The sequence below is a fragment of the Acidovorax sp. LjRoot66 genome (genome assembly GCF_964253305.1).
Taxonomy (GTDB): domain Bacteria; phylum Pseudomonadota; class Gammaproteobacteria; order Burkholderiales; family Burkholderiaceae_C; genus Acidovorax.
In genome coordinates this window covers 2,679,106-2,734,957 of record NZ_CAXUQU020000001.1, presented here as the reverse complement: position 1 = coordinate 2,734,957, position 55,852 = coordinate 2,679,106, and the positions used below count along the sequence as shown (strand labels likewise).

The following is a 55,852-nucleotide window of genomic DNA, read 5'->3' as shown; positions in this document are numbered from 1 at the left end:
CACCTACATCCGGGTGGACATGGAGCCCGGCGCCTACGCGGGCGACATCGTCGGCAAGGGCACGACCAACATCGACTTCAACGCGCCGATGCGCGCCGCGCTGGCGCAGGTGCGCGATGCCGATGGCCTGGCCCTGTCGGTAGGAGCCGCGGCCTTCACGCTGCACACCGCCGGCGCGCAGGTGGTCGAGAAAAAGGTGGAGCTGCCCCTGCGCTGGCTGCGCAGCATGGTGGCCGTGCAGAGCTACCAGGCGGCCATGCGCAAGGTGTTCGAGGTGGGGGCCATTCCCGCCCTGCGCTTTGTGCGCGGCCTGCCCAGGGCATCGACCAGCAAGACCCCGCTGTGGGTGGTGGCCGGGCCGCAGGGCCTGCGCACCACGGCGCAGAACGATGGCAGCGGCGTGAGGTTTACCGACAGCAGCCGGCTGCGCGTGCTCGAGACCCTGCTGCCCAAGGCGCGCACGCTCACCCTGTTTGCCGACGCGCAGCAGCAGGCCAGCGCCTGGTGCCTGGACTTCGGCACCATGCGCCTGACGCTGGTACTCAGCGCCGAGGTGTGGCGCGGCTTCTCGGGCGAGGGCCAGGCCCTGCAGGCGCTGGTGCTGGCCGATGAAGGCCGCCCCGCCAGCGCCGTGCGCGCCCGGCTGCACTGGCAGGACACGCTGCGCAGCGATGAGCTCGCGGCCGCGCTGCAGTGGCCCGTGGCCGATGTGGACCGCGCACTGCAGCTTCTGGGCGCATCGGGCCTGGTGGGCTATGACCTGGTGCACGGTGCCTACTTCCACCGCGTGCTGCCCATGGACCTGGCCCAGCTCGACGACATGAACCCGCGCCTGGCCGATGCCCGCGCGCTGCTGCAGGCCGGCGCCGTGCGCCTCTTGTCCACCGCCCCGCTCGATGCCGAAGTGCAGAGCGCCGACGTCAGCTACCGCGTGCGCGAGGTGGATGGGCTGGTGCGCTGCACCTGCCCCTGGTTCGCCAAGCACCAGGGAGAGCGCGGGCCATGCAAGCATGTGCTCGCCGCCTGTGCAGCAGCCGCCGCTTTGCATTGAACTGAACGGACCTGAATCCCCCATGCCATCCACCGACGCCACCCGCCGCTACGACACACCGCTCGAAAAGGGCCTTCTCGCTGGCGACATCCCCGCCGTGATGGACCTGCTGGCCGCCATGGGCCCGGCAGAGCGAGCCGCCGCCCGGCCCGCCGTGGCGCACCTGAACCACATGCGCTGGGGCCTGCTGCGGCCCGACCAGCGCAACCCGCTGAACCTGCGCGAGCCCTTTGACAAGGCCAGGGCCAACCGGCTGTTCCGCGCCATCGACCTGGCCCGTTTCCTGTGCGAGCCGGACAATCCGCTGTGCGACTACTGGATGCACATCGGCATAGAGGACATTCCCGCCTTCAAGGCGCAGTTCCGGCCCCCGCTGTCCGCCGTACCGCTCCACAAGCAGTTGTACGGCGACCACGACTGGCACTACGCGTACGTCATCCACCGCGCCATCGTGGCCGGCCTGGTGGAGCGGCCCGAGACCGACGAATACATCGACGCGCTGTTCTACGGCGACCTGCGCGACGAATCCAATGTGGTGCTCAAGCATGTGGATGCCGATCCCGGTGTAGCGCCCAGCCTGCTGAAACTGTTCGAGCGCGAAGGCACCTCCGACGGCAGCTTTGCCGCGCGCGAGAAGTACTGCCACGACCCCGAGCTTTATTGGAGCCATGCCTTCCTCACCCTGTGCGAGCGCGGCGTCTACACCCGCGCGCAACTGCTGGACAAAACCCTGGGCGCGCTGGCCTGCGACTGGCCGCAGTTCAAGTCGGGCTGGTTCTCGCGCTTCCACGAGCAACTGCGCCCTGCCGTGGACGAGATGGCCGTGCAGGCTGACCGCTACCTGGCGCTGTGCCACAGCCGCATTGCGCCCACGGCGGGCATGGCGCTGCAGGCGGTGGCCGCCCTGTACAAGGCAGGCCGCGTGGAGGGTGAAGCCGTGTGCGAAGCCGCCGCGCCCGTGGCATCGGCCACCGCCAAGGCCCAGGTGCTGGCGGCGCTGGAGCTGCTGGGCCAGGTGGCGAAGAACGAACCCGCCCTGGCCCACCGCGCCAGCGGTGTGGCCGTGCAGGCCCTGGCGCATACGGCGGCGGACGTGCAGAAGAAAACCATCGCCTTTCTCACCACCTGGGGCCTGGACGAAGGCGGCCAGGAACTGGCGCGCAGCTACCTGCCATTTGTCTCGGCCGTGAACCGGCCAGCCCTGGCCCAACTGGTGGGAGAGGCCGCGGCGCCGTGGCCTGCCGAGACAGCGTCTGCCGCCATCGGGGCGACCGTGGCAGCACCACCGCGCCCCATCTCACCCCTGGACGCGAGCCGCGCCCTGCCCCCGATGGAGCACATTCCCGACCTGATCGAGCGCATGGCCTATGCCCTGGAGAACCCCGCCGACATCGATGAGTGGGAGCGTGTGGCAGGAGCCCTGGTGCGGCTGGCACCCATCGCGGCAGCGGACCGACCTGCATTCCTCGCACTGCAAAAGCGCGCCAAAAAACTGGAGTGGACCACCAAGCCGCTCGGCTTCGCGCTCACCCGAGTCATGGCCGCCGCATTGGATGGCGAGGACACCGCAGAGAGCGCGATGGCGATGCCTGGCGAGGCGCACATCTTTGTCGAACACTTCATCGTACCGCGCACGCGGGGCCTGATCGCTCAAGCGCTTGCGTGTCAAGGCCTCACGCCCCTGTCCACCCCCACACACCTGGGCGGCTTCATCGACCCGCGCGAACTGCTGGCGCGCATCCAGGCGCACCAGCAGGCCGGGGCGCAAGCACCCATTCCCGAACAGGTGCAGGCGCTGATGCGCCTGGTGCCCGAGCAGAGGGACGCGGATGCGGCCCATGCCGCGCTGACCGAGGCACATGGCATCAAGGAACCAGACCCGCTGGTGCAGGCCCTGCGCTACGCGCTGGGCGATGTCGGCATCAAGGTACCCCAGGATGCAGCGACACGCCCCCTGTTCCTGGCCTCGGCGCGCATCCGCTCGCCGCATGCGGACGACCCGGCCACGCTGGCCGCGTATGGCGACCTGGGCCCTGACGGCCCGCGCCACGCGCAACTGGACTGGCAAGTGCAAACAGAGACCACCGAGCACGACCACACCTTCGACGACTTCCACATCACGCACGAACCCGCGCTGCAAGCGCAGGCACACAGCCAACCCCACCACGTCGCCCTGGCCCTGTGCGCCATGCACCTGACAGACCGCCCACGCTGGGCGGAACAGGAGGCGCACATCCATTTTGCAGCCAGTCTGCCGCCTTCGGGCCTGGAGCCCCTGCTCGCCGAAGCCACACGCACCATCGCCAGCAACCTGGACTGGTGGGAGGCCCAGTGGCAAAACCGCGCCTACCTGGACCTGCTGCTGGAGCCCACCACGCCCTTCACCCCTATGGCCCGGCTGCTGTTGGCCGTGGCCCTGGCCGGCAAGGAGCCCGGGCAGACGGCGCTGGCGGTGGACGCGCTGGTGTTGGGCGTGCAGGACGGCCGGCTGGACATCACCAGCCTGGGCGAGACGCTGGCCCGCCTGTGGGCCACGCCCCTGGTCAAGGGCCCGCGCTATGCCAAGAGCCTCACTGCCGCAGCCCAGGCCCATGCGGCCATGCCAGCGGCGGTGTTTGCACTGCTCTGCGCCATGGTGCAGGCCCCAGCAAGCGGCGAACGCAAGGACCTGGCGCCACTGCTCGAACTGCTGCTGGAACTGCGACTGGGGCACCAGCTGCCATTGCCTGCGGGCACCCGGGCCGCGCTGGCAGCGATGAAGCTGGGCGGCAAGGGCAAGACGGCTCAACAGCAATTGCTGGGCACCTGAATCGGCTTCAGCGGTAGCGCAGGCCCGCGCTGGCCGCAAAGCCCTTGGGGTCGAACCGGCTCCAGGCCGTGCCCCAGGGGAAGGTCACATCGCCGTTGCCGAAGTGGCGGCCCAGTTGCTTGCCCAATGCCTGGCGCACAAAGGCGATCTCGTTGTCGATGGCCTTCTGGGTGGGCCAGCCGTCCTCCTCCTGGGCGCCGGGCAGGCCCACGCCGATGAGCACCATGTTCAGCAGCCCTTCGTGAAAGCCCAGCGACAGCCAGCACGGCTTGCCGCCCAGGTCGAAGCCGTGCAACGACAGCCAGGCGTAGCCGTTGCCATGCTCGTGCGAGCCGCCGAAGAACTCGGCAAGCAAGGCCTGCACATCCTGCCTGCGCAGGCCCTTGCCCACCACACGCCCCGAGGGCTGCAGCGTCAGGCTGCCATCGGCGGGGTGGATCTCCAGGCGCTCGCGCTGCGGCATGCGCTCACCGGCCGCGCCGCGCCACCAGCCAGCCCCCGAACCAGCAGCCCGCCACGGTGAAGAATGCGTTGGCCAGGTCGAACCACCAGTCCCAGCCCGAGCCCGTGCCGATGGCCAGGCCGATGGAGATGGCGGTGAGCAGGGCCGCCACCACCAGGTTGTTGGCGTAGGGGTGGGCCGGTGCCAGCCGCGCCGTGACATAGCCGCCCGGTATGCACATGGCCCCGCCCGCCAGCAGCAGTGCCAGCGTGCCCAGGTTGCCATCCAGGAACTCGGTGACCGCCTGCGCCATCTGCGCGTCGCCACCCCCTTGCGACTGGAACCACCACGAGGCCAGGTACCACAGCCCATAGGCAATGGCGGGCAACAGCACCAGCATCAACACGACGCCGGCAAGAATGGCTTTGAAACTGAATCGGTGCACGAACGACATCCTTTGCCACGTTGAAGTGGCCCGATGGTACGCGCAGCCAAAGTCCGTTGGCAGGCTGCAGGCATTCAGCCCGGCGCAGATCCCCCAGCCTGCTGCAGGGCCTGGCGGCGCTGGGCGAAGCGTGCCGCCCATTCCGAGACAGGCATGAAGCTCGGATCGGTGCGCACCACGCGCTCAGTCTGGGCCCAGATGGCCTCGTCGTCCTGGTCCAGGTCCAGCGGGTCGCCGTGGGGCTGGCTCACATACCAGGGAGTGTCCAGGTACACCTCCACGGTGTTGTCTTCGGGGTCCATGCAGTAGATGGAGATCGCGTTGCCGTGGTTCAGGCCGCGCATCTTGGTCGCGCCCAGGGCCAGGGCACGGCGGCGCGCCTCGCGCAGGTGGTCGATGGTCTTGACCTTGAAGGACAGCTGCATCACCGTGCTGGGCGATTCGGCCCCGCGCCCGCCGGCCAGCACCAGTTGGTGGTGCTGGTCGTCGCGCCCGCTCAGGAACACGATCTCGAAGCGGAAGGTGACGCCCTCGCCCCGGTCGGTCTCCTGCATGTCGAACACGCCGGTGTAAAAGCGTTTCATCACCTCCAGGTCGCGGCAGAAGATGCCGCAGTGCGAGAGGTTGGCGCTGTAGGGTGGGTTCATGGTGGCGGCCTCCATGGGGTCAGGGGATCAGGACAAGCTTGCCCAGCGTGCCACCGCTGTCCAGCAGCTCATGCGCCTGGCGGGCCTGCGCCAGCGGCAGGCGCATGGCGCGCGGTGCGCGCACCTGGCCGCTGGCCATGAGCACAATGGCCTGCTCCATCAGGCCGCGGCGCTGCGCGATGTCGGCATCCACCGCGTGGATGGAGAAGGTGCGGATGGCCAGGCTTTTGGCCAGCAGCTTGCGCAGCTCGTCGAACACGTCGCTCGACGGCGGGCCGGCGAGGATGTTGTACGACACTGCCATGCCCGAGGGCGCCAGCGAGCGCAGGCAGGCAATGAAAAGCGCCGCGCCCACATGGTCAAACGCCAGGTCCACGCCCCGCCCGCCGGTGAGCTCCATCACGCGCTGCGGCAGGGCCTGCACGTCGCCATCGACGAGGTCGCTCACCCCGTTCTCCAGCGCGAAGGCGCGCTTGTCCGGCGTTGATGCCGTGCCGATCACGCGCAGCCCGCGCGAGCGCGCCACCTGCGCCAGCGCCGTGGCCACGCCGCCGGCCGCGCCAGGCACCAGGATGGCCTGCGCCGGCAGGTTGCCGTTGCTCGCCAGCAGCGCCAGCGCGAGCTGGAAGTTGCCCAGGCTCACCGCGTCGTCGAAGCCAATGCTGGCCGGCAGCACGAAGGGCACGGCCTGGTCCACGCAGATGGCCTGCACGTAGCAGCCGCCGCGCTGGGGCAGCTCGCGCGCGCTGACCAGCACGCGCTCGCCCACGGCCAGGCGCACCACGCCCGGGCCCACGGCGTCCACCACGCCGGCCAGCTCATTGCCGGGCACGGCGGGCAGCGGGGGCATCCATTTGTAGGTGCCGTTGCGGATCAGCACGTCCGGCCCGCCCGCGCCGATGGCGTGGGCGCGCACGCGCACTTCGCCGGGGCCCGGCTGGGGCTCGGGCAGGTCCACGAGCGACAGCACCTCGGGGCCGCCGGTGACCTGCAGCTGCACGGCTTTCATCGTCATGGGGGTGGTGTATGCCGCCATGCTCAGCGCTGCCCGTCGTGCACGGAGACCTGCTCGCGCGTGAGCCCGCCCAGGCGCGAGTGGATGCGCCCGCCATCGGCCATCACCAGCGCGAACAAAATCTCGTTGGGGCGCGGCGCGTCCTGTATGCCCACCTCGGTGCTGTTGAAGTGGCTGCGCACATAGGCCGCATGGATGTAGTGCAGCGGCACCATCAGCCGGTAGCCGGTGGCCGCCACGGCCTTGGCCGCCGGCACAATGGCCTTGGGCTCGCCCAGCACCTGGCGCATGGCCCAGCCGCCCGCCTCGTGCCAGACCGCGCCGTGCTCCAGCTCGCCGTTGACACCGACGATGGCCGCCTTGCTGTAGGCCTGCACGTTCTCCTTGCCCAGGGTGTCCACCAACTCCTGCGCCAGCAGGGTGCCCAGGCTGCGCAGCTCGGCCATGAAGGGCAGCAGGTCCGGTTCGTAGCGGCCGGCATAGGGGTTGTGGATCACCGCGCAGGCCGCGGCCACGCGCAGCGGCTGCTGCGCTGGCGGGCCGCCTTCGTGGTAGATGGTCTCAATGCTGAGGCTGCGTTTGCGGATGGCGATCAGAGTCATGCGAAAAGTCTTTCCGTGAATTTCTCAAGCGTTCATTGTTTCGGTATCTTGGCATCGGCCACCACCTGCTGCCACTTTTCGATCTCGTGGCTGACCATGGCCTTCATCTCTTCGGGCGTGCTGCCGCGCGCTTCGCCGCCCATGTCCTCCAGCCGCTGGCGCACGGCGGGCGCCTGCAGCGCGCGCAGGGCCTCGGCGTTCAGGCGCTCCACCACGGCCCGGGGCGTGCCGGCCGGTGCCATCAGACCGGCCCACGAGCGCACGTCGTAGCCGGCCACGCCCTGCTCGGCCACGGTGGGCACGTTGGGCAGGCCCGGCCAGCGCTGCGGGCCGGTGGTGGCAATGGCGCGCAGCTTGCCGGCCTGGATGTTGGCCATCACCGCCGTGGGCGGCGCGATGATGAAGGGCACATCCCCCGCCAGCAAGGCGGTGAGCGAGGCGGCATCGCCCCGGTAGGGCACGTGCAGCAGGTCCACCCGCGCCAGCCTGGCCAGCAGCTCGCCCGCCAGGTGGTGGGTGGAGCCCACCCCCGCCGTGCCATAGGCCACCGTGCCGGGCGCTGCCTGTGCGTTGGCGATCACCTCTCGCAGCCCCTGCACCTTGGCACTGGCGTTGACCACCACCAGAAAGGGGAAGTAGGTGACGGTGGAGACCATCTCGAAATCGGCCACCGACTTGTAGGGCAGCGTGTTGTACAGCGCTCCCGCCACCGCATGGCCACCGGTGGCCAGCAGCAGCGTGTAGCCGTCGGGCTTGGCGCGCGCCACGGTGGTGGCGGCAATGGTGCCGCCCGCGCCGGACTGCGCCTCCACCACCACGGTCTGGCCCAGCGCCCGGGCCATCTCCATGCCCACTGCGCGGGCGATGGCGTCGGCATTGCCGCCGGGCGCAAAGCCCTGGTAGAGCTTGATGGCCCGCTCCGGGTAGGCCTGGGCCAGGGCCGGCAACGCCGGCCACGCAACGGCAGCTGCACTGCAGGCAGCCAGCAGGTGTCTTCTGTTCATGGTGTTTGTCTCCATGGGCGGCGGCCGTCTTGGGGCCTTGTGCTCTACCCGTGTGTGGTGAATGGGTTCTGACGAAGTTGCGGCGTTCAGCTCTGTGCGACCACCGGGTTGCGCAGCAAGCCGATGGCCTCGATCTCCACCTCCACCACATCGCCGGGCTTCATGTACTGCGGGGGCTTCTTGCTCCAGCCCACGCCGGCCGGCGTGCCGGTGATGATCACGTCGCCGGGCACCAGCGTGAAGATGGTCGATGCGTAGGCGATCAGGCGCGGGATGGAGAAGATCATGTGGCCCGTGTGGCTGGACTGCACCACGGCGCCGTTCAGCCGCGTCTCCAGCTTGAGCTCGCGGCCAGGGGCAATCTCGTCGGCCGTCACCATCCAGGGGCCGAAGGCACCGGTGGACTCGAAGTTCTTGCCCGACGCGATTTGCTTGGCATGGAACTGCCACTCGCGCACGCTGGCATCGTTGTAGCAGCTGTAGCCCGCAATGTGGGTCCAGGCATCGGCCTCGCTGATGTCACGCCCTTCCTTGCCAATGATCACGGCCAGCTCGCCCTCCCAGTCCAGCGACTCCGACACATGGGGGCGCACGATAGGGCCCTGGTGCGGCGTCTGCGAGCGCCACACGCGCAAAAAGATCGGCGGCTGCTCGGACAGCTCGCGGTGCATGCCGGCGGCCAACACCTCCTGGTGGTGGTCCATGTAGTTGCGCACCGCGCAGACGATTTTTTCGGGCCGGGGAATCACGGGCAGGTAGGCCACGTCGGCCAGCTTCGCATCTGCGCTCAGGCCTGCCACCAGCGCATCGCGCCGCGCGAAGTCGGGGCTGGCGATGAAATCGGCCAGAGTGGCGTGGCCCGTGCGTGCCGCCAGTTCCGCCACGCCATCGTCGACGACAACGCCCCAGGTTTCACGGCCGGCGATCGAGTAGGACATCAGTTTCATGGGTTTCCTTCAAGGGATGGGAGAGGTGAATGGAAAGGCGACCCGAAGTGAATGCTTCCAGCCGCACGACTTGGTGCATGAAGTTATTTTTATGCATAAAACACAGTAAATGCATAGTGGTTTACACCAAGCACAAAATTGAAGAGGCACGAAAAGGCCTGCCAGAGGGCGGTGCCGCAGGCGATCAAGAGGGGGAAAGTTGGCTGGGGGATGCGGCAGCTTGACCCTCTCCTGCGGGCGCCAGGCAGGCAGGGGCGAACCCGCAGCGGCGTGTCGCCTGGGCTGCGTGGGTGGGGATACGGGTTACAGGTCGCCCAGTGCCGGGCGAGGTGGCCCCAGGAGGGGCCGCAGGCTCAGCCCCCCTGCTGCTCGACCTGGGCCAGCACGGCCATCACATTGCGCTGGGTGCTCAGAATGTGCTCTTCGAGCAGCACGCAGGCCGTGTCCGTATCGCGGCGCAGGGTGGCGTCCATGAGCTTGCGGTGTTCGTTGGACTTGTGCTTGAAGCTCTTGCGAAAACGCGCGGAATAGCGCCGATACCGCTCTGCCTGGTCGAACAGGCTGGCACTCATCGCGCGCAGCCGTTCCGAAGGGCTGGCGGAAATCAGCGCCATGTGAAAGGCGGTGTGCAGGTCGGTCCAGCCCTCGTCCAGGATGGCGGGGCCATTGCCCAGGCGGCTCTCCACCTTTTCAAGCCGGTGGAAGGCACCCACCACCGAGGCCTCCCACGCATCGTCGCCATGGGCGATGGACTCGCGCAGCGCCTGCACGTCCAGCATCACGCGCATGCGGGTGATGTCGGCCAGGTCTTCTTCCGAAATCGCCGCCACCCGAAAACCGCGCCGCTCGTCGGAACGGATCAGCCCCTCCTGGGCCAGGCGGCTCAGGGCCTCGCGCAGGGGGCTGCTGGAAAAACCGTAGGCCGTCTGCAACTCGTCGAGCTTGAGCTTGGCACCGGCACCGTAGGTACCGCTGAGCACATCGTGGCGCAGTTGTGCAAACGCCTGGTCAACCAGGGGCGGTGTGCGCGTGGGCGTTTCTTTTTTGTACATGTTTTGGATTTTATGCATAAACTCAAGCCATTGAAAGAAGGAGCAAACCCCAGTGACCGCCAACCCGAACGCCGCCCCCATCCGCCTCGTTGCCATATCGGGCAGCATCCGCCGCGCATCGCACTGCACGGCCGTGCTGCGCAGCCTCACCCCGCTGCTGCCGCCCACGGCCACGCTGGAGCTGTTCCCCCTGGATGACGTGCCCATGTACAACGCCGACCTCGATGGCGACAGCCCGCCCGCCGCCGTGGCGCAGCTCAAGGCGGCCATCGCGGGGGCCGACGGCCTGGTGATCTGCTCGCCCGAGTACAACTACGGCATCCCCGGCGTGCTCAAGAACGCCATCGACTGGGCATCGCGCCCAGGGTTTGCGTCGCCGCTCAAGGGCAAGCCGGTGCTGGTCATGACCGCATCGCCCGGCACGGCCGGCGGCGTGCGCGCGCAGGCGCAGATCCGTGACGCCCTGGCCGCCACGCTGGCCCGGCCGCTGGTGCGCCAGCACATCGCCATCGCGGGCGTGGCCACCCGCATCCAGGACGGCCGCCTGGTGGACGAGCCGACCTTGGGCTTCATCCAGGCTGGCCTGGTGGAGCTGCTTGGCGAGATCCGCTGGCTGGCCCAACGCCCCACATGACATCCGACACCCACCTCCCCGGCAACACCGAATCCCTGCTGCTGGACCTGGAGGCCCAGCGCTGCAATGCCATGAAGCGCTCGGACTTTGCACGGCTGCGCGAGATCCTGCACCCCGGCCTCACCCACGTGCATGCCAAGGGGCAGACGGACGACTACGACAGCTATTTCCGCTCCGGCGGCACGCATGTCGAATACCAGCAGATCGACCGCTCCGAGCTCCAGGTGCAGGTGCTGGGCACCAGCGCCGTGATGACCGGCAGGCAACTGCTGGTGGCGGTGCGCAAGGACGGCACCGGCACCGTGCGCATCGACTCGCGCGTGCTGCAGGTGTGGACGCAGGAGAGCGGCGGTGCGTGGCGGCAGATTGCGTTCCAGACCACGCCGCTGGAGATGAGCATCACCTGACCATCACCCCGGTGGCCCACACCGTGTCAGAAGGCGGGGCTAGCGGGGCCCGCCAGCGGCCAGGGCGAGCGCCGGTCCATGAGGTGCTGCGGCCCCAGGTCGGCACAGCAGGTGGCGCCCAACATCGCCAGGTTGCGGTCCAGCTCAGCGCGCAGCAGGCCGATGGCAGCGGCCACGCCGGCCTCGCCATCCACGGCGGCGGCGTAGTTGAAGGGGCGGCCCACGAAGACCGCCTGCGCGCCCAGCGCGAGGGCCTTGGCCACATCGGTGCCGCGGCGGATGCCGCCGTCGAGCATCACCACCATGTTGCTGCCGGCCTGCTCGGCAATGGCGGGCAGCACGCGCAGCGGGGCCACGGCACCATCGAGCTGGCGGCCACCATGGTTGCTGACGATGATGCCGTCCACCCCGTGCTGGCGCGCCAGCGCTGCATCGGCCGGGCAGAGGATGCCCTTGACCACCAGGGCCCCGCGCCACTGGCTGCGGATGCGTGCAATGTGGCTCCAGTCGAAGTGGTCGCGCCCCGAAAAGTCGCGCTGCACGCGCGAGGACAGGATGGGCGCGCCGCGCTCGGCAAAAGAGTTCTCGAAATGCGGCATGCCATGGCGCACCAGCGTGCGCAGCAAGGTGCCCGCCAGCCAGCGCGGGCGCACCAGCCCATCCCACGCCAGGCGCAGACTGGGCCGCAGCGGGGTGGAGAAGCCCGCGCGCAGGTTGTTCTCGCGGTTGCCCGCCACGGGGATGTCCACCGTGACCACCAGGGTTTGCACACCGGCTGCGGCCACGCGCTGCAGCAGCGCGTCGATGCGCTCGGGCGTGCCCGGCAGGTAGGCCTGGAACCAGGTGCCGGGGGCCGCTGCCATCACCTCCTCCAGCCGGATCAGCGAGCTGCCGCTCTGCACGGCGGGAATGCCCGCCGCCGCAGCAGCCCGCGCCAGCACCACATCACCCCGGTAGGCCGACAGCGCCGCGATGCCCATGGGCGCAATGCCGAAGGGGCTGGCATAGCGCGTGCCGAACAGTGTGACCCCCTGCTCGCGCTGCGCCACGTTGCACAGCACGCGCGGCACCAGCGCCAGTTCATCGAAAGCCTGCCGGTTGTCGGCCAGGGCATGGTTGTCTTCGGCCGCGCCAGCGATGTAGCCGAAGATCGGGCGCGGCAGCACGCGGCGAGCGGCGGCCTCGAAGTCGCCCAGTGAGAGCAGGTCGCGCGTGCGCCCGCTGCGGCGCGTGCCGTCGAAGGCTTGCCAGGGGTTGATGGCGGGGGCGGCAGAAGTGGACATCGCGGGAGTTCCATGGAAATGAGGACTGAAAGACAGTGTCCTGGATTAGCATTCCGCAAGAAAGCGAATTTATAGACATCATTTTGTTCGCCAAATAGAAACAATGTCCATGACGCTCAAGCAACTCGAAGCCTTCTACTGGGCCGCCACCTGCAGCAGCTTTGCCCTGGCGGCCGAGCGCGTGCACCTGTCGGTATCGTCCCTGTCCAAGCGCATCGCCGAGCTGGAGGCATCGCTGGGGCAATCGCTGTTCGACCGCGCCGGCCACCGCGCAGCGCTGACCGAAGCCGGCACGCGCCTCTTGCCCCTGGCCGGCGCGCTGCTGCAGCAGGCCGACCGCCTGCACCAGGAGATGGGCGCCACCACCGGCCTGCGCGGCCCCTGCCGCCTGGGTGTGGGCGAGCTCACGGCCCTGACCTGGCTGCCGCGCCTGGTGGCGGCCATCGCCAGCGCCCACCCCGACCTGGAGGTGAGCGTGCATGTGGACGTGGGCGCGGCCCTGGCCGAGCGGTTGGACAAGGGCGAGCTGGACGTGGCCGTGGTCGCCGGGCCCGCCAGCCGCAGTGCCCTCACCTCCCTGCCCATCGCGCAGGCCGCCTTCACCTGGTGTGCGCGGCCTGAGGTGGCAGCCAGCCTGGTCGCCATGGATGCCGCTGCGCTACAGATCCACCCGCTCGTGACGTTGCCGCCAGGCTCGGGCGTCACCCAGCTCATCGACGACTGGCTGCGCCAGGCCGGCGCCCAGCCCACGCGCCGCCTGCCCTGCAACCACTGGGGCGCCATCGCCGGCCTGCTGGCGCACCGCGGCGGCATCGGCCTGCTGCCGCAGGGCTGGGCGCGGGCGCTGTTCGAACGCGGGGTGTTGCAGGAACTGCCCAGCCCGGTGCCGCTGGGGCTGCTGGGCTACGCGCTGCACCACCGGCGCGATGACCTGCGGCCCCTGGTGGGGGCGCTGCGGGAGATGGCGGTGCGGGAGGCGGATTTTGCGGTGGTGGGGAGTGTGTTCTGAGTGCCTCCAACACAACCTCTAATTCCGTCAGGCTGGCGGCAGCTAACCAGCGAAGAGCACCACGCCAGCCCGGCGGCACTGCGACTGCAATATCAGGGAACCTCTAAAAACCTCCCGCCTGATACCACCCCAGCCAACGCGACAATCACCGCATGAGCAAACCCAAAGCGCAAGCGCGCAGCGCCATCAAGCTGGACCTCTTCGCCGATGCCGCGCGCAAGCACAAGATCGAGACCTTGGGCGATCCCCTGCAGGTCATTGCCCGGCACATTGACTTTGACGACCTGACGCGGGTCATTGATCAACTGCTGCCCAGAGGGGATGCCGCCAAGGGTGGACGTCCGCCGTATCCCACCGCGGTCATGGTGCGCATTCTGATCCTGAAGTATCTCTACAAGCTCAGCGACGAGCAGATGGAGTACCAACTGCTTGATCGCATGAGCTACCAGCGCTTTTGCTTGCTGGCCGATAGCGCCAACGTCCCAGATCGCAACACCATCTGGCATTACCAGCAGCGCCTGGGCGTTGATGGCGTGACGGCCCTGTTCCAGGCAGTGGACGGCCAACTGCTGCAGCGCGGCTACTTGGCGCGGTGCGGGCAGATCATCGATGCCACCCTGGTGCCTGCACCCATCCAGCACTTCACAAAACAAGACAAAGAGCAGTTGGATCAGGGCAAGATCCCCAGCGACTGGAACGAGGCCAAGCGCAGGCAAAAAGACCTGGACGCCACCCATACCAAGAAGCACGGCAAGGGCTACCACGGCTACAAGCTGAGCATCAGCGTGGATGTGCGCCACAAGTTCATTCGCAAGATCACCACCGGCACAGCCAGCGAGCACGACAGCACGCACTTTGATGAAGTGCTCGATGGGCACAACACCAGCTGCGATGTCTATGCCGACCGTGGCTACCCCAGCGCACAGCGCAGCGAGATGCTCAAGGTCTTGGGCTATCGCGAGCACATCCAGCGCAAGGCCAAGCCGGGCAAACCCCTGAGCGAATGCCAGAAGGTGCGCAACAGGCGCATTGCCAAAACCAGAGCCCGGGTGGAGCACCCCTTTGCCCAGATGCGCCACATGGGCGGCAAGTTCATCCGCACCATTGGCCAGGCGCGCGCCACTGTGGCCATGACCATGATGGCGGTTTGCTACAACCTCAAGCGTCTGGCCAAGTTCGTGGACGACGGGGTGGATGCGTTCTACAAGGAAAAGTGCATGCCCTCAAAGACCGAGGTGCGCCTGCAAGGGGCCAATGGGTGAGAAATGGGGCAAGAAATGCCCAAAAAAGGGGGGAATTGCTCAAAAAATGAGCTCATCCGAAGCGCTCAAGCCGCCTGCGCCTGTGGCTGGCTGAAAACAGCAGTTTTTAGAGGCTCCCATCATTCATCCAGCGCATGCCGGTATTCCAGTTCGTCAACAACACTATGCCCGCGTACCGGGTAACCTTTCTTGAGCGACAAAGACACATCCCTCGTGGCCGACCCTCGCAGTCAACTCATAGAGTGGAAGACTGACCAAATTTCGCCCAGTACCTTCGGTATGAAACCCGATTCAGGCTGCTGCACCAATTAACGCCACATATAAATTGACAATTTCCTAAATCTATTGCACCGCATGAAAAATCACCAAAAATAAATCACCTCAGACCATCCATTGCAAATTCATAAATTCAACATGAAAAACAACAATATTCTTTTCCAATCCGAAGAAATCTCCAAAAGCATTCAAGATCTAATTTCCACTCTGCAAAAAAAGATATCCAATTCAGACAGGGATATATACAAATTTTTGCTATCCGCAGCAATTGAACTGAGTCAAGTAAATACGCCAGACAGTCAAACATTTCCATATTGCGCCGAGTCGTTCGGGAAGAATCTTCCGATGCAGCTCAACGACATACGAGAGGGTTTAAGTGAGCAATATGCAAATAACATTTTTGTGACACTTTTTAGTTTCTTGGCGGAAAAAGAAATCCAAACAAGAGATATACAGGGCGTCATCGGCGAAATAAACAGAAAAATATCAACAAGCAATGTTTTTGACGAGTTAAAGGAGAGGATTAAAATTATCGATGCAAACATAGCATCGGATGTAATGAGAAATATACTAAACAAGAATGAATTTACCACTCTCAAAGAAATAATGCAATCCCACTCAAAGGCAATTGAAGAAAAAAAGAAATGGAACGAAGAGTATTCAATACAAAGCAAAGCAATATCAGATTCAAAGGCTATTTTGAAAAATATGCGGACAGAATTTGGATTTGTTGCACTTAAATATGGATTTCAAAATCTACACGACAGAAAACTTTCTCAAGCTGCTTCCGCATTACTAGTCTTGGTATTTTTCGGCATCACCATGCTTGCGATTCCGATCATTGAAATATCTTATTTGTCAGAAAAAAATATCAACATCGAGAAATCTCCGATATTTTTAGCTGCCATAGCAATTCCCATGATCACGGTGCAATTTATATTTTTTTACTTCTTTAAAATATCCCTACAAAACTATCGCTCCATAAGAGCGCAGCAACTTCAAATAGATTTGAGAATATCAATTTGCCAATTTTTTGAAAGCTATGTTGACTTCGTTGGAAAAAACAAAGACATATCGGAAAGTCTTGCCAAATTTGAAAATTTAATCTTCAGCGGGATAGTAGCCAACGAAGGCGACATTCCATCATTATTTGATGGTACAGATCAATTAATAAAAATAATCCAATCATCCAAATCAAAATAAATTTCCTTCCCGCACAATCATCCATACAACACGCCATCCATGACCGCCCCGTCCACCGACATCGCCCAGTCCACCCCAACCGGCGGCGCCATTGCCCGCATCGTGATGGCGCACTACGCCCTGGGCGAGGTGGCCCACTGCGTGCTGATGCGGCGCGGGTACAACCAGGTGTACGAGCTGCGCTTTGCCGATGGCCGGCAGGCCGTGGCGCGGCTGTGCGTCGACCGCCCGCGCGGCGCGCCCAATACCGCCTACGAGACGGCGCTGCTCTGGCACCTGAAGGCCGCAGGCGCCCCTGTCGCGGCGCCTCTGGCCGCGCGCGATGGTGCGCCCAGCATCGACCTGCCGCTGCCCGAGGGGCCGCGCCCGCTGGTGCTGTTCGAGCACCTCCCGGGCGAATGTCCTGGCGAGTCGGTGCCGGACACCGAGGCCACAGGCCGAGGCCTGGCCTTGCTGCATGACCTGGCGCAGGGCTACACGGGCCCGCCCAGCCTGTACCAGCTGGATCTGCCCGACCTGCTGCGCGCGCCGCTGCAGCAACTGTGTGCGGCACCCGCGATGGACGATGGCCTGCGCGCCAGCTACACAGCGCTGGCCGAGCGCCTGGACGAGCGCATTACCGCCCTGCTGCCCACGCTCACCCGCGTGGCATGCCATGGCGATTGCCACGGCGCCAACAACTTCATGGGCGATGGGCCGGATGGCACCCGCGTGGCCTCGTTCTTCGACTTCGACGACACCGGCCCCGGCCTGCTGGCCTATGAGCTGTGCGTGTACCTGTGGAACAACCTGCCGCGCAAGGTGGACGGTGTGCTCGACGAGGCAGGGCTCACGCGCTGGCGCCACTACCTGGCAGGCTACCGCAGCGTGCGCCCGCTGGCGCAGGCGGACTTCGATGCGATTGCCGCCTTTCTGGCCGTGCGGCAGTTCTGGATCATGGGCGAGACGGCCGGGCGCTATGCCACCTGGGGCACGCAGACCATGCCGACGAGCCAGCTGCGCAGGGTGCTCAAGGTGATGGAGTACTGGGAGTCGTTCAAGACGCCGGAGTGAGTTGCAACGGCGCATGGGCTCGTCAATCGAGCTGTGCGCCCGCATCGGTCACCGCCTGCCACCCGCTTCGTCACTTCGCTTGCGGGGCGTTGTGACACGGTGGTGGTGGTGATGGTTGCTGCTTGCCTTGGTTGAGGGCGGAGGCCGGGGTGTGCGCCCGGCGGCGCAGTAACTTTCTCTTGCGTCGCCAAGAGGGTGTAGAAGAAATAAATTATAATAGCGCCGCATTGACCAAGCAGGAGCAGCGCAATGGCAAAGACAGGCCGACCACCCGTGATCCCCCCTGGCGAGTACGCCACCTTGCGCGAGGTGGTGCGCGACAACCCGCAGGCCACGCTGCCCGAGTTGGCGCTGGCCTGGGCCGATCACATGGGCCGCAGCGCCCCCAGCACGGTGACTCTGCGCGCAGCACTGAAGGCTGCCGGCCTGCAGCGAGCGCGGCCCAAGTCGCAGCTGTCCCGCTCGCAGCCTGGTCAGCCTGGCACGCGCTACGGCTACACCGCCCAGCATCGGCCCGCCAGTCAATCCGGCAACGCCATTGCCGGTGCCCTGACCGATGCCGAATGGGCGCTGGCGCAGGACCTGTTCGAGCCCCAACCGGGCTCGCGTGGCAGACCGGCCACCTACTCGCGGCGTAGCGTTGTCGATGCCTGCTGCTATGTGCTACGCACCGGCTCGTCCTGGCGCAACCTGCCGGTGCAGATCTATCCGCCCTGGCAGTCTGTGCAGAAGGCCTTCGTCAACTGGGCCCGCCAAGGCAAGTTCGAAGCGCTGCACGAGCGTCTGCGCCAGCAATGGCGCCAACGCCTGGAGCGCGCTGCGCAGCCCAGCGAGGCCATCATCGACTCGCAGTCCAACCGGGGCAGCCCTCAGGGTGGTACCTTGGGCTTCGATGCAGGCAAGAAGGTGCAGGGGCGCAAGCGCCATCTGGTCGTGGACACGCTGGGCCTGCTGCTTGCGGTGGTGATCACCAGTGCAGCCGTGCAGGACCGCGACGCGGCCGCGCAAGCGGTAGCACAGGCGTGCAAGCGCACAGATGGCTCGTTCAAGACGTTGTGGGCCGACAGCGCGTACGCCGGGCAATGCGCCCAGCAGATCGAGAAGGCGCACCACGTACAGGTGCGCATCGTGCGCCACAGTGCCCGCCACCGCTGGGACGATGCCCAGCAGCCGCTGTGGAGCGACGAGCGGCCTGCCCCCATCGCCAAGAAGCGCTGGGTCGTGGAGCGCACCCATGCATGGCTGGAGCGCAACCGCAGGCTGGTGATGCACCACGACCGCAAGCCGTTCTATGCGGCTGCGTGGGTGTGGCTTGCGCAGGCTCGGATGTTGTTGGGTCGGTTGAAATAGATTTCTTCTATACCCTCTTGGCGACTCAAGAGAAAGTTACTGCGCCGCCGGGCGCACACCCCGGCCTCCGCCCTTCGCGCAATAACAGAAGCAGCCACCGCAACAGAAGCAAACCAGCACCCACAAGAACACGACTAAGATCGCGCCTGTCCAAAATATTCCATCCTCACAAGGAGAACCCTTTGCGCAATACCCTGTGCCTGCTGCTCGCCAGCCTCATGATCGCCCCCGCCGCCATGGCCCAGCAAGCCGCCAAGCCCGTCACCACGGCCAGCGGCCTGGTCTATGAATCGCTCAAGGACGGCACGGGCGAATCGCCCAAGGCCACCGACACCGTCAAGGTGCACTACAAAGGCACCTTCCTCGACGGCAAGGAATTCGACAGCTCCTACAAGCGAGGCGAGCCCACCTCGTTCCCGCTGAACCGAGTGATCCCCTGCTGGACCGAAGGCGTGCAGCGCATGAAACCCGGCGGCAAGGCCAAGCTGACCTGCCCGCCCGCCATCGCCTACGGTGCCAACGGTGCCGGCGGCTTGATCCCGCCCAACGCCACGCTGAACTTCGAGATCGAACTGATTTCCGTCGGCAAGTAACCCACCGGCGCGCGGGCCACCCATCCATTCCTTGCACATGCTGCTGAAAGTCGGGGAACTGGCCCGCCGCACCGGCCTCACGGTGCGCACCCTGCACCACTACGACGAGATAGGGCTGCTGGCGCCGTCGGGCCGCTCCGAGGCCGGCTACCGCCTGTACAGCCAGGCCGACGTGCAGCGCCTGCACGGCATCCAGACCATGCGCCAGATGGGTCTGGCACTCAGCGACATTGGCGAGCTGCTGGCCGGCGAAGGGATGGCGCCCGAGCGCATCATCGGCCAACAGATCCGCGCGCTCGACCAGCAGATCATGCAGGCCACCGAACTGCGCGGGCGGCTGGCCATGCTGCGCGACGGTCTGATGGCAGGGGCCGAGCCCGACATGGGCAACTGGCTCGAAGCGCTGGCGCTGATGACCACCTACGGCAAGTACTTCAGCGCGGCAGAGCTCAAGCAGATCTTCACCAACTGGAGCCTGATCGAGGCAGACTGGCTGGTGGTCAAGGACTTGGTGCGCAGCGCCATGGACCGCCAGTTACCCCCCAACAGCCCCGAAGTCCAGGCACTGGCCTACCGCTGGATGGCGCTCATGCTGCACTGGATGGGTGGCGACATCGAACTGCTGGACCGCTGGGGCCACATGTTCCGCACCGAGCCCAGCACCCAGGGGCGCAACCATGCACCGCCGGGCGACATGATCGAGTTCGTCGAAACGGCGATCAAGCTGCGCATGGCCCTGCTCGAAAAGTACGTGACCCGTGACGATCTGCGCGGCTTGGGTCACGTGCCCCATGCGCAGTGGGCCGAACTGGAGGCACAGGTGCAGCAACTGCTGGCCCAGGGCGTACCTACACAGCACCCGGATGCCATCACCGCCGCCCGGCGCTGGGACCAGCTGTTCGGCCAGTTGACGTGCGGCAGCCCCGCGCTGCGCGAGAAACTGATCGCGGCGTCCGAACAGGAACCCCTGCTGCAGGCGGGCTCGCCCCTGAGTGCGCCTGTGCGCGCTTACCTGAAGGCGGCGCTGCTGCTCCCTGCCGCGGCAGCCTCCCCTGCCACGCACGCCGCTGAAAAATCGCCGAAAAAAGTGTTCCAGAAGGCTTGACCCTCACGCAACGTGAGGCCTCACAGTCGGACCCGACACGCTGCCAACAGCAGCCAACGGACCGACACATGAGCCCCCTGCCACACCTATCGCCCCTCACGCCCACCCCCTGGCGGCTACTGCTTCTTCACCCGGCAAACCACTGGCCGCTGTACGCGCTGGCGGGCACGGCCTGCCTGCTGGTGGCCTGCGTCCTGGCCGAAGCACTCACGCACCCTGAAGCGCTGGCGCTCGCCATTTTCCTGTTCACTGGCGTGGTGGTCGACGCCTTGCTGGCCCCTGGGGGCCCTGGCCGCTGGCTGCCCGCGGCCCTGGCGCTCGCTGCGCACGCGGCGGCGCTGCTGTGGAGCCTGGCGCTGGCCAAGCAGCCTGCTGCGGCTGCTGACGCCCCGGCATGCACTGCGGGCGCAGCCGCTGCGACCCCAGGCACCGCCAGCGCGCACTGCCTGATGCGGATTTGCATTTGATCGTATAGCTAGGCGGGAGCCGCAGACAGTGCTGTAGCACGGCAAGGCGAACCAACGACGCTATGCGGTTAAAGGCAAATCCGTATGAACAGGCATTCCCCATCCACGCACGGGAGCAGGTCCAGCCAGCGCCTGCCTGCGACTGATTTCAACCGTTCCATTTTTTCTCGAAGGAAGACCATGCCATCCATCCACGACAACCCGGCCCCGCCGAAGGCCGACCCGCGCGCGGCGCTGTTGCGCGACCCCAACTTCCGCTGGCTGACCAGCGGCTCCGCGCTCACCATGCTGGGCGACCAGTTCACGCTGATCGCCCTGCCCTGGCTGGTGCTGCAGATGACCGGCGACACGCTGGTGCTGGGCACCGTGCTGGCGCTCATGAGCGTGCCGCGCGCGCTGTTCATCCTGATCGGCGGCGCGCTGGTGGACCGCTACTCCCCCAAAGAGGTGTTGATGCTCACCAAGTACATCAACCTGGTATTGCTGGCGCTGCTCAGCGGCCTGGTGCTCACGGGTACGCTCACGCTGTGGATGGTCTACGCGCTGTCGCTGGCCATCGGCCTGGCCACGGCCTTCAGCATCCCGGCCGGCACCTCGCTGATGCCGCATGTGGTGCCGCGCGCACAGCTGCAGGCGGCCAACGGCATCGCCCTGGGCCTGCGCCAGCTCGCCATGTTCCTGGGCCCGCTGCTCGCGGGCCTGCTGATCGTGCTGTTCGGTGATGGCAGCGGCGGCAGCACGGCCGACGCCAAGGCCAACGCCACGGGCATCGGCCTGGCCTTTGCGCTCAATGCGCTGAGCTTCGGCATCTCGGCCTGGACGCTGGCCAAGGTGCAGACACTGGCCGCTGCGGCGCCCTCGCACCACGCACCCGCACCCGCCCCCGTGCCGCAGGCCGTGCTGGCATCGGTGGCGCAAGGCCTGGTGCATTTCTGGCGCGACCGCGAGCTGCGCACCTGCTTCCTCTACTGGAGTGCCATCGCGCTGTTCATCATGGGGCCCATCCACATCGCCATTCCGGTGCTGGCCAGCAGCACGCCCGCGCTGGGCGCCGCCGCCTTCGGCACCATGCTGGGCGCCCATGGCGCGGGCACGCTGGCGGGCATGGTGGCCTCGGGCATGTTCCCGCGCCTGCGCGTGGGCAGCCTGGGGCTGACCATCCTGGTGTTCGATGCCGTCATCGGCCTCTTGTTCATCCCCATGGGCATGATCAACGCGGTGTGGCAGGGCGCGGCGCTGATGCTGGCCATCGGCCTGCTGGGCGGCTTCATGCAGGTGCGCGTGTTCACCTGGATCCAGCAGCGCGTGCCGCCGGCGCTGATCGGCCGGGCCATGAGCCTGTTCATGTTCATCTTCATGGGCCTGGCACCGATTTCGGCAGCGGTGACCGGCTGGCTCATGAAGAGCATCACGCTCACCCAGCTGTTTGCGGCCAGCGGCGGCACGCTGGTGGTGCTGGTGGCGCTGGCCTTCGTGCTCACGCCGCTGCGCCAGGTGACCGATGCGCCCGCTGCGGCACGTTGATCCACCGCAAAAAAAACCGCCCACCACGGTATGTGGCGGGCGGATCAACGTCAAGGAGACGGCGGAGGAGAGAAATGCAACCGGGGAGAGGCCGGCCCATGGTGGGCAGGCGCGGGACTTACACCTCGGTGATGAACTGTTCGCGGGGACGGCGCACCTTCTTGAGGTTCACCAGCCAGTCGCCTTCGTCGGCACGGTAGCCCAGCGGCAAGATGGCCACGCTGCGCAGGTTGCGCGCACCCAGGTCCAGGATTTCGTCCAGGGCCTTGGGGTCGAAACCTTCCATGGGCGTGGAGTCCACGCCCTCGAAGGCGGCGGCGATCAGGGCAGCGCTCAGGCCGATGTAGGCCTGGCGGGCGGCGTGCTGGAAGTTCACTTCGGCATCCCGCTGGGGGTACATGCCCAGCAGCATCTGGCGGTAGTTTTCCCAGCCTTCGTTCTTGAAGCCGCGCTGCTCGTTGGTCAGGTCGAACATCATGTTGATGCGATCGGCCGTGTAGTTGTCCCAGGCAGCGAACACCAGCAGGTGCGAGCCGTCGGTGATCTGGGCCTGGTTCCAGGCGATGGGCTGGATGCGGGCGCGCACTGCGGGGTCGGTCACCACGATGATCTCGAACGGCTGCAGGCCGCTGGAGGTGGGCGCCAGGCGGGCGGCTTCGAGGATACGCTCGACCTTGTCTTCAGGCACCTTCTTGTCGGCGTTCATCTTCTTGGCCGCATAGCGCCATTGCAGTTTGTCGAGCAGTTCGTTGGCTGCGGGGGTGTGGGTGGCTGTGGTCATGACAAAGGCTCCTTGGTGTCATAGGTGGATTGGCGGCACCGAAATGCCAGTGGATGAACTGTAGGTACTGACCGCTTGTTCAGTAAGCCCTGAGCGGGAAAAGGATTGTTCCTATTCGGTCAACAATCGCCCCCATCCATGCGCGGTATGGGGGTTCCGCAGAGGCTTACACTTGTTTGCTCCACCCCCTGCCCGGCATGGCGCACGTCCCTTGCGTGCGCCGGCCTTGTTGATCGCTTTTGTCCATGAGTGAACCGGACCTGTCTTTCCTGGACCCCTCCCGGCGTTCGCCCACACCTGGTGTGGCCGCGGACGATGCGCTGGCGTCCACCGACAGCCCCGCCGGGGGCCTGGTGGCCGAACTGCGCGCCTACCAGGCCGAGCTGGAGAGCCAGAACAAGGTGCTGCGCTACAGCCAGGCCGTGGCCGAGAGCGCCTCGGAGCGCTTCGAGACCCTGTTCGCCAGCATGCCGCTGGCGCTGATGGTGATCGACGAGCACGACATGGTGGTGCAGGCCAATTCCATGGCGCACCGCTCGTTCCAACCCACGGAGCGCGACCGCCCTCTCAGCGCCCTGATGCCCTTTGTGAGCGCGGGCGACGTGGACCGCGTGCACAACGCCTTTGCGCAGGCCGAGAACCTGGGGCGCAGCGAGGTGAACGAGGTGGTCTTCGACATCGGCGAGGAGCTGCGCATCAAGGGCGACCTGCACATCGCCCACATCGAGGCACCGCAGGCCGGCGGTGGCCCGCCGGTGTCGCAGTACCTGTGCGCGGTGATCGACCAGGGCCCGCTGCTCACCGAGCGCCGGGCGCTGCAGCACAGCGCGCAGGCCCTGCAGCAGCGCAACGAGCAGCTGTACGCCAGCGAGAAGCGGCTGGAGGCGGTGATCAACTCGGCGCTCGACGCCATCATCTGCGTGGACCAGCACCAGCACATCACCGTATTCAACCCCACGGCGGCGGCGCTGTTCCAGTGCAGCGCCAGCGATGCGCTGGGCAGCCCGCTCGAACGCTTTCTGCCCGGCGCGGCCCAGGGCCTGTCGTTTGCGCAGCTCACCACGCAGGCCATGCTGGGCGAAATGACGGCGCTCACGGCCAGCGGCAAGGAGCTCGCGGTGGAGGTGAGCGTATCGTTCGAGCGCCATGCCGAGGGCGAGACCACCACCGTGTTCGCCCGCGACCTCACGGGCCGCAAGAAGGCCGAGGCGCACCGCACCGAGCTGGAGGCGCAGCTGCGCGAATCGCACAAGATGCAGGCCGTGGGCACCATGGCCGGAGGCATCGCACACGATTTCAACAACATCCTGGGCGCCATCCTGGGCAATGTGGAGCTGGCCAAGGCCGACAGCGCACCGGGCTCGCCCGCGCTGGAGAGCCTGCGCGAGATCGACAAGGCCGGGCGCCGCGCGCGCGACCTGGTGCGCCAGATCCTGACCTTCAGCCGCAACGAGCCGCCGCAGCGCACCGCCGTGCCGCTGGGCGAGGTGGTGCACGACACCGAGCGCCTGCTGCGCGTGACCCTGCCCCCGGCGATCGAGCTGCACATGCAGCTGCCGCTGGACCTGCCCCCGGTGCTGGCCGACGCCACCCAGGTCGAGCAGGCCCTGCTCAACCTGTGCACCAATGCCGTCCACGCCATCGGCAATGCGCGCGGCAGCATCCACGTGGAAGCCGCCGCCGTGCAGCCCGACAAGCGCCTGAGCGAGCGCCTGGGCCTGGCGGAAGGCCACTACGTGGCCCTCGCAGTGCGCGACAACGGGCCCGGCATCGAGGCGGCCACGCTGCAGCGCATCTTCGAGCCCTTCTTCACCACCAAGCCCGTGGGCCAGGGCACGGGCCTGGGCCTGGCCGTGGTGCATGGGGTGATGCGTACGCACGAAGGCGCGGTGGACGTGAGCAGCATCCCGGGCCACGGCAGCCGCTTCACGCTGTACTTCCCTGTGGCACCCGGCAGCGCCCAGGCGGCGCCCCCACTGGTACCGCCGCCTGCGCCCGCGCCACAGGCCACGGCGCAGATCGACCAGCGCAAGCCCCATGTGATGTACGTGGACGACGACCAGGCCCTGGTCTTTCTGGTGCAGCGCCTGCTGCGCCGCCGCGGCTACGAGGTGAGCGGCTACACCGACCCGCACGAAGCCAGCGCAGCACTGCGGGCCGACCCCCAGCGCTACGACCTTCTGGTGACCGACTACAACATGCCCGGCTTTGTCGGTACCGACCTGGTGCGCGAGGCACGCCAGATACGCCCCGACCTGCCGGTGGCCCTGGCCTCGGGCTACGTGACCACCGAGATCGAGCAGGCCGCCATGGCCGAAGGCGCCAACGCGCTGATCCACAAGCCCAACGATGTGGAAGAACTGGTGGCCACCGTGCACCGGCTCATCCATGGCCATGGCACCGGCTGATGACAGCGCACTGCCCGTGCACGCAGTGCACGAGGACGCGGACATCCTGGTGCTGCACAAGCCTGCGGGCCTGCTGTGCGTGCCCGGCCGCGGGCCGGACAAGCAGGACTGCCTGAGCGCCCGTGCGCAGCAGCGCTGGCCCGGCGCGCTCATCGTGCACCGGCTGGACCAGGCCACTTCGGGCCTGGTGCTCATGGCGCGCCACATCGAGGCACAGCGCCGGCTGGGCCTGGCCTTCGAGCAGCGCCAGGTGCACAAACGCTACGTGGCGGTGGTGCAAGGGCACATGGGGCAAGCCGGTGACGGCACCTGGGCCGAGATCGATCTGCCGATCGCTGCCGACTGGGAGCGCCGCCCCTTGCGGGTGATCGATGCGGCTCTGGGCAAGCCCAGCCTCACGCGCTGGCGTTCCGAGTCGCATGATGAATCGGCCAGCACCACGCGTGTTCTGCTCGAGCCCGTGACCGGCCGCACCCACCAGTTGCGCGTGCACCTGGCCGCCGTGGGCCATGCCATCCTGGGCGATGCGCTGTATGCCGATACCGCCACGCAGGCCCTGGCGCCGCGCCTGCTGCTGCATGCCAGCGACCTGGCACTGGCGCACCCGACCACCGGCGAACCGCTGCAATTCCATCTGGCGCCCGATTTCTAAGCCGCCGGGGCGACTGCGGCCTGCCGCGCCATGGCCCACTGCACGGCCAGGATGCTGGCCAGCACCACCACCACGCCCACCAGAGACGTGCCGCGCAGGGCCTGCCCAAGCAGCGCCCAACCCAGCAGCACAGCCGCCACCGGGCTTAGCAAACCCAGCGACGACACCGCCACCGACGGCAGCCGCGCCACGCCGCGGAACCACAGCGCATAGGCCAGCAGCGCGCCGGCGATGCTCAGGTAGGCATAGCCGCCCACCTGCATGGCGGTGAGGGCGGGCAGCGGCGGGTCCACCGCCCAGGCCACGGGCAGCAGCATGGCGCCGCCGGCCAGCAATTGCCAACCCGTGAAGGCCAGCACCGGCAGGCCGCCCGACTGCCAGCGCCGCGCGAGAAAGGTACCGAAGGCCATGCACACCGTGCCCGCCAGCGCGGCCACCACACCCACCATGTCCCACGCGGCGCCGGGTGACAGCAGCAGCGCCGCCATGCCCGCCACCCCGAGTGCCCCGGCCCCCATGGCCAGCGCGGGCGGGCGCCGGTGGTCCACCGCCCAGGTCAGCCCCATCATGAGCAGCGGCCCGATGGCGCCTACCACAGCGGCCACGCCACCGGGCAGCCGGTAGGCCGCCACGAACAGCAGCGCCTGGAAGAAGCCGATGTTGAGCGCCGCCAGCAACAGCAAGCGCGCCCAGCCGGCCCCATCGCGCAAGGCCGGTGCCTGGCGGCACCACAGCACCAGCAACAGGCCGGCAGGCAGGGTGCGCAGCAGCGCTGCCGTGAAGGGCCGGTCGGGCGGCAGCAGCTCGGTGGTGACGATATAGGTGGAGCCCCAGATGGTGGGCGCCAGCGCGGTCAAGAGCACGTCGCCCCAGGCTATGCGGTGGGTTTTCTCAGGCATTTTTTATCTTCAAATCAAGATAAATAACTCTAACATAAAATCTTGAAATCAAGACAACTCAAGCTGCCATGCCCGTACCCCAACGCACACCCGATGCCGTGGACGCCATCCTGGCGCAGTGGCACCGCGAGCGCCCTGATCTGGATGTGGCACCCATGGGCCCCATCGGCCGCATCAAGCGCTGCGCGGCCCTGCTGCAGCGCCGGCTGGACGAGACCTTTGCCGAGTTCGGCCTGAGCTATTGGGAGTTCGACATGTTGGCCACGCTGCGCCGCTCGGGCGCGCCCTATTGCCTGGCGCCGACCACCCTGTTCTCCACGCTGATGGTCACCTCGGGCACCATGACGCACCGCATGCACAAGCTCGAGGCCAGCGGCTTCGTGGTGCGCCGGCCCAACCCCGACGATGCGCGCAGCATGCTGGTGCAGCTCACGCCCGCAGGGCTGGCCCTGATCGACCGCGCGGTGGAGGCCCATGTGGCCAACGAACACCGCATCCTGGCGCCGCTCAAGGCCGCCGACCTGGCGGCGCTGGATGCCAGGCTGGCCCTGCTGCTGGCGGCGCTCGAATCCCCGAGTGACAGCTGACGGCGTACAGGCGCAGTACGATGGAGGGATGTCCCAACCCCAACACCTCTTCATCCTCACTGGCGCCTCGCGCGGCATGGGCCTGGCCATGGCCGGGCAATTGCTGCAAGGCCCGGGCAACACCCTCGTCTGCCTGGCCCGCAACACCCAGGACGCGCTGACCGCCGCCGCCAAGGCCTCGGGCGCCACGCTCGAGCAGTGGCAGCAAGACCTGTCGCAGGGCGAGCAGGCCGCCGCACGCCTGAAGGCCTGGCTGGCGGCGCAGGCCCCTGGCCGCTTTGCCAGCGCCACGCTGATCAACAACGCCGGCACCATCCCGCGCATCGCCCCGCTGTCGGAAAGCGATCCGGCCGACCTGGCCAACGCGCTGCGCGTGGGGCTGGAGTCGCCCATGCAGCTCACAGCCGCCTTCCTCAACGCCACCGAGGGCTGGACCGCCACGGCACGCAAGGTGCTCAATATTTCCTCGGGCCTGGGCCGGCGCGCCATGGCCTCGCAGGCAGCCTACTGCGCGGCCAAGGCCGGCATGGACCATTTCACGCGCTGCGTGGCGCTGGACGAAGCCCACAAGCCCCATGGCGCCAAGGTCTGCTCACTGGCACCCGGTGTGATCGACACCGACATGCAGGTGCAACTGCGTGGTGCCGCCCCCGAGGCGTTCCCGGACCGCGAGAATTTCGCCAACCTCAAGACCGGTGGCCAGCTCACCTCGCCGGCCGATGCCGCTACCCGCGTGCTCGCATGGCTGGACCGCGCAGACTTCGGCACCAACCCGGTGGCCGATGTAAGAGAAGCATGACCCCCCTGAGCCGCTTCGCGTCTTCCCCCCAGGGGGACGCCGCCAGTGGCCTGGCAAAGCCAGTTCCACGGCGGCACTGGCCTGTCGCGCGCCAGTTTCAGCCGCCCTTGTTTTCATAGCTGCCAGCGTCTGCCATCCAGGCGTTGCAAGCCCATAGCATTCCATTTTTCCAAGGAGACTCCCATGACCCGTGAAGTCGTCGTCGTCAGCGCAGTGCGCACCGCCATTGGCACCTTTGGCGGCAGCCTCAAGGACATTCCGCCCACCGAACTCGGCGCCCTCGTGGTGCGCGAATCGCTCGCGCGCGCCAATGTGGAAGGCAAGGACGTGGGCCACGTGGTGTTCGGCCACGTGGTGAACACCGAACCCAAGGACATGTACCTCTCGCGCGTGGCCGCCATCAACGGCGGCTGCGGTGAAGGCACGCCCGCCTACAACGTCAACCGCCTGTGCGGCTCGGGCCTGCAGGCCATCGTGAGCGCCAGCCAGTCCATCCTGCTGGGCGACACGGACGTGGCCATCGGCGCCGGCGCCGAGAACATGAGCCGTGCCCCCTTTGCCAGCCTGAACATGCGCTGGGGCGCGCGCATGGGCGACACGAAGATGGTGGACATGATGATGGGCGCACTGCACGACCCGTTCCACAACATCCACATGGGGGTGACGGCCGAGAACATCGCCGCCAAGTGGGGCATCAGCCGCGAAGACCAGGACCAGCTCGCCGTGGAAAGCCACAACCGCGCCGAGCGCGCGACCGAGGCAGGCCTGTTCAAGGACCAGATCGTGCCCGTCACCTTGAAGAGCAAGAAGGGCGACGTGCAGTACGCGACCGATGAGCACTTTCGCCCCGGTGCCACGCTGGCCGACATGGCCAAGCTCAAGCCCGTGTTCCTCAAGGAGAACGGCACGGTGACGGCCGGCAACGCCTCGGGCATCAACGACGCCGCGGCCGCACTGGTGCTGATGGAAGCCGGCGCCGCCAAGGCGCGCGGCGCCAAGCCGCTGGCGCGCCTGGTGGCTTATGCGCATGCCGGCGTGGACCCGAAGTACATGGGCATCGGCCCGGTGCCGGCCACGCAGCTGGCGCTCAAGAAGGCCGGCCTCACGGTGAACGACCTGGACGTGATCGAGGCCAACGAGGCCTTTGCCGCCCAGGCCTGCGCCGTGACCAAGGACCTGGGGCTGGACCCGGCCAAGGTCAACCCCAATGGCTCGGGCATCTCGCTGGGCCACCCGATCGGCGCCACCGGCGCGCTGATCACCGTGAAGGCGCTGCACGAACTGCAGCGCGTGCAGGGCCGCTATGCGCTGGTGACCATGTGCATCGGCGGCGGCCAGGGCATTGCGGCAATTTTCGAGCGCATCTGAGCCTGCAGGTTGCCATCGCCAGTGGCGATGGCGCCACGCTGCATTGGCAAGGCAGCACCGGCACGCGATCGGCGATCATGTGCAGGTGCTGGCCCAGATCAGCAGAGTGGAGCGCGCCTGAAGCGGCCGCCCCAACCATTGAACCGACGGAGACATCTTTCACCATGATTCGCACCCTGATTTCCTTCAGCGCGCTGGCCCTTGCCCTGGGTGCCACCGCGCATGCGCAGGCACCCGCCCCTGCCGCCGCCTACCCCAACAAGCCCATCCGCCTGATCGTGCCCTTCCCGCCCGGCGGCGGCACCGACATCCTCTCGCGCCTGGTGGCCACCAAGCTCACCGAAAGCGCCAAGTGGACGGTGGTGGCTGACAACAAGGCCGGCGCCGGCGGCACCATCGGCATCGGCGAGGCCGTGAAGGCGGCGCCCACAGGCTATGACATCGTGATGGGCCAGAAGGACAACCTGGTCATCGGCCCCTGGCTGTACAAGAACCTGCCCTGGGACCCCACCAAGGACCTGACCGCCGTGGCCCACGTGGCCTATACACCGGTGGTCATCGCCACCAGCGCCAACTCCAAGTACAAGACCCTGGCCGACGTGATCGCCGCCGCCAAGGCAGCGCCCGGCACCGTCACCTATGGCTCGCCCGGCAACGGCACCTCCATCCACCTGGCGGGCGACCTGTTCGAGAAGGCCGCGGGCGTGAAGCTCAGCCACATCCCCTACAAGGGATCGAACCCGGCCCTCATGGATGCAATGGCCGGCAACGTGGATTTGCTGATGTCCTCCGTGCCCTCGGCCATGGGCCAGCTCAAGTCGGGCAAGTTGCGTGCTCTGGCCGTGACCTCAGCCAAGCGCAGCTCGTCCCTGCCCGACGTGCCCACTGTGGCCGAATCGGGCTTCAAGGGCTTTGACGTGAGCACCTGGTACGGCGTGTTCGCACCCGCCGGCACGCCGGCCAGCGTGGTCACGGCCCTGAACGCCGAGATCAACAAGCTGCTGGCCACTGCCGACATGAAGGCCGCCATCCAGGCCCAGGGCGCCGAGCCCGAAGCCATGTCCGCCGCGCAGTTCGGTACCTTGATGAAAAACGATTACGCCAAATGGAAGGGCATAGTGGAAGCCTCCGGCGCCAAGATCGAGTAACGGGGTAGGAGCCGCTAAAAGCTCTCCTGGCGTCGTTGTTCCGTCTTGCCGTACTTTCAGTACTGTCTGCGACGAAACGCCTAGCCAGGACCGCTGCGCTGAGCTTGTAGCGACTCCCGAAGCTCTGTATCAAAGAAAAAATGGCTCCTTCTTGGAGCCATTTTTTTTGTTCCAGCGCAGTGCCAGGGGCGCAGCACAAATTCAAAACCGGGATTCAGGTCCGCACGACCAGCACCGGCACGTGCACCGCGCCCAGCACGCGCTGCGTGACGCTGCCCAGCACCAGTTTTTCAAGGCCGCGGCGGCCGTGGGAGCCCATGACGATGAGGTCGGCACCGGTGCTCAGCACAGCGCTCACGATCCCGTCGTGCACGGTGTGGCCCTCGCCCACGACCGTGGTCACCTGCACGCCAGCCGCCGCGAGGGCAGTGCGAGCGGCGTCCAGTGCCGTATTCGCCTCGGCTGTGGCAGCGCTCAGGTACTGGGCCTGGCCATAGGCGAAATCGGCACCGACGCCGGTGAACGGATACGGGTCCACCACGTACAGGGCGGTTACGGCGCTGCCAAAGGTCTTGGCCAGCTCTGCCGCCTTGGACACGGCCAGCGCGGCGATGTCGGAGCCATCGATGGGAACCAGAATGTGCTTGAACATGGCGTCTTCTCCTTGTGTTGAATGCACCTTCGGCGAGGCCCTGATACGGATTTTCCTTCAAGCGTCCAACTTCGTGGGTCCGCCTTGCCGTGCTACAGCACTGTCTGCGGCTTCCCGCCTAGTTATACGATTGAATGCAAATCCGTATGAACCACCAATCCCCCGGTCCCGGGTGCCGCCTGCGATGCGATGAAGGACAGTGTGAACCCACACCATACATCGCATCTTGATGCGCATCAAACGGCGGGCGGTCGATCCAGCGATTTCTCCAGCAAGACGACGCCTTGTCCTACGCCGTGCCCCCCACCGACAAGGATGGTGACCCCTATCCCACCACGTCCGCCCCCTGGAACGCGCCGCGCCGGCAGGTGACCACCAGCGTGTCGCGGTAGCCACCGGGGGCCACGGGCTGGATGGGGGTGGATTCGTGGATCATGCGCGCATCGTCCAGCAGCAGCAGGGACCAGGGCTCGGTGAGCGTGAAGCGCTGGCCGCCCGGGCCGTTGGCCTCGAACACCCGGGTCTCACCGCCCTTGATGCCCTCGCGCCCCACAAGAAATACCGCCACCAGGTCCACACCGTCGCGGTGCGCGCCTTCGGGCGTGGGCCGGCCGATGCCACCTTCGGTGTCGATGCGGAACTGGTGCGCCTCCACGAACCAGGGCTGTGGCGCCTTGCCCTGTGCGGCAAACACGGCGTCGGAGACGCGGGCCAGCGCAGCCAGCAGCTGCGACCAGACGGGCAGCGCCACCGTGGCCGGCTCCATGGGCGCAAACCAGCGTTCCATGCCGCCGTGCAGGGCGTTGTATTCCACCGGCTGCCAGTGCGCGCGGTGCGGCACCTGCTGCGCCTGCCCATCCTGCACCATGAAGCAGGCGTGGCGCCGGCGGCGGTAGCGCCCGCCGTCCTTCAGGAAATCGTCGGGCGGCAAGGCCGCCCAGTCGGCATTGAGTGCCAGCAGGTCAGAGAGCGGGCAACCCATCCAGGCCGCCACATCGGCGGGCGACAGCACGGCAAAGCCGGCGCTGCGCAGTTGATTCGCAGTCTCGGAGGGCGCGGTAAAAGGAGGTGAGAAAGTGACTTGTGCCATGGCCGCCGAGCATAAGGCTTAACGCAAGGGGCTGCCGAGCCCAGGCCACGCGCCGCAGTGCCGTGCAACCAAGGGGTGATGCAGGTCAAACGGCGCCAGCCCCGGCTGAAGGCCTGCCCTGACTCCCCAGGCGCTTTCACGGCTGCAAGGCCACCTGCTCCGCGATGCGCAGCAAGGCACTGGCCGGCGCCGGCCGACCGAACAGGTAGCCCTGCCAGTGCAGGCAGCCCACGCTGGCCAGCATGTCGCGCTGCTCGGGGGTTTCCACCCCTTCGGCAATCACGCCCAGGTCAAGGCTGTGGGCCAGGTTGACGATGGTGCGGGCGATGGCGGCGTCGTTGGGGTCGGTGAGCAGGTCGCGCACAAAGCTCTGGTCGATCTTGAGCTGGTCCAGCGGCAGGCGCTTGAGGTAGCTGAGCGACGAATAGCCCGTGCCGAAGTCGTCGAGCGAAAAGCGCACGCCCAGGGCGCGCAACGTGGTCATGCGGCGGATGATGTCTTCCACATCATCGAGCAGCAGCGACTCGGTCAGCTCCAGCTTCAGGCGCACCGGGTTGGCGCCTGTGCTCTTGAGGACCTCCACCACGTCTTCCACGAAGTGCGGGTGCCTGAACTGCAGCGCGCTCACGTTCACGGCCAGCGTCCAGTGGGCCGAGGCCGGGTTGCGCGCCCATTCCACCAACTGCAGGCAGGCTGCGCGCAGGATCCAGGCGCCCAGGGGCACGATGAGGCCGCAGGCCTCGGCCACGGGGATGAACTCGGCCGGCGAGACCAGCCCGCGCTGCGGGTGCTCCCAGCGCAGCAGGGCCTCGGCCCCCACCAGGCCCTCCAACTGGCCGATCTGCGGCTGGTAGTGCAGCAGGAACTGGCCCTCGCGCAGCGCCTCGCGCAAGCCCGCCTCGAGCGCGGTGCGCGCCGTGACGGCGGCCTGGGTGCGGGGGTCGAAGAAGCGCAGGGTGTTGCGCCCCGCCCCCTTGGCCTGGTACATGGCCATGTCGCCGCGCTTGAGCAACTCGTCCACCGTGGTGTGCGGGTCGGCATACAAGGTCACGCCGATGCTGCACGAGCTGTGGTGCGCATGGCCGCCCAGCTGGTAGCTTTGCCCCAGCGCATGCAGCACCTTGCGGCCCACCATCTCGGCCTGCGAGGCCGCCTCGTGCGGCAGCGCGCTCAGGCCCTCCAGCAGCAGCACGAACTCGTCGCCGCCCAGGCGCGCCACCGTGTCGCCGTTGCGCACGCAGCCGCCCAGGCGCGCCGCCACCTGGCACAGCAGTTGGTCGCCGATCTCATGGCCCTGGGTGTCGTTCAGGTCCTTGAAGTTGTCCATGTCCACGAACAGCAGTGCACCACCGGTACCCGTGCGGGCGCTGGCCGCCAGGCTGTGCTGCAGCCGGTCGGCCATCAACCGCCGGTTGGGCAGGCCGGTGAGCGGGTCGTAGAAGGCCAGCAGGCGAATCTCGTCCTCGGCCGCCTTGCGGCTGGAGATGTCGGTCTGGGTGCCCACGTAGTGCGTGATGGCGCCCTGCGCCGAACGCACGGCGGTGACGGTGATCCAGGCCGGGTACACCTCCCCGTCCTTGCGCCGGTTCCAGACCTCGCCCTGCCAGGAGCCCACCGACTGCAGCGTCTCCTGCATCGTCCGGTAAAAGGTCTGGTCGTGCCGGCCGGACTGCAGCAGCGCCGGAGTCTTGCCCACCAGTTCCTCCACCGGGTAGCCCGTGAGCCGCGCGTAGGACGTGTTGGCCTGGATGATGCGCTGGTCGGGCCCGGTGACCACCATGCCCTCGAACGACTCGAACACGATGGCCGCGATCTGCAGCGATTCCTCGACCCCCCGGTGGTCGGTGATGTCGGTGGAAATGCCGCACAGCGCATGGATGCGGCCGTCGCTGTGGCGCAGCGGCATCTTCACCGACAGGTAGGTGCGCACCGAACCATCGTGGAAGGTGTTAGTTTCCTCCACCTCGATGCGCTCGCCGCGCTCCAGCACCAGGCGGTCATTGGCCGTCAATTGGCGCACAGTCGCCTCGTCGAAGATCGCGCTGTCGTCCTGCCCGATCAGGCCGCCTGCGGCATCGGGAAGCAACGCCAGCATGTGCTGGTTGGCGTACTGGTAGCGGTGCTCGGCGTCCTTGATGTAGATGAAGGCGCCCACGTTGTCGAGGATGGTGCGCAGCTTGTGCCCGCTGGCCCACGGGTGCCGGCTGCGCTCGCGCACCCGGCGGCGGCGCACGAAGACCACCAGCACCCCCAGCGCACCCGCCAGCAGCAATGCGCCAACGGCCCACAGCACAGGGCGCCCCACGCTACCGGCGGACGGACGGCCCGCCCAGCTGCGCATCACCTGCGCATACGACGCATCCGACCCATCGCGCCACTGCGCGGCCCGCTTGTCGATGGCGGCCAGCAGGTCGGGGTTGCGGTCCTTGCCGCTGGCGATGTACAGACCCCCTGGCTGAAGCACAATGCCCGAATCCACCAGACCGTGGCCCGGCGCACGGGCACTGCCGAACAGGTGGCTGGTGATGGCCGCCTCGGCGTTCTTGCTGCCCACGGCGCTGAAGGCCTGGTCGGGCGAGTCCACCTCCACCACCATGACCTGCAGCCCATAGCGGCGCGTGAGGGCCATGAAATGGTCCTTCTGCACCGTGCCGCGCTGCACGGCCACGCGCTTGCCATCCAGGTCCAGCACCGACTGGATCGGCGAGGACGGTGGACGGTACACCTCGGACCAGGTGTCCACGATGGGTTGCGCGGTGAAATCGAATTGCGCCTCGCGCGCCGTCGTGCGCGGCACGTCGGGCACCAGGTCCAGGCGGCCGTTGTGCAGGTCATCCAGGCATGCACGCAACTCGCACGGCACATAGCGCACGGACCAGCGCTCGCGCTCGGCCACCAGGTTGAGCAGGTCCACGAAGATGCCCGCAGGCCGGCCATGCTGGTTCATGAACACGGTGGGCTCGTTGGCATACACCCCCACCCGCACCTCGCGCGCAGGCGCAGCAGTGCTGGCGCTCACCGGCAGCAGGCACAAAAAGGCACCCACCAGCCAGCCCGCCCATCGGCAATGCCACCGGAAAATGCGTGAACTCACGATCGGGAATCCCCACAGTGGCCAAAAGCACCATGTTAACCAAAGGTTGCTTGTTTATCAAAACGTAACCAAAACAAGGCGTGCCGCCGAAAGCCTGCCCGATATCTTTTTTTTGCACAGGCCTGCAGACCTTGGGTTAGCATGCGTCAAACTCCTCGGAGACAGCCATGCCCCACGAACGCCGCCACTACGTCCGTGTCCAATTCGATGCCCCTGCGCTGCTCACCCTGGCAAGCAACGCCTTCAGTGTGCATGTGCAGGACCTGTCGCTCAAGGGAGCGCTGATTTCACTGCCTGCGCAGGCGGACGTGCGCGCCGGCATGCTGTGCCAGCTCACCATCCCGCTGCACGACACGGGCAACCACATCGGCATGTCCTGCGAGGTGGCGCACCTTGAGGGCCTGCACACCGGCCTGCTGTGCCGCTCCATCGACCTCGACAGCGTGACCCACCTGCGGCGCCTGATCGAGCTGCAGCTGGGCGACCCGGCGCTACTGGAGCGCGATCTGGCAGAGCTGACGCACACTGCGCATTGAGGGATCTTCAAAGATTCTTCTTTTCTCACACCATATTCAAGACCGCGCCTGCATCGCGACAATCACCGCCGCATCGATGGCATCGGGCATCTCGGCCTGCCTTTGCCGTAGGTAGGCCAGCACGGACATCCCCTCCGGCCAGGGGTCATGCAGCTCCGGCCAGTTGCCCCACCCCCAGATCCGCCCGCGCGCCCATAGGTGGATGCCACGTGTGCAGGGCGCATGGGGGTCTGCACCGTTCTCCAGCAGTAGCGTTACCAGCGGCAGGCACAACGGCCGCAGCATGCTGCCGCGTACGCACAGCAGGCCTGCCACTGCCCCGAGCAGGCTCCCCGCGTAGCAGGCCGAGGGCGGTGATTCACCCTCGTGCCGAGTCTCCAGGTCGTCCACCTGCAGCGACACCTCCATGGCCGCACTCACCCCACGATCCAGCACCCGGCGCAGCGTGTCGATCACAATCTGGCAGGCATTCGCATCCAGGCGCGAGGCGAGCTTGCCACTGGCATTGCTGGGCTCATACCAATACACGGTGAGCAGCGGCTCCACTACTTCCTCCTGGAAGATCTCGGGATCCTTCCAGTAGTCCACCCCAACACCAGCGTCAAGCAGGTCCTGCGCCAGACGCAAATCCCGCAGCGCCCCGGTGTAGTTGCGCATTACCAAACGCAGCGCAGGATATTCCCGCCAGAGCGGTGTTTCCAGATCCACCCCGGCCGCAGCCAACTGCGCCGGGGTCTGCGCATCCCGGTATCCCCTGCACATGCGGGTGAGCCGCTCCACGTCGCTCATCTGAGCAGGCGGAACCGAGCGCGCACCACTGGTGGTCAGCACCTTGAGAACATCGGCCCGGTCTTCAAAGAACTCCACGCTGTGGAACAGCAGGCTGCCGGTTTCCTGCCCGGAGTGGTCGTCGACCAGCAGGGCATTCACGTCCACACCGGGTTGCGCCAATAGCCATTGGAGTAGTTTGGCATGCGTGCTCACCGGCCGCACCACGCGCTCCAGGCGCGACAGCTTGGGCAGATCCGCGCCAGATGCATGTAACAGGCCCGAGAGCATGGCTTCGCGCTGATTGCCGCCGCAGGCACCGATCAGATCGGCGACCTCGGCCGCCCAGGGCAGGCAGGCAGGCCAGTCGACCTTGGCGTCGTGCAGGGCGCGCACCGATTTCACCAGGCCCGCGCGCAGGGCAAGCACCATGATGGGCACGCCATCGGCCGTGGCGTTGGGCGATGCACCGGCCTTGACCTCCTTGGCGAGTGCGCTGTCCTTGGCCTCCATTACCAGCTCGTACAGGCGCTCGCCTTCGGACAGCACCGGCTTGGGAAACGCCTTGGCCGGGACGCGCTTGCCGGCGTGGTAGTACGTGGTGGACGATTCCCCGACCTGGCTGTTGAAGACGTGCACCCGCAGGTAGTCGGCGCCTGCGGCATGCCAGGCCTGGATCTGCGGTTTCTCGAGCGGATCGTGCGCGGATGTGTCGACCGTGCAGCGCAGCGTGGTGCCCAGCAGGGACGCACTCATCACCACGGGACCGTCCCAGTACTGGAAAATGCGCTCCAAAGGCTCGTGCAAGGCGCAACCAGGGGCTTGCATGGCAGCTTTCAGCAGGGCATGCAGCTGGGCCAGCGCAGCGGCGTCAGAGCCGATGCAGGTGAAGCTATAGGTGTTGGCAGACATGAAACGGCGGGCGCACGATGGCGCCAGGAAGGCGGTGCACCAAGCCTACCAGCGCTTTGTGCCGCGATTGCGGTCTCTGGACGGCACTGGACAAATTGGCAAGTGCCAAGGCCTGCCAATGCCCAATGTTCAGTGAGCAATGGTCAAGTTGCCAGCGCCGTGCAGGCCTCAGGCCGCCTCCGCCTCCTGCAGATGCCGCCACATCACCTTGCCGCTGCCGCTCTTGGGCAAGGCATTCACGAATTGCACGATGCGCGGCACCTTGTACACCGCCATGTTCTCGCGGCACCAGTCGATGATCTGCTGCTCGGTCGTGTCCTGGTGCGAGGGGCGCAGCACCACCACGGCCTTGACGGTCTCGCCCCGGTAGGCGTCGCGTGCCGAGATGATGCAGGCCTCCTGGATGGCCGGGTGGCGGAACATCAGCGCCTCCACCTCGGCCGGCCAGACCTTGAAACCGCTGGCATTGATCATGCGTTTGAGGCGGTCGGTGAGGAAGAAGTAGCCCTCCTCGTCCATGCGCCCCAGGTCGCCCGAGCGGAAGAAGCGCTTGCCCTCGAACTCGACGAAGGCGCTGGCCGTGGCGTCGGGCCGCTTCCAGTAGCCCTCGAACACCTCGGGGCCGCGCATGATGATCTCGCCCTGCTCGCCCACGGCCACCTCCTGCAGCGTGTCGGGGTCTACCACGCGCGCATCGGTGCCCATGAAGGGGATGCCCAGGCACTGTTGCTTGGGGTGGTCGGGCGGGTTCGAGTGCGATGGCGCGGCCGTCTCCGTCAGGCCATAGCCTTCGGTATAGCGCAGGCCATATTGCTCAAGCAGGCGCTGGGCCACGGCCTGCGGCATGGCCGCCCCGCCGCCGCCGATGTAGACCAGGCTGGAGAGGTCATAGCTGGCGAAGTTGGGGCTGTTGAGCAGGTCGATGACCATGGTCGGGATGTTGGTCCAGTTGGTCACCTTGTAGCGCGAGATCAGGCGCCCGGCCAGGTCCCGGTCCCAGCGGGGCATGACCACGATGGTGGCGGCGCAGTAGATGGAGGTGTGCAGCACGCTCACCATGCCGGTAATGTGGAACATGGGCACCACCGACAGGGTGACGTTGTCCGCCGAGCCAGAACCCCACAGCGCGCTGGCCACGGCGTTGTGCATGATGCTCTTGTGCAGGTGCATGCAGCCCTTGGGCAGGCCCGTGGTGCCGCTGGTGTAGGGCAGCAGCGCCAAGTCAGCGGGGCCCACCACCAGCGCAGGTGGCGCATCGCTGCAGGCCAGCGCCTCGGCAAAGGCGTGCACTGTGCCACCGTCGAGCGCAGGCAGCGCATGCTGCGTGCACAGCCACTCCTTCCATGCGTCGGGCGGGGCGTCGGCCCCCTGCACGTCGGCATCGAAGGCATCGGTGAAGTGCGTCACCACCAGGTGCGCCAGGCGCTCATTCGGTGCCAGGGCGTTGCTGGCCTTGGCCAGCTCGGGCGCCAGGTCGGCCGTAGTGAACGCCACCTTGGTATCGGGGTCGGTGATGTAGTGCTTGAGCTCCTCGGCCCGGTTCATGGGGTTGACCGGCACCACCACGGCATTGGCGCGCAGGATGGCGAAATGCGCCATCACCAGTTGCGGGCAGTTCTGCATGCACAGCACCACGCGGTCGCCGCGTTGCACACCCAGTTGCGCCAGGCGCGCGGCCAGCCGCTCGGCGCCCTCCACCAGGGCCCGATAGCTGAGCTGGCGGCCAAAGAACACCAGCGCCGTCTTGTCGGGATAGCGCTGCGCGCTGATGGCCAGGTTGTCCCACAGCGAGGTGGCGGGCAAGGTGATTGAATGGGGCAGCCGGCGGGGCCAGAAAGCGTAGTGGGGGCGTGTGGACATGGATGGAATGGGGAGAATGGTTTCTTTCCTTCAACGCCAGAGCCTAGGGGCCAGCCCCATCCGTGGCATTGGGGATGCCACTTAGGCGGGGTCGCGCAGGTGACGGCGCCGTCGACCATTTCCCTTGCCGAAGCCACTCCATGCGCAAACGCGGCGGCGCAAGGGAAATGCTGCCGAGCTAGGCCGGCATTCCTTCAATGGCCCGAACAGATATCGTGACATTGTGTTTTTCGTCACAGCGCAGCGGTCGCCTCGGTGATAAATTCTGTTTCGTGCTTGCAAATGCACGGGATATGCCCTTGCACCTGCAACCGCGGCCCGAAGGCAACCCCGCCGGGGCGGTGTGCCACTTCGGCGAGGCATTGTCCAAGGGCACTGGGCAGCCAGTTGCCACCATCCAACCGCCGAGACATTCGACACCACCATGGCCACCGTTTCCGACCTCCAGAACATCCGCTTCTCGGGCAACTACAAGGCCGATTCCCTGCTGGAAAACCCAGCCCCGTGGAATTTCATCCCCGATGGCCGCAAGGTGCTGTACTACACCTTCGACGTGAGCACGGGCAGCGTGGCCGATCGGGATTCGAGCACCACCCTGACTTCATTCAATTCCTCACAGATGCAGGCAGCGCGCCAGATCATGGCGTATTCCAGCCAGGTCACGGGCATCACCTTCACCGAAGTGGGCAGTTCGTCCCAGGCAGACATCCACTTCGCGGCGACCAACCTGCAGGGCCGCACGACGGCGGGGCTGAACTCCTCGTTCTACAACTACAGCTTCACGGGGCCCGAACAGACGCTGACGTCGCTTAATGCCGAATCGGTGGTCTACCTGGATAACGTGGAGTTCGCGAGCATCAACAACACCCCCACGGCCGGCGGCCTGGGCTATGAGGTGCTGCTGCACGAGGTGGGCCATGCATTGGGTCTGGCGCACCCATTCGACTCCCCCCGCCCCCTGCCCACGGCCGAGGACAATACCAACAACACGGTGATGTCGTACACCGATGCTGGCCAGTACAAGACCACCTTCCAGGCCTATGACCTGTTGGCGCTGGACTGGATCTACGGCCGGGACGGCCTGGGCGGCACCTACGGGTTCAACTCGACCAGTGGCCCGACGCTGACCTTCCCCACGACGCCGACCACGCCCACGACACCCACTACCCCAACGACCCCGACCACACCCACGACGCCAACGGGCACGGCCGGTGCAGACACGTTCACCAGCACCAATGCCAACGAGACGTTCAACGGCCTGGGGGGCCTGGACACCCTAGTTGCCCGGGGCAATCGCGGCGACTATTCGCTGCAGCCCAAGAGCGGTGGCGGCTGGACGCTGGGCGACGGGGTCCCCAGCCGCGACGGGGTGGATACCCTGCTGCAGATCGAGCGGGTCAAGTTCACGGATGGTTTTGTGGCGCTGGACCTGGACGGTGCTGCGGGCACGGCCGCACGCATGGTCGGTGCGCTGCTCGGCCCTGCCGGCCTGAACAACCGCAGCGTGGTCGGCATCGTGCTCAAGGCGGTGGACGCCGGCTCGACCCCCTTGCAGGTCGCGCAATTTGGCATCAGTACACTGCTGGGGGCCTCGGCCACGCCAGAGCAGGTGGTGAGCCTGCTGTACGCCAATCTGGTGGGCGTCGCGGCCGATGCCAATACGGTCCAGTCGCTGGCGGCCGTCATCAAGTCGGGCGCCTACACCAATGCATCGTTCGCAGTGGCTGCGGCCAACCTGGACCTGAATGCCGCGCACATCAACCTGGTCGGGCTCAGCAGCCAGGGGCTGGAATACATCTGAAGCAGCTCGGCCCGGCCCGGTTCAGGCAGAACCGGGCCGTGACCGACGGGCCACCCCGTCATTGGCACTGCGCCAGGCGCGACAGCGAGGACAGATAGTCCAGACGCTGCAGCGGCGGGTTGGCCTGGGCCTGGTAGGCATAGACGCTGGGCTGGTCAGGCGTGGGCACGGCGGTGTCGGCACCGACGCAGATCGCCCCCTGGGCATAGCAGCGCACATGGAAAGCCGAGGCGGTGGACGTCATGGTCGGGGCGGTCAGCAGCTGTGGAAAGGTTTTTTCCGCCCAGTCGAGCACACAGTCCAGCGGCTGCGAGACGCCTGTGCCACCCAACCCGCGCAGAGCATAAGCTGCATTCGGCATGAAAACGTTCAGTTGGGATCCGCGCGACCCTGGGCCCGACGGCACAAAGCGCACCAGCGCCGAGCAAACCGCCCCCGGCTGGAGCAAGGTGTTGCTGCAGCCATCCGATTCCGGGGGGATGGTGAAGTCGCTTGCAATGACCATTGCGCAACCGATCCCGGTACAGAGCGGTGACACGGCTGCGATGCTTGAGATCACCTTGCCCAATTGCACGGGAGATGGGCCGCGGTTGGCCACCCGCAGGGTTTGCGTGGCGGATGAATGCACAGCAACCTTGCCAAACTGGAAGTCCCCCACGGGTTCGATGATCTCCACCTGGGCATGGGCCGGCAGGCACGCCAGGCAGATCGCGCCCAGAGCAGCCAGAGAATTGCGGGAAAACAGGGTCCGTGTCACGTTGGTTCCTTGTGAGTGGGAATCGATGGAAGCGCCCGGTATGAGAACGTGTTGACGCTCGAAGAGTGGGCACAAGTATTCATGGCCATGCAAATTACCCGCGAACCTTTCGACGCGCCCCACCCCGATGGGATGGGGTGTTGCAGGCAGCCCGCAGGCTGCGTTGACCGGGTGCCGGGCGGGTTCTAGATTGGCGGCCTTCCGTTTTTGTTTTCATCGCCATGCCCACCCCCTTCCGACCCGACCGCCACGCCCTTGCGCGCCTGCACCGCATGGCCAGCCTGGAGGCGGGTGGCATGCAGCTCATCGAGCCATTGCTGCAGGAGCTGCGCCGGGTGGTGGGCTTTGACTTCGGCTGCATGCTGTACCCCGGCAGCGATGGCGAGCTGATGAACTATGCGCAGGAGCCCATGCAGTCGGTGGCGCGGGATTACTTCGATGCACGCATCCTGCGCAGCGAGCGCCAGGTGCTGGTGCGCAGTCCACGCGATTTCGGCGAGGTAGTGCGCCACGAGCATGGCCCCAGGCTGATGCGCGAGCAGATGGCGGTGCCTCTCACAGAGCTGCTGCGCAGTGACTATTACGACGCGGTGATGCGGCCCACCGGCGCCAAGGACTACATGAGCCTGGTGCTGCGCACCGCGCAGGGTGTGGGCCTGGCTGTGATCCACCTTTTCCGCGATGCCTCGGCCCCGGACTTCACGCCGCAGGACGCGGCCCTGCTGGCCCGACTGGAGGCCCATCTGGCGCGTGCGCTGCAGCAGGGCGAACGCGATGCACAGGGCAGCGAGGTGCACAGCCAGGGGGTGCTGGTCGCCACGCCGCAGGGGCGGCTGATGTGGATCTCGCCTGAGGCCGAGGCGCTGATGCCCCTGGCCTTCGGCTGGGGCTGGCGCCGAGGCGCCCAACTGCCCCCCGCGCTGCAGGAACTGCTGCGGCGGCTCAACGCACAGCAACCCGTCGAGATGTCCCTGCCCGCGATGGAACTGTTCACAGCGCAGGGCTGGTTCTCGCTGCGCGCCACACACCTGACCCCAGCGCCGCAGGAGCGGCAGGACCGCCAGGCGGTGGCCCTGCACATCACGCGGCGCGTGGCGCACGGGGTGCGGCTGCTGTCGGCACTGCAGACGCTGGGCCTGCCGCAGCGCCAGCACGAGCTGGCCTGGTGGCTGGCGCGCGGCCTGCCCGAATCACAGATCGCCCAGCGCATGGGCATCAGCCTCAACACCGCCGTGTACCACCGCCGCCAGCTCTACAACCGTCTGGGTGTGATGGGGCGAGACGAGCTTCTGGCGCAGATTGGCAGGAAAACGTGAATTCATTCACGAATGCGTGCCAAATCGCTCCGCCCACAAAAAAAGCTCCCCGGTGCCAGGCAGCAACAGGGGCTTTTGTATTGCAGGCAGTGCGCAGGAAAACCCCATCCGCTTGATGGCCGGGGCGTTCCTCGTGGGTTGCGCAGGCTAGCGGCCTGTGGCCCTGCGCACCCCACCCCCGGCAGATAGGGTGTTGCAGGGCGGTGCACCGGGGTATTGACCCAACGCGGCACGGCTCCTAGATTCGGGTTCTCATCCCCACCACCGCTCCACCGGATCGCACAACATGCCCTCGCCCAGCTCCACCGGGCAAGCCATTGCACGCTTGCAGCACATGACCCGCATGGAGGTGAGCGGGCCATCCATGATCGGGCCGCTGCTGCAGGCGCTGCACGGGGTGATCGGCTTTGAGTCCAGCGCGTACATGCACCCCGCAGACACGGGCGACCTGGCGGTGCACATGGAAGTGCCGACCGTCCAGGCAGTGGTGGCCGACTACTTTGATCCGCGCATCCTGCGCAGCGAGCGCCAGGTACTGGTGCGCAGTTCGCGCGACTTTGACGAGGCAGTGCGGTACGAGCAAGGGCCCCAGTTGCTCGGGCAATTGGTGCGGGTGCCCATGCCCGAGTTGGAGCGCAGCGATTTCTACAACGTGGTGATGCGGCCCATGGGGGCCACAGACTGCATGAGCCTGGTGCTGCGCACGCCGCGAGGGCAAGGAATAGGTGCGCTCAAGTTCTACCGCGAAGCGGGGTCGCCAGCTTTCGGGCCCGATGAGGTTGCGGCGCTCTCGCGGCTGGAGCCCTGCCTGGCGCACATCCTGCAGGATGATGCCCAAGCCAGCGCCAACGACAGCGAGGCGCACAGCCAGGGCATGCTCATCACCACACCCCAGGGGCGGTTGCTGTGGCTGTCGCCCGAGGCCGAGGCCCTGCTGCCCCTGGCCTTCGGCTGGCGCTGGCGGCGTGGTGCGGGGCTGCCCCAGGAATTGCAGGAACTGCTGCAACACATGCGCGCACAGCAACCCATAGGGCTGCCCACCAGGGAGGTGCGCACCGTGCATGGCGATTTTTCGGTGCGCGCCACTCCCATGGAGGCGGCCACCGGCATGGGCCAGGCCGTCGGGATTCACATCATGCAGCGCGTCCCGCGCGAGGCGCGCCTGCAAGCGTTTCTGCAGACCCAGAGTCTTTCGCAGCGCCAGCAGGAACTCGCGTACTGGCTCGCGCTCGACCTGCCGGAGTCGCAGATCGCCGTGCGCATGCACATCAGCGCCAACACCGTGGTCTACCACCGCCGCCAGCTCTACAACAGCCTGGGCCTGCAGGACCGGGGAGAATTGATGAGATGGCTGTCAGCGCAAGGCAGTGGCTGGCCCACGGAGTCAGCCCCGACAGCGCTGCAGCAGAACGCAGGCCAGCAAGCCTGTGGGTAGGGGCTGGGCTGAATTCCCAATGTGGGAACAAAAAGCAAAAAGCGCTACAGCCTTGAGAGCTGTAGCGCCTTGCGTATCCTGGTGGGACGTGCGGGGGTCGAACCCACGACAAACGGATTAAAAGTCCGCTGCTCTACCAACTGAGCTAACGTCCCATCATTGCAACTGCCGCATGCCCATCGCTGAACCTTGGCTGCTGCAAAGCCTAAGATTATAGCTTGATTTTTAGGGGTTTCAGCGGACCTTGGGCCAGACGGTCGATCACCCAGCCCGCCGCGCACTGGCCGAAGGTCGCCGTCACAGCCACCACCGAGCCGTAGCCGTGGCAGTTGAGCGAGCCGTCGCCGCCCTCGATGGCGCACGAGGCGTCGGGCTGCGCCACGGCTTCGCGGCTGAAGACGCAGGTAATGCCGATCTTGCGGCCCTCGCGCGGGGCGCCATGGTGCTTGCGCAACTGGTAGCGCAGCTGGGCCAGCAAGGGGTCGTGCGTGGTGGCCGACAGGTCGTCGATGTCCACCTTGTGCGCCTGGCGCTTGCCGCCGGCCGCGCCCACACTGATGAACGCCTGGCCCGTGGCGCGGGCCCACACGGCCATGGCGGTCTTGGCCTTGATCTGGTCGCAGGCGTCGATCACCGCGTCCACCGGGTCGCTGCCCAGCAACTGGGGCCAGTTGCCCGGCTCCACGAACTCGTCGATACAGCGCACATCGCATTCGGGGTTGATCAGCGCGATGCGGTCGCGCATGGCCTCGATCTTGGCCTGCCCCACCGTGGTGGACAGGGCGTGGATCTGGCGGTTGATGTTGGACTCGGAGACATGGTCCAGGTCCACCAGGGTGAGGCGCGCCACGCCGCTGCGGGCCAGCGCCTCGGCAGACCAGGAGCCTACGCCGCCGATGCCCACGACCACCACGTGCGAGGCGCGAATGCGCCTGGCACCCTCCACGCCATACAGGCGCTCAAGGCCGCCAAAACGCCGCTGCGTAACCTCGTCGGTCGCATCATCGGCAAATGGAACCATGGGCATGGGAGCGGTTTCGCTCCCGACCAGCAGTTCCTTGACCTCGGGCGTTGGGTCCGCGGTGCTCACTTCATCCGCGCCAGGCGTTCCTTGGCGGCCATGGCCGCTTCGGACTGGGGATAGGCCCGGGCCAGATCTTCCAGCGTCTTGCGCGCGGCCTTGGCGTCCTTCAATTCCACCTGGCAGTTGGCGATCGACAGGGCAGCCTCCGGCGCACGCGCGTGCGTGGGCGCCTCGGCCAGCAGGGCCTTGAAGTTGTTGATGGCCTCCTTGTAGTCGCGCGCGGCGTACTGGCCATTGCCCAGCCAGAAGCGGGCCGACGGCACATAGCCGCTGCGCGGGTACTGGCGGATCAGGTTGCCGAAGGCCTGGTTGGACTCGGGAAACTTGCCGGCGCGGAAAATGGCCAGCGCAGCTTCGAAGTCCTTCTTCTCGGCGGCGTCGGCCTGGAACTCCAGGCCATCCACCGTGACCTTGATGGGCTCGAACTGGCGCAGGCGCTCGTCCACCCCTTGGGCGATGTCCTTCTGGCGGCGCTGCAGCTCGGACACTTCGCGTGTCAACTGCTCGTTCTGACCCTGCAGGCGGGCGTTCTCGCTGCGCAGGGTCTCGATCTGGGTCTGCAGCTCCAGCAGGCCTCGGCGCAACTGGGCGGTGTCCTCGTTGGCACGGCGCAGTTCGTCGGCTGTGCGCTGCTGGGCTTGCTGCATGGCGTCCACGCGCTGGCGCACTTCGAGGATGGCGCGGCGCGCCTCCCCGTCCTCGAAGATGGCTGCGTGCGCACCTGGCAGCGCCACACAGGCCAGCGCAAAGCCTGCGGCCACGGACCGCAGGGGTTGGGAAAGGCTGAATCCGGGCATCAACGGTACGACAGCTCGGCGCGGCGGTTCTGCGCGTGCGCGTCTTCACTGTTGCCAGGGGCGGCAGGCTTTTCCTTGCCGAAGCTCACGGCTTCGACCTGGGAATCCGGCACGCCCAGAAGGCCCAGCGAACGGCGCACGGCTTCGGCGCGCTTCTGGCCCAGGGCCAGGTTGTACTCGCGGCCACCGCGGTCATCGGTGTGGCCTTCAATCATGACCTTGCGGCCGGAGTTGGCCTTGATGAAGCGCGAATGGGCTTCGAGCAGCGACTGGAACTCGGACTTGATGACGTAGCTGTCGTAGTCGAAGTAGACGATGCGTGCCACGCCCACAGGGCCTTGCGCATTGGCGCCAGAGCCGGTCAGGTCCAGGGGGGCGACGGTGCTCTGGCCGGTGTTGCCCGTGTTGGCACCGCCTGGGTTGGTACCCATGGTCGAGCTGGCGCCCTTGTCTTCCACCGGCACATCGTCGAGCTTGACGCCAGAGCTGCAGCCGGCCACGAGGGCGGTGACGGTAAGGGCAAGGGTAAAACGCTTGAGTTTGCTGCTGATCATCCAAAATTCTCCTGGAAACTAGATTGTGAAAAGTGCTGAAAAGTTCATTGCTTCTGGAACGGGCCCCAATCGGGCTCGCGGATGTCTCCAGGCTGGCCAGCCAGGCGTGCCTTGATTTTTCCGTCCAACGTGGTGGTCATGAGCGCCTCGCGGCCCTGCTGCTGCGTGGCATACACGATGAGGCGGCTGTTGGGCGCAAAGCTGGGGTTCTCGTCGGCCGAGGTATCGGTGATGGCGGTGACGGTGCCTGAGGCCAAGTCCATCACGTGCAGTTTGAAGGCCCCGCCCACGCGGGAAATGTAGGCCAACCACTTGCCATCGGGGCTGATGCTGGGCGAGATGTTGTAGGACCCCGTGAAGGTCACGCGTTCGGCACTGCCGCCGCCCGAGGGCACGCGGTAGACCTGGGGCGCACCGCCCCGGTCGCTCACGAAGTAGATGCTGCGGCCGTCGGCAGAGAACATGGGTTCGGTGTCGATGCCGGGGCTTTGCATCAGGCGCTTGGGCTCGCCGCCATTGGCGTCGATCAGGTACAGCTGCGAGCCGCCATCGCGGCTCAGCGTCACGGCCAGATTGCGGCCGTCGGGTGACCAGGCCGGCGCGCTGTTGGAGCCGCGAAAGTTGGCCACCAGCCGGCGCTGGGCCGAGGCGACCTGGTGGACATACACCACGGGCTTGCGCGACTCGAACGACACGTAAGCGATCTGCCCGCCCGAGGGCGACCAGGCCGGCGAGATGATGGGCTCAGGGCTCGACAGGGCCGATTGCGCATTTTCGCCATCGGCATCGGCCACCCACAGGCTGTAGCGGCTACCGGTCTTGGTGACGTAGACGATGCGGGTGGAGAAGACCCCCCGCTCGCCCGTGAGCTTTTCGTAGACGAAGTCGGCAATGCGGTGCGCCACCAGCCGCAGGTCGGCCTGTGACACGGCGAAGCTCTGGCCGCCCAGGTCCTGGCCCTTGACCACGTCCCACAGCCGAAAGCGCACATCGTAGCGGCCGTCGGGTGTGCGCGTCACGCTGCCGGTCACCAGCGAATCGGCCGTCTTCTGGCGCCACAGGGCCACATCGGGGCGCGAGGTCTCGTCGAGCACCACGCCCGCAGTGTCTACCGCGCGGAACTGGCCGCTGCGCTCCAAATCGGCCTGCACGATGGCGCCGATCTTCTGCGGGGCCTGCGCTTCGCCACGGAAGGGGGCGATGGCAATCGGCAGTTGGGTCAGGCCCACGCCCGTGACTTCCACGCGGAACTGCGCGAGGGCGGGCAAGGAGGCAGTGGAGGCAAGCGCGGCCAGAACCTGGCGGCGCATGGGACGCGGCAGGGCCGCTTGGAGGGATGTGTTGGAGTTGGTGTTGTGATCTGTGGTCATTGGCAGCCGCAGTAGCCGAACAAATGCCGGTTGGCAGCGCCAATGTTACACACTGGAGAAGATGCGCTGTGACAAACTGTGCAGGGGCTCATGGTCAATTGCCGCACTGCAGCACGAACATGCGCGAGAGATGCCCTCTCGCGTGCCAGGGGACATCCCGCAGGGGCGCCTTAGAATCCGCTGCACATGCAAGCCACTGATCCGAGCGCCACGGGCCCCGCTGCGCCGCCCGCCCCCCCTGCCCCCACCCTCACCGCCCGCCTGGCGCGGCTTTCCGTGTATTTCGGCAACCAGCGGCTGGCCTGGGGCCTGGCCATCGCGGCGACCCTGGTGGGTGCCGCCACGGAGCCGCTGATCCCCGCGCTGCTGCAGCCCCTGCTGGACCGCGGCTTCACCCAGGGCAACCTGCCGCTGTGGGCAGTGCCCCTGGCCATCATGGGGGTGTTCCTGGTGCGCGGCCTGGCGCAATTCGTGGGCCAGTACGCGCTGGCGCGCATCGCCAACGAAGGCATGCTGCTGCTGCGCCGTGCGCTGTTCGACCGCGTGCTGGCGGCCGAGATGGGGCTGTTCTCGCGCCAGTCCGCCAGCGCGCTGTCCAACACCGTGGTCTACGAGGTGCAGACAGGGGCCACGCTGCTGGTGCAGGCCCTGCTGGGCCTGTCGCGCGACGGCTTCACGCTGCTGGCGCTGCTGGGCTACCTGCTGTACCTGAACTGGCAGCTCACGCTGATCGTGGCCGTGGTGGTGCCCGGCGTCGCGTGGATCATGAAGACCCTGTCCAAGCGCCTGTACACCCTGACCAAGAGCAGCCAGCAGGCCACCGATGAGCTGGCCTATGTGGTCGAAGAGAACGTGCTGGCCCACCGCATGGTGCGCCTGCACGGCGCGCAAGAGGGCCAATCGAAGCGCTTCGCAGGCCTGAGCCAGAGCCTGCGCGGCCTGGCCATCAAGTCCACCATCGCCTCGGCCGCGATGACGCCACTCACGCAGCTGCTGGCCGCCGCCGCGCTGTCGGTGGTGATCTGCATTGCGCTGTGGCAAAGCCGCGGCACGCTGAACGCCAAGGACGTGACCGTGGGCGGCTTCGTCTCGTTCATCACCGCCATGCTGATGCTGATCGCCCCCATCCGCCGCCTGGCGGACGTGGCCAACCCCATTACGCGCGGCGTGGCGGCGCTGGAGCGCGGCCTGGCCCTGCTGGGCGACACAGGGGCAGAGCAAGGGGGCAGCTACCGCACGGAGCGGGCCCAGGGCGCGCTGGAGCTGCGCGATGTGTCCGTATCGTTCGGCCCCGACAACGCGCCGGCCCTGGACGGCGTAAGCCTCAGCGTGGCACCCGGCGAGATCGTGGCGCTGGTCGGCCCCTCGGGTGCGGGCAAGACCACGCTGGTGAACCTGCTGCCGCGCTTTATCGCCACCTCGTCGGGCGCCGTGCTGCTCGATGGCCACCCCGTGCAGGAATGGGACCTCGCCGCGCTTCGCACCCAGATCGCCATGGTCAGCCAGGACGTGGTGATGTTCAACGACACCATTGCCGCCAACGTGGCGCTGGGCCATGCGGTGGACGATGGCAAGGTGCTGGCCTGCCTGGCCGCCGCCAACCTGGCGGACCACGTGGCATCGCTCGCGCAGGGCATCCACACCGTGGTGGGGCACAACGCCACCCAGCTCTCGGGCGGGCAACGCCAGCGCCTGGCGATTGCACGCGCGCTCTACAAGGACGCGCCCATCCTCATCCTGGACGAGGCCACCTCGGCGCTGGACACGGAATCCGAACGCCTGGTTCAGGACGCGCTGAACCGGCTGATGCAGGGGCGCACCACGCTGGTGATCGCCCACCGCCTGTCCACCATCGAGCATGCGGACCGCGTGGTGGTGATGGAGCAGGGCCGCATCGCCGAGCAAGGCACGCACGCCCAACTCGTGGCCGCAGGCGGCCTGTATGCGCGCTTGCAGAGCCGGCCTGCCACGGCCGCAAGGCCCACCTTAGCCGAAGCGCCAGCGGCGGACTGACGACCGACGGCCGGCCCTGGCTTCAGGCCAGAGGCCGTGTCCTGCGCATCACCACTTGCCCGCGTTGGGCTGGCGGCGGCGGATGGCCGTGGCGATCTTCTCGGCCGCTTCGGTGCGGCTCACGCGCATCGCGAAGTCCACGGCCGTCAGGCCCAGCTGGTTCTTGAGCGTGGGGTCGGCCCCCTCGTTGAGCAGCAGTTGCACGGCATCGTTGGAGCCGTACTGCGCGGCCATCATCAGCGGCGTGGTGCCGTTGGGCGACGTCGCGTCGATGTAGGCATGATTCTCCAGCAGCATGCCGATGATGCGCACGTGCTCCTGCTTGATGCCCGAGGCGGCATAGTGCAGCGGCGCCCAGCCTTCCTTGTTCACATCGGCATCGCGCGCCATGAGGGCCTTGACGGCGTCGACGTTGCCCTTGAGCGCGGCCATCATCAACGGGCTTTCGTCCTGCTGGTTGCGGGTCTCCACCTTCAGGCGCCGGTTGGCGATGAGGGCGGCAAACACCTTGAGCGACTCGGCCTGGATCGCCAGTGTCAGCCCCACCTGCCCCTTCGGGTCGCGGATGTTGGGGTCGAACCCGCGGCGCAGCAGGTTGTTGACGGTGTCGGCGTCGTCGCGCTCCACGGCAGAAAAGAAGTCCTCGTAGGCACCCGCCCAGGCGGTAGCGGCACCGGTGGCCAGTGCCAGGGCGCCCAACAGCGCCGTGCGGCGGCGCAGCGTGTGGCTCGTCATGCGTTCACTCCCTTGAACAAGGTCTCGAAATTGCGGCTGGTGGCCTCGGCCACTTCCTCCACGGCAATGCCGCGGGTTTGCGCCACCTGCCTGGCCACATGGGGCACATAGGCAGGGCTATTGGTCTTGCCCCGGTAGGGCACGGGGGCCAGGTAGGGGCTGTCGGTCTCGATCAGCATGCGGTCCAGTGGCACGAAGGCCACCACGTCGCGCAGCTCCTGCGCCGTCTTGAAGGTGATGATGCCCGAGAAGGAAATGTAGTACCCGAGGTCCAGCGCCGCCCGCGCCACCTGCATGGACTCGGTGAAGCAGTGGAACACGCCGCCCGCCAGGTTGCCCGCGCCGTCCTCGCCCTCTTCCTTGAGGATGGCCAGCGTGTCGTCCGACGCGCTGCGGGTGTGGATCACCAGCGGCTTGGCGCAGCCGCGCGCGGCGCGGATGTGGGTGCGAAAGCGCTCGCGCTGCCACTCCAGGTCGGCAATGCTGCGCCCGCCCTTGCGATCTTCCATGCCGTAGTAGTCGAGGCCCGTCTCGCCGATGGCCACCACGCGCGGCAGGGCGGCGCGGTCGAGCAGGTCCTGCACCGAGGGCTCGGTCACGCCCTCATTGTCGGGGTGCACGCCCACCGTGCTCCAGAAGTTGCTGTGCGCCAGCGCCAAGGCATGCACGTCGCCGAACTCCTCCATGGTGGTGCAGATGCACAGGGCCCGGTCCACCGAGGCCTCGGCCATGGCCTGGCGGATGGCCGGGAGCTGGTCAACCAGGCCGGGATAGGTGAGGTGGCAATGCGAATCAACGAACATGTGGTTTCAAAATGGAAAAAGCCGACCAGCCTGCGCGGGTCGGCATAGGGTGCGACAAGCTTTCAGATCGTCTGGGTGGGACGGTCCGAACCCAGCGAAGTTCCCAGCAGCTCCTCGATCTTGAGCTTGAGCTGGCGCGACTTCTCGTCCTTGGGGAACTGGATGCCCACGCCCTGCGTGCGGTTGCCGGCAGCACGGGCGGGGGTCACCCAGGCCACGCGGCCGGCCACGGGGTAGCGCTGGGTGTCGTCGGGCAAGGTCAGCAGCACATACACATCGTCGCCGAGCTTGTAGTCGCGCTGGGTGGGCACAAAAATGCCCCCTTCGACGAAAAAGGGAATATAGGCCGCATACAAGGCCGCCTTTTCCTTGATGGCCAGCTGCATGACGCTGGGGCGGGGGGCGGTGGATGGACTGCTCATGGTGGGTGGGACGGCTTCAGTGCCTGGAGTGTAGGGTGTTTCGCGCCTGGGCGACAAGCGCCTCCAGCATGAGTCCGGCATTGAAGGGGTGGTCGGCCGTGCGCGCCGCCTTGGCCAGCGCCTTGGACCAGCGCGTCAACGGGCCCAGCGGCGGTGGCGTGGGCAGGTCGGCCGGGGCAAAGTAGCGCGGCGCGGCACCCACGCTGGCGGCCAGCAGGTCATGGCAGAGCTTTTGCAGCGCGTCGATCACCTGTGCGGGCGACCAGTCACCCAGCGCCGTGGCATCACCGCGTGCCACGGCCTGCGGCAGCAGGGCCCAGGCCTGCGGGCTGCGGCCCGAGCGGGCCAGGGCCAGCGCATCGTCGGGCCGCCCGCCTGCGGCACGCAGAAAGGCCGGCGCCGCATCGGCGGCAATGCCCTGCCCCTTGAGCCAGGCCAGCATCTCGGCCTCGGCCGGCCAGACCATGGTGTGGCCCAGGCAGCGGCTGCGGATGGTGGGCAGCAACTGGTGCGCGGCCTCGCTGGCCAGCACGAAACGCACGTCGCCCGGCGGCTCCTCCAGCGTCTTGAGCAGGGCGTTGGCCGTGATGTGGTTCATCTGCTCGGCGGGGTACACCAGCACCGCCTTGCCACGCCCGCGCGCCGAGGTGCGCTGCGAGAACTCCACCGCATCGCGCATGGCCTCCACGCGGATCTCGCGGCTGGCCTTGCGCTTCTTGTCGTCGATGTCGGCCTGCGCCTTCTCCGACAGCGGCCAGCCCAGGGCCATCATCTGCACCTCGGGCATCAGCACGCACAGGTCGGCATGCGTGCGCACCTCGATGGCATGGCAGCTGCCGCACTGGCCGCAGGCGCCATCGGCCGTGGGCCGGTCGCACAGCCAGGCACGCACCATCTCCAGGCCCAGGGCGTACTGGCCCAGGCCCGAGGGGCCCTGCAGCAGCCAGGCATGGCCGCGCTGGCCGAGCAAGGTGCTGCGCTGCGCGGCGATCCAGGGTGCCAGCGGGGTGGTGGTGGCGTCGCTCATGCCAGGTCCTTCGGCGTGGGCACCATGATGGACAGCCAGCCCTTGCGCACGAACACGCTGGTCAGCTGCTGCCAGACACGGTGGCGGTCCAGCGCGGCATCGAGCCGGGCAAAGCGCGCGGGCTCCACGGCGGCGCGGTCGGCATAGCCCTGGGCCACACGGCGAAAGAACTCCACGGGCTGCGCCTCGAAGCGGTCGGGCACGCGGGCGCCGGCCAGGCGCTCGGCCGCCACCTCGGGCGCCAGATCAAACCAGACGGTCAGGTCCGGGTTGCGCAAGGTGCCAGCGCCGGCCCCTGGCACGAGACCGCCCTGGGCCATGCGCTCCAGCGTGGACAGGGTCATGAGGTCGAAGCCCCGCCCCGCCCCCTGGTAGGCAAAGGTGGCATCGGTGAAGCGGTCGCACAGCACCACATCGCCCCGGGCAAGGGCCGGTTCGATCACATTGCACAGGTGGTCGCGGCGGGCGGCAAAGATCAGCAGCGACTCGGTCAGCGGGTCCATGGCGTCGTTCAGCACCATCTCGCGCAGCTTTTCGGCCAGCGGCGTGCCGCCGGGCTCGCGGCTCACCGTCACCGTGCGGCCTTGCGAGCGGAATGCCGAGGCCAGCCCTTCGATGTGCGAGGACTTGCCGGCACCGTCGATGCCTTCAAAGGTGATGAAGAGGCCGGGTCGTGACATGAAAACCTTTGTCCAGAGTATGCAGGCGGGAGAGCATGGCGCGCTGAGGCAGCCTACTGCTGCCCGCGCTGGTAGCGGTTGACGGCACGGTTGTGCTCGTCCAGCGAGGCGCTGAAGTGGCTGGTGCCGTCGCCCTTGGCCACGAAGTACAGCGCCTTGGTGCGCTCGGGCTGCACGGCGGCCAGCAGCGAGGCCTTGCCGGGCATGGCAATCGGGGTCGGGGGCAGGCCGCCTCGGGTGTAGGTGTTCCAGGGCGTATCGGCCAGCAGGTCGCGCCGGCGCAGGTTGCCATCGAACTTCTCGCCCAGGCCGTAGATCACCGTGGGGTCGGTCTGCAGCAGCATGCCGGTGCGCAGGCGATTCACGAACACGCCGGCGATCTGTGCGCGGTCGCTGGCGCGGCCGGTTTCCTTCTCGACGATGCTGGCCAGGACCAGCGCCTCATCGGCGGACTTGAGCGGTGTGTCGGCCGAGCGCTGGCTCCAGGCGGCTTCAAGCTTGCGGTCCATGGCGTGCAGGGCGCGGCGCAGCACCGCCAGGTCGCTCGATCCCTTGGCGTAGGTGTAGGTGTCCGGGAAGAAGCGGCCCTCGGGCGCCACGCCGGGGCGGCCCAGCTGCGCCATCAGCGCCTCGTCGGTCAGGCCCTTGGAGTCGGGCTTGATCTGGTCGTCGTTGGCCAGGGCCTGGCGCACCTGGCGGAAGTTCCAGCCCTCCACCAGCGTCAGCGCGCGCAGCGCCTCCTCGCCACGCACCAGCTTGGCCAGCAGGCTGCGCGGCGTGGTACCGAGCGGGATCTCGTAGTTGCCGGCCTTGATCATGCGGTCCTGCCCCGAAAATCGGAACCAGGCATAGAGCAGTTGCGCATCGGTGCGCACACCGGCGGCCACCACGTCGCGGGCCACGCCGCGAGGCGTGGTGCCGGGCTCGATGGCCAGCTCCAGCGGCTCGTTGCCAACCATGGGCAGGGGCTGGTGCAGCCACCAGAAGGCGGCTCCACCTGCGGCGATCACGATCACCAAGAGAAAAACCAGTAAGCGTCGCACAACCCTGCTGCCTGTAGATAAAGGGAGCGGGCATCATAATTCAGCCATGACCCAGCTTCCCCTGAATGGCATTGCCCCTCTGTCGCACCTTGGCGTGATCCGCGTGGAAGGCGAAGACGCCGCCAAGTTCCTCCACGGCCAGCTCACGCAGGACTATGCCCTGCTGGGCTTGGGCGAGGCGCGGCTGTCGGCTTTTCTCTCGGCCAAGGGCCGCATGCAGGCCAGCATGATCGGCTTCAAGCGCAGCCCGACCGAGGTGCTGCTACTGATCAGCCAGGACC

The 55,852-nt window shown here is 66.9% G+C and carries 52 protein-coding genes and 1 tRNA gene (2 of these 53 running past the window's edge); 25 read left to right on the top strand and 28 right to left on the bottom strand.

Annotation, left to right across the window (positions count from 1 at the left end):
• Window positions 1–1,051, top strand: the 3' portion of a protein-coding gene (locus ACSQ3Y_RS12615; protein WP_436177483.1) for an SWIM zinc finger family protein. It extends 305 nt beyond the left edge of the window; only the last 1,051 of its 1,356 coding nucleotides appear in the window; the start codon falls outside the window, past its left edge; it ends in the stop codon at window positions 1,049–1,051.
• Window positions 1,052–1,073: 22 nt separating this feature from the next.
• The gene (locus ACSQ3Y_RS12610; protein ID WP_436177482.1) at window positions 1,074–3,860 is read left to right on the top strand and encodes a DUF6493 family protein; all 2,787 of its coding nucleotides are present in this window, start codon (window positions 1,074–1,076) and stop codon (window positions 3,858–3,860) included.
• 7 nt (window positions 3,861–3,867) lie between these two features.
• On the opposite strand, the gene ACSQ3Y_RS12605 is transcribed toward ACSQ3Y_RS12610, so the two are convergent.
• The 8 genes from ACSQ3Y_RS12605 to ACSQ3Y_RS12570 form a co-directional block, all read right to left on the bottom strand.
• The gene (locus ACSQ3Y_RS12605; protein WP_436177481.1) at window positions 3,868–4,323 is read right to left on the bottom strand and encodes a hypothetical protein; all 456 of its coding nucleotides are present in this window, start codon (window positions 4,321–4,323) and stop codon (window positions 3,868–3,870) included.
• A 4-nt stretch (window positions 4,324–4,327) separates the two neighbouring features.
• Window positions 4,328–4,747 (bottom strand): hypothetical protein, encoded by a 420-nt coding sequence (locus ACSQ3Y_RS12600; protein ID WP_305747284.1) that lies wholly within the window; start codon window positions 4,745–4,747, stop codon window positions 4,328–4,330.
• A 74-nt stretch (window positions 4,748–4,821) separates the two neighbouring features.
• Complete coding sequence (locus ACSQ3Y_RS12595; RefSeq protein ID WP_436177480.1) at window positions 4,822–5,394, bottom strand: VOC family protein; 573 nt, start codon at window positions 5,392–5,394, stop codon at window positions 4,822–4,824.
• A gap of 19 nt (window positions 5,395–5,413) precedes the next feature.
• The gene (locus ACSQ3Y_RS12590; RefSeq protein WP_436177479.1) at window positions 5,414–6,409 is read right to left on the bottom strand and encodes a zinc-dependent alcohol dehydrogenase family protein; all 996 of its coding nucleotides are present in this window, start codon (window positions 6,407–6,409) and stop codon (window positions 5,414–5,416) included.
• Window positions 6,410–6,432: 23 nt separating this feature from the next.
• Window positions 6,433–7,011, bottom strand: a complete 579-nt coding sequence (locus tag ACSQ3Y_RS12585; protein WP_436177478.1) for an amino acid synthesis family protein — start codon at window positions 7,009–7,011, stop codon at window positions 6,433–6,435.
• A gap of 32 nt (window positions 7,012–7,043) precedes the next feature.
• A complete protein-coding gene (locus tag ACSQ3Y_RS12580) occupies window positions 7,044–8,015 on the bottom strand; it encodes a tripartite tricarboxylate transporter substrate binding protein (protein WP_436177477.1) in 972 nt (323 codons plus the stop codon).
• Between the two features lie 86 nt (window positions 8,016–8,101).
• On the bottom strand, window positions 8,102–8,962 hold the full coding sequence (locus ACSQ3Y_RS12575) for a fumarylacetoacetate hydrolase family protein (RefSeq protein ID WP_436177476.1): 861 nt from the start codon (window positions 8,960–8,962) through the stop codon (window positions 8,102–8,104).
• A 353-nt stretch (window positions 8,963–9,315) separates the two neighbouring features.
• Window positions 9,316–10,032: a GntR family transcriptional regulator gene (locus ACSQ3Y_RS12570; RefSeq protein WP_436177475.1), complete on the bottom strand. Its 717-nt coding sequence runs from the start codon at window positions 10,030–10,032 to the stop codon at window positions 9,316–9,318.
• Between the two features lie 34 nt (window positions 10,033–10,066).
• On the opposite strand from ACSQ3Y_RS12570, the gene ACSQ3Y_RS12565 reads away from it, so the two are divergent.
• Together ACSQ3Y_RS12565 and ACSQ3Y_RS12560 are read left to right on the top strand one after the other, a co-directional pair.
• Complete coding sequence (locus ACSQ3Y_RS12565) at window positions 10,067–10,648, top strand: NADPH-dependent FMN reductase (protein ID WP_436177474.1); 582 nt, start codon at window positions 10,067–10,069, stop codon at window positions 10,646–10,648.
• Complete coding sequence (locus ACSQ3Y_RS12560; RefSeq protein WP_436177473.1) at window positions 10,645–11,055, top strand: nuclear transport factor 2 family protein; 411 nt, start codon at window positions 10,645–10,647, stop codon at window positions 11,053–11,055. Before ACSQ3Y_RS12565 ends, ACSQ3Y_RS12560 begins: the two co-directional genes overlap by 4 nt.
• A gap of 26 nt (window positions 11,056–11,081) precedes the next feature.
• Here the strand turns inward: ACSQ3Y_RS12560 and ACSQ3Y_RS12555 are convergent, their stop codons facing one another.
• Window positions 11,082–12,338, bottom strand: a complete 1,257-nt coding sequence (locus tag ACSQ3Y_RS12555; protein WP_436177472.1) for an alpha-hydroxy acid oxidase — start codon at window positions 12,336–12,338, stop codon at window positions 11,082–11,084.
• A 109-nt stretch (window positions 12,339–12,447) separates the two neighbouring features.
• On the opposite strand from ACSQ3Y_RS12555, the gene ACSQ3Y_RS12550 reads away from it, so the two are divergent.
• The 9 genes from ACSQ3Y_RS12550 (at window position 12,448) to ACSQ3Y_RS12510 (ending at window position 22,180) form a co-directional block, all read left to right on the top strand.
• Window positions 12,448–13,347 (top strand): LysR family transcriptional regulator, encoded by a 900-nt coding sequence (locus tag ACSQ3Y_RS12550; protein WP_436177471.1) that lies wholly within the window; start codon window positions 12,448–12,450, stop codon window positions 13,345–13,347.
• A gap of 152 nt (window positions 13,348–13,499) precedes the next feature.
• Window positions 13,500–14,609 (top strand): IS5 family transposase, encoded by a 1,110-nt coding sequence (locus tag ACSQ3Y_RS12545; protein ID WP_436177470.1) that lies wholly within the window; start codon window positions 13,500–13,502, stop codon window positions 14,607–14,609.
• 414 nt (window positions 14,610–15,023) lie between these two features.
• Window positions 15,024–16,088, top strand: a complete 1,065-nt coding sequence (locus ACSQ3Y_RS12540; protein ID WP_436177469.1) for a hypothetical protein — start codon at window positions 15,024–15,026, stop codon at window positions 16,086–16,088.
• A gap of 39 nt (window positions 16,089–16,127) precedes the next feature.
• The gene (locus ACSQ3Y_RS12535) at window positions 16,128–17,141 is read left to right on the top strand and encodes a phosphotransferase enzyme family protein (protein ID WP_436177468.1); all 1,014 of its coding nucleotides are present in this window, start codon (window positions 16,128–16,130) and stop codon (window positions 17,139–17,141) included.
• Window positions 17,142–17,390: 249 nt separating this feature from the next.
• Complete coding sequence (locus ACSQ3Y_RS12530; protein ID WP_436177467.1) at window positions 17,391–18,491, top strand: IS5 family transposase; 1,101 nt, start codon at window positions 17,391–17,393, stop codon at window positions 18,489–18,491.
• Between the two features lie 218 nt (window positions 18,492–18,709).
• On the top strand, window positions 18,710–19,084 hold the full coding sequence (locus ACSQ3Y_RS12525; protein ID WP_428003815.1) for an FKBP-type peptidyl-prolyl cis-trans isomerase: 375 nt from the start codon (window positions 18,710–18,712) through the stop codon (window positions 19,082–19,084).
• Between the two features lie 37 nt (window positions 19,085–19,121).
• Window positions 19,122–20,189 carry a MerR family transcriptional regulator gene (locus tag ACSQ3Y_RS12520; protein WP_436177466.1) on the top strand — a complete coding sequence of 356 codons (1,068 nt, stop codon included), beginning with the start codon at window positions 19,122–19,124 and terminating at the stop codon, window positions 20,187–20,189.
• A gap of 68 nt (window positions 20,190–20,257) precedes the next feature.
• Entirely contained in the window at window positions 20,258–20,656 is a 399-nt protein-coding gene (locus ACSQ3Y_RS12515; RefSeq protein WP_436177465.1) for a hypothetical protein, read from the top strand.
• Window positions 20,657–20,836: 180 nt separating this feature from the next.
• Window positions 20,837–22,180: an MFS transporter gene (locus ACSQ3Y_RS12510; RefSeq protein ID WP_436177464.1), complete on the top strand. Its 1,344-nt coding sequence runs from the start codon at window positions 20,837–20,839 to the stop codon at window positions 22,178–22,180.
• A 118-nt stretch (window positions 22,181–22,298) separates the two neighbouring features.
• Here ACSQ3Y_RS12510 and ACSQ3Y_RS12505 read toward each other — a convergent pair whose 3' ends face one another.
• Entirely contained in the window at window positions 22,299–22,961 is a 663-nt protein-coding gene (locus ACSQ3Y_RS12505; RefSeq protein WP_057206077.1) for an NAD(P)H-dependent oxidoreductase, read from the bottom strand.
• 245 nt (window positions 22,962–23,206) lie between these two features.
• Between ACSQ3Y_RS12505 and ACSQ3Y_RS12500 the strand changes: the two genes are divergently transcribed.
• Window positions 23,207–25,369 carry a PAS domain-containing hybrid sensor histidine kinase/response regulator gene (locus tag ACSQ3Y_RS12500; protein ID WP_436177463.1) on the top strand — a complete coding sequence of 721 codons (2,163 nt, stop codon included), beginning with the start codon at window positions 23,207–23,209 and terminating at the stop codon, window positions 25,367–25,369.
• Complete coding sequence (locus tag ACSQ3Y_RS12495; protein WP_436180116.1) at window positions 25,356–26,021, top strand: RluA family pseudouridine synthase; 666 nt, start codon at window positions 25,356–25,358, stop codon at window positions 26,019–26,021. The genes ACSQ3Y_RS12500 and ACSQ3Y_RS12495 overlap by 14 nt, the downstream gene beginning before the upstream one ends.
• Here ACSQ3Y_RS12495 and ACSQ3Y_RS12490 read toward each other — a convergent pair.
• On the bottom strand, window positions 26,018–26,920 hold the full coding sequence (locus ACSQ3Y_RS12490; protein ID WP_436177462.1) for an EamA family transporter: 903 nt from the start codon (window positions 26,918–26,920) through the stop codon (window positions 26,018–26,020). The two genes, ACSQ3Y_RS12495 and ACSQ3Y_RS12490, sit on opposite strands and share 4 nt — an antisense overlap.
• 68 nt (window positions 26,921–26,988) lie before the next feature.
• Between ACSQ3Y_RS12490 and ACSQ3Y_RS12485 the strand changes: the two genes are divergently transcribed.
• The 4 genes from ACSQ3Y_RS12485 to ACSQ3Y_RS12470 all read left to right on the top strand — a co-directional run bounded on the left by ACSQ3Y_RS12485 (window position 26,989) and on the right by ACSQ3Y_RS12470 (window position 30,822).
• A complete protein-coding gene (locus ACSQ3Y_RS12485) occupies window positions 26,989–27,507 on the top strand; it encodes a MarR family winged helix-turn-helix transcriptional regulator (protein WP_428000049.1) in 519 nt (172 codons plus the stop codon).
• Between the two features lie 28 nt (window positions 27,508–27,535).
• The gene (locus ACSQ3Y_RS12480) at window positions 27,536–28,306 is read left to right on the top strand and encodes an SDR family NAD(P)-dependent oxidoreductase (protein WP_436177461.1); all 771 of its coding nucleotides are present in this window, start codon (window positions 27,536–27,538) and stop codon (window positions 28,304–28,306) included.
• A 183-nt stretch (window positions 28,307–28,489) separates the two neighbouring features.
• Window positions 28,490–29,674 carry a beta-ketothiolase BktB gene (gene bktB, locus ACSQ3Y_RS12475; RefSeq protein WP_436177460.1) on the top strand — a complete coding sequence of 395 codons (1,185 nt, stop codon included), beginning with the start codon at window positions 28,490–28,492 and terminating at the stop codon, window positions 29,672–29,674.
• Between the two features lie 164 nt (window positions 29,675–29,838).
• Window positions 29,839–30,822 carry a tripartite tricarboxylate transporter substrate binding protein gene (locus ACSQ3Y_RS12470; protein WP_057269805.1) on the top strand — a complete coding sequence of 328 codons (984 nt, stop codon included), beginning with the start codon at window positions 29,839–29,841 and terminating at the stop codon, window positions 30,820–30,822.
• 214 nt (window positions 30,823–31,036) lie between these two features.
• Here ACSQ3Y_RS12470 and ACSQ3Y_RS12465 read toward each other — a convergent pair whose 3' ends face one another.
• The 3 genes from ACSQ3Y_RS12465 to ACSQ3Y_RS12455 form a co-directional block, all read right to left on the bottom strand.
• Window positions 31,037–31,474 carry a universal stress protein gene (locus tag ACSQ3Y_RS12465; RefSeq protein WP_057206065.1) on the bottom strand — a complete coding sequence of 146 codons (438 nt, stop codon included), beginning with the start codon at window positions 31,472–31,474 and terminating at the stop codon, window positions 31,037–31,039.
• Window positions 31,475–31,799: 325 nt separating this feature from the next.
• On the bottom strand, window positions 31,800–32,564 hold the full coding sequence (locus tag ACSQ3Y_RS12460) for a 2OG-Fe dioxygenase family protein (RefSeq protein WP_057269806.1): 765 nt from the start codon (window positions 32,562–32,564) through the stop codon (window positions 31,800–31,802).
• Between the two features lie 136 nt (window positions 32,565–32,700).
• Window positions 32,701–35,658 (bottom strand): EAL domain-containing protein, encoded by a 2,958-nt coding sequence (locus tag ACSQ3Y_RS12455; RefSeq protein WP_436177459.1) that lies wholly within the window; start codon window positions 35,656–35,658, stop codon window positions 32,701–32,703.
• Window positions 35,659–35,825: 167 nt separating this feature from the next.
• Here ACSQ3Y_RS12455 and ACSQ3Y_RS12450 point away from each other — a divergent pair, with 167 nt between their 5' ends.
• On the top strand, window positions 35,826–36,194 hold the full coding sequence (locus ACSQ3Y_RS12450) for a PilZ domain-containing protein (RefSeq protein WP_057206061.1): 369 nt from the start codon (window positions 35,826–35,828) through the stop codon (window positions 36,192–36,194).
• A 36-nt stretch (window positions 36,195–36,230) separates the two neighbouring features.
• Here ACSQ3Y_RS12450 and ACSQ3Y_RS12445 read toward each other — a convergent pair whose 3' ends face one another.
• Both ACSQ3Y_RS12445 and ACSQ3Y_RS12440 read right to left on the bottom strand, forming a co-directional pair.
• Window positions 36,231–37,874, bottom strand: a complete 1,644-nt coding sequence (locus tag ACSQ3Y_RS12445) for a hypothetical protein (protein WP_436177458.1) — start codon at window positions 37,872–37,874, stop codon at window positions 36,231–36,233.
• 168 nt (window positions 37,875–38,042) lie between these two features.
• On the bottom strand, window positions 38,043–39,734 hold the full coding sequence (locus ACSQ3Y_RS12440) for a long-chain fatty acid--CoA ligase (protein ID WP_436177457.1): 1,692 nt from the start codon (window positions 39,732–39,734) through the stop codon (window positions 38,043–38,045).
• A 424-nt stretch (window positions 39,735–40,158) separates the two neighbouring features.
• Between ACSQ3Y_RS12440 and ACSQ3Y_RS12435 the strand changes: the two genes are divergently transcribed.
• A complete protein-coding gene (locus tag ACSQ3Y_RS12435; protein WP_436177456.1) occupies window positions 40,159–41,535 on the top strand; it encodes a matrixin family metalloprotease in 1,377 nt (458 codons plus the stop codon).
• A gap of 58 nt (window positions 41,536–41,593) precedes the next feature.
• Here ACSQ3Y_RS12435 and ACSQ3Y_RS12430 read toward each other — a convergent pair whose 3' ends face one another.
• Complete coding sequence (locus ACSQ3Y_RS12430; RefSeq protein ID WP_436177455.1) at window positions 41,594–42,292, bottom strand: hypothetical protein; 699 nt, start codon at window positions 42,290–42,292, stop codon at window positions 41,594–41,596.
• 221 nt (window positions 42,293–42,513) lie between these two features.
• On the opposite strand from ACSQ3Y_RS12430, the gene ACSQ3Y_RS12425 reads away from it, so the two are divergent.
• Window positions 42,514–43,608, top strand: coding sequence for a helix-turn-helix transcriptional regulator (locus ACSQ3Y_RS12425; protein ID WP_436177454.1), 1,095 nt, complete (start codon window positions 42,514–42,516; stop codon window positions 43,606–43,608).
• A 286-nt stretch (window positions 43,609–43,894) separates the two neighbouring features.
• Window positions 43,895–45,043 (top strand): helix-turn-helix transcriptional regulator, encoded by a 1,149-nt coding sequence (locus ACSQ3Y_RS12420; protein WP_436177453.1) that lies wholly within the window; start codon window positions 43,895–43,897, stop codon window positions 45,041–45,043.
• Window positions 45,044–45,122: 79 nt separating this feature from the next.
• Here the strand turns inward: ACSQ3Y_RS12420 and ACSQ3Y_RS12415 are convergent.
• The 5 genes from ACSQ3Y_RS12415 to tolB all read right to left on the bottom strand — a co-directional run bounded on the left by ACSQ3Y_RS12415 (window position 45,123) and on the right by tolB (window position 48,848).
• A tRNA-Lys gene (locus tag ACSQ3Y_RS12415) sits at window positions 45,123–45,198 on the bottom strand.
• A 56-nt stretch (window positions 45,199–45,254) separates the two neighbouring features.
• Complete coding sequence (locus tag ACSQ3Y_RS12410; protein ID WP_436180115.1) at window positions 45,255–46,070, bottom strand: tRNA threonylcarbamoyladenosine dehydratase; 816 nt, start codon at window positions 46,068–46,070, stop codon at window positions 45,255–45,257.
• 59 nt (window positions 46,071–46,129) lie between these two features.
• Window positions 46,130–46,924: a tol-pal system protein YbgF gene (gene ybgF / locus ACSQ3Y_RS12405; protein WP_082604401.1), complete on the bottom strand. Its 795-nt coding sequence runs from the start codon at window positions 46,922–46,924 to the stop codon at window positions 46,130–46,132.
• Complete coding sequence (pal, locus tag ACSQ3Y_RS12400) at window positions 46,924–47,478, bottom strand: peptidoglycan-associated lipoprotein Pal (RefSeq protein ID WP_057206050.1); 555 nt, start codon at window positions 47,476–47,478, stop codon at window positions 46,924–46,926. Before pal ends, ybgF begins: the two co-directional genes overlap by 1 nt.
• Window positions 47,479–47,522: 44 nt before the next feature.
• Window positions 47,523–48,848, bottom strand: a complete 1,326-nt coding sequence (gene tolB / locus ACSQ3Y_RS12395; RefSeq protein WP_057269811.1) for a Tol-Pal system beta propeller repeat protein TolB — start codon at window positions 48,846–48,848, stop codon at window positions 47,523–47,525.
• A 186-nt stretch (window positions 48,849–49,034) separates the two neighbouring features.
• On the opposite strand from tolB, the gene msbA reads away from it, so the two are divergent.
• On the top strand, window positions 49,035–50,861 hold the full coding sequence (msbA, locus tag ACSQ3Y_RS12390; RefSeq protein ID WP_057206046.1) for a lipid A export permease/ATP-binding protein MsbA: 1,827 nt from the start codon (window positions 49,035–49,037) through the stop codon (window positions 50,859–50,861).
• A 48-nt stretch (window positions 50,862–50,909) separates the two neighbouring features.
• Here msbA and ACSQ3Y_RS12385 read toward each other — a convergent pair whose 3' ends face one another.
• From ACSQ3Y_RS12385 to mltG, 6 genes are all read right to left on the bottom strand, one after another.
• Window positions 50,910–51,596: an ankyrin repeat domain-containing protein gene (locus ACSQ3Y_RS12385; RefSeq protein ID WP_057206045.1), complete on the bottom strand. Its 687-nt coding sequence runs from the start codon at window positions 51,594–51,596 to the stop codon at window positions 50,910–50,912.
• Complete coding sequence (locus ACSQ3Y_RS12380) at window positions 51,593–52,399, bottom strand: TatD family hydrolase (RefSeq protein ID WP_428000040.1); 807 nt, start codon at window positions 52,397–52,399, stop codon at window positions 51,593–51,595. The genes ACSQ3Y_RS12385 and ACSQ3Y_RS12380 overlap by 4 nt, the downstream gene beginning before the upstream one ends.
• Window positions 52,400–52,461: 62 nt before the next feature.
• Entirely contained in the window at window positions 52,462–52,821 is a 360-nt protein-coding gene (locus ACSQ3Y_RS12375; protein ID WP_057206042.1) for a PilZ domain-containing protein, read from the bottom strand.
• Window positions 52,822–52,837: 16 nt separating this feature from the next.
• Window positions 52,838–53,848: a DNA polymerase III subunit delta' gene (locus ACSQ3Y_RS12370; RefSeq protein ID WP_428000039.1), complete on the bottom strand. Its 1,011-nt coding sequence runs from the start codon at window positions 53,846–53,848 to the stop codon at window positions 52,838–52,840.
• On the bottom strand, window positions 53,845–54,528 hold the full coding sequence (gene tmk / locus ACSQ3Y_RS12365) for a dTMP kinase (RefSeq protein ID WP_305743982.1): 684 nt from the start codon (window positions 54,526–54,528) through the stop codon (window positions 53,845–53,847). Before tmk ends, ACSQ3Y_RS12370 begins: the two co-directional genes overlap by 4 nt.
• A gap of 53 nt (window positions 54,529–54,581) precedes the next feature.
• Window positions 54,582–55,571 (bottom strand): endolytic transglycosylase MltG, encoded by a 990-nt coding sequence (gene mltG / locus ACSQ3Y_RS12360; protein ID WP_057206036.1) that lies wholly within the window; start codon window positions 55,569–55,571, stop codon window positions 54,582–54,584.
• A gap of 46 nt (window positions 55,572–55,617) precedes the next feature.
• On the opposite strand from mltG, the gene ygfZ reads away from it, so the two are divergent.
• Window positions 55,618–55,852, top strand: the 5' portion of a protein-coding gene (gene ygfZ / locus ACSQ3Y_RS12355) for a CAF17-like 4Fe-4S cluster assembly/insertion protein YgfZ (protein WP_057206034.1). Its footprint extends 683 nt past the window's final position; 235 of the gene's 918 nt are visible here — the first part of the coding sequence; its start codon is at window positions 55,618–55,620; the stop codon falls past the right edge of the window.

Coding starts and splice junctions, on each gene's coding strand:
- ACSQ3Y_RS12525 (WP_428003815.1), top strand. CDS start 18,710: ATGATCGCCCCCGCCGCCATGGCCCAGCAAGCCGCCAAGCCCGTCACC.
- ACSQ3Y_RS12410 (WP_436180115.1), bottom strand. CDS start 46,070: ATGCCCATGGTTCCATTTGCCGATGATGCGACCGACGAGGTTACGCAG.
- ybgF (WP_082604401.1), bottom strand. CDS start 46,924: ATGCCCGGATTCAGCCTTTCCCAACCCCTGCGGTCCGTGGCCGCAGGC.
- msbA (WP_057206046.1), top strand. CDS start 49,035: ATGCAAGCCACTGATCCGAGCGCCACGGGCCCCGCTGCGCCGCCCGCC.
- ACSQ3Y_RS12450 (WP_057206061.1), top strand. CDS start 35,826: ATGCCCCACGAACGCCGCCACTACGTCCGTGTCCAATTCGATGCCCCT.
- ACSQ3Y_RS12505 (WP_057206077.1), bottom strand. CDS start 22,961: ATGACCACAGCCACCCACACCCCCGCAGCCAACGAACTGCTCGACAAA.
- ACSQ3Y_RS12445 (WP_436177458.1), bottom strand. CDS start 37,874: ATGTCTGCCAACACCTATAGCTTCACCTGCATCGGCTCTGACGCCGCT.
- ACSQ3Y_RS12560 (WP_436177473.1), top strand. CDS start 10,645: ATGACATCCGACACCCACCTCCCCGGCAACACCGAATCCCTGCTGCTG.
- ACSQ3Y_RS12485 (WP_428000049.1), top strand. CDS start 26,989: ATGCCCGTACCCCAACGCACACCCGATGCCGTGGACGCCATCCTGGCG.
- ACSQ3Y_RS12570 (WP_436177475.1), bottom strand. CDS start 10,032: ATGCATAAAATCCAAAACATGTACAAAAAAGAAACGCCCACGCGCACA.
- pal (WP_057206050.1), bottom strand. CDS start 47,478: ATGATCAGCAGCAAACTCAAGCGTTTTACCCTTGCCCTTACCGTCACC.
- ACSQ3Y_RS12370 (WP_428000039.1), bottom strand. CDS start 53,848: ATGAGCGACGCCACCACCACCCCGCTGGCACCCTGGATCGCCGCGCAG.
- ACSQ3Y_RS12495 (WP_436180116.1), top strand. CDS start 25,356: ATGGCACCGGCTGATGACAGCGCACTGCCCGTGCACGCAGTGCACGAG.
- ACSQ3Y_RS12585 (WP_436177478.1), bottom strand. CDS start 7,011: ATGACTCTGATCGCCATCCGCAAACGCAGCCTCAGCATTGAGACCATC.
- ACSQ3Y_RS12480 (WP_436177461.1), top strand. CDS start 27,536: ATGTCCCAACCCCAACACCTCTTCATCCTCACTGGCGCCTCGCGCGGC.
- ACSQ3Y_RS12510 (WP_436177464.1), top strand. CDS start 20,837: ATGCCATCCATCCACGACAACCCGGCCCCGCCGAAGGCCGACCCGCGC.
- ACSQ3Y_RS12535 (WP_436177468.1), top strand. CDS start 16,128: ATGACCGCCCCGTCCACCGACATCGCCCAGTCCACCCCAACCGGCGGC.
- bktB (WP_436177460.1), top strand. CDS start 28,490: ATGACCCGTGAAGTCGTCGTCGTCAGCGCAGTGCGCACCGCCATTGGC.
- ACSQ3Y_RS12420 (WP_436177453.1), top strand. CDS start 43,895: ATGCCCTCGCCCAGCTCCACCGGGCAAGCCATTGCACGCTTGCAGCAC.
- ACSQ3Y_RS12590 (WP_436177479.1), bottom strand. CDS start 6,409: ATGACGATGAAAGCCGTGCAGCTGCAGGTCACCGGCGGCCCCGAGGTG.
- ACSQ3Y_RS12550 (WP_436177471.1), top strand. CDS start 12,448: ATGACGCTCAAGCAACTCGAAGCCTTCTACTGGGCCGCCACCTGCAGC.
- ACSQ3Y_RS12460 (WP_057269806.1), bottom strand. CDS start 32,564: ATGGCACAAGTCACTTTCTCACCTCCTTTTACCGCGCCCTCCGAGACT.
- ACSQ3Y_RS12490 (WP_436177462.1), bottom strand. CDS start 26,920: ATGCCTGAGAAAACCCACCGCATAGCCTGGGGCGACGTGCTCTTGACC.
- ACSQ3Y_RS12545 (WP_436177470.1), top strand. CDS start 13,500: ATGAGCAAACCCAAAGCGCAAGCGCGCAGCGCCATCAAGCTGGACCTC.
- ACSQ3Y_RS12605 (WP_436177481.1), bottom strand. CDS start 4,323: ATGCCGCAGCGCGAGCGCCTGGAGATCCACCCCGCCGATGGCAGCCTG.
- ACSQ3Y_RS12595 (WP_436177480.1), bottom strand. CDS start 5,394: ATGAACCCACCCTACAGCGCCAACCTCTCGCACTGCGGCATCTTCTGC.
- ACSQ3Y_RS12575 (WP_436177476.1), bottom strand. CDS start 8,962: ATGAAACTGATGTCCTACTCGATCGCCGGCCGTGAAACCTGGGGCGTT.
- tmk (WP_305743982.1), bottom strand. CDS start 54,528: ATGTCACGACCCGGCCTCTTCATCACCTTTGAAGGCATCGACGGTGCC.
- tolB (WP_057269811.1), bottom strand. CDS start 48,848: ATGACCACAGATCACAACACCAACTCCAACACATCCCTCCAAGCGGCC.
- ACSQ3Y_RS12425 (WP_436177454.1), top strand. CDS start 42,514: ATGCCCACCCCCTTCCGACCCGACCGCCACGCCCTTGCGCGCCTGCAC.
- ACSQ3Y_RS12385 (WP_057206045.1), bottom strand. CDS start 51,596: ATGACGAGCCACACGCTGCGCCGCCGCACGGCGCTGTTGGGCGCCCTG.
- ACSQ3Y_RS12610 (WP_436177482.1), top strand. CDS start 1,074: ATGCCATCCACCGACGCCACCCGCCGCTACGACACACCGCTCGAAAAG.
- ACSQ3Y_RS12470 (WP_057269805.1), top strand. CDS start 29,839: ATGATTCGCACCCTGATTTCCTTCAGCGCGCTGGCCCTTGCCCTGGGT.
- ACSQ3Y_RS12555 (WP_436177472.1), bottom strand. CDS start 12,338: ATGTCCACTTCTGCCGCCCCCGCCATCAACCCCTGGCAAGCCTTCGAC.
- ACSQ3Y_RS12375 (WP_057206042.1), bottom strand. CDS start 52,821: ATGAGCAGTCCATCCACCGCCCCCCGCCCCAGCGTCATGCAGCTGGCC.
- ACSQ3Y_RS12465 (WP_057206065.1), bottom strand. CDS start 31,474: ATGTTCAAGCACATTCTGGTTCCCATCGATGGCTCCGACATCGCCGCG.
- ACSQ3Y_RS12515 (WP_436177465.1), top strand. CDS start 20,258: ATGAGCCCCCTGCCACACCTATCGCCCCTCACGCCCACCCCCTGGCGG.
- ACSQ3Y_RS12530 (WP_436177467.1), top strand. CDS start 17,391: ATGGCAAAGACAGGCCGACCACCCGTGATCCCCCCTGGCGAGTACGCC.
- ACSQ3Y_RS12435 (WP_436177456.1), top strand. CDS start 40,159: ATGGCCACCGTTTCCGACCTCCAGAACATCCGCTTCTCGGGCAACTAC.
- ACSQ3Y_RS12580 (WP_436177477.1), bottom strand. CDS start 8,015: ATGAACAGAAGACACCTGCTGGCTGCCTGCAGTGCAGCTGCCGTTGCG.
- ACSQ3Y_RS12380 (WP_428000040.1), bottom strand. CDS start 52,399: ATGTTCGTTGATTCGCATTGCCACCTCACCTATCCCGGCCTGGTTGAC.
- ACSQ3Y_RS12440 (WP_436177457.1), bottom strand. CDS start 39,734: ATGTCCACACGCCCCCACTACGCTTTCTGGCCCCGCCGGCTGCCCCAT.
- ACSQ3Y_RS12500 (WP_436177463.1), top strand. CDS start 23,207: ATGAGTGAACCGGACCTGTCTTTCCTGGACCCCTCCCGGCGTTCGCCC.
- ACSQ3Y_RS12540 (WP_436177469.1), top strand. CDS start 15,024: ATGAAAAACAACAATATTCTTTTCCAATCCGAAGAAATCTCCAAAAGC.
- ACSQ3Y_RS12520 (WP_436177466.1), top strand. CDS start 19,122: ATGCTGCTGAAAGTCGGGGAACTGGCCCGCCGCACCGGCCTCACGGTG.